We start from the raw sequence: 56,778 nt of genomic DNA, 5'->3' as shown, positions 1-56,778 counted from the left end.
AGCCCGAGGCGGGAATGAAGGTGGCCACCGCCAGCGCGTAGCTGAACACCACCGACTGCATCTGCAGCGGGCTTTCGCCCAGGCTGGCCGCCATCGCCGGCAATGCCGTGTTGACGATGGTCGAGTCCAGCATCTGCATGAAGATCGCCAAGGACACCAGCCACAGCAGGGGGCGCTGGCGGTTGTAGGTCGATGGCGATGTGGACATGGGGTGCGGCCGGTGCAGCGTGGGGGATGCCATGATCGCGCACTGTGGGTCACGGCGCGATCAACATCGCGCCGCAACCGTATGCCGAATGCTCAGCGCTGGCTGTGCGCGTGCACCGCGTCGACCAGCACCTGCACGTGGGCCGGGTCCATGTCCGGCGACATGCCGTGGCCGAGGTTGAACACGTGGCCCTCGCGCGAACCGCCATTGCCGGCGGCGTAGGTGTCGAGCACCCGCGCTGCGGCTGCGGCGATCGCATCCGGCGAGGCGTACAGCGTGGTCGGGTCGAGGTTGCCCTGCAGCGCGACGCGGCCACCGGTGCGGCGCATCGCCTCGTCCAGATCCAGCGTCCAGTCCAGGCCCAGTGCATCGGCGCCGGTCTGCGACAGCGCTTCCAGGTGCAGGCCGGTACCCTTGCCGAACAGGATCAGCGGCGTGCGCTCGCTGCCTTCGCCGCGCTCCAGGCCCTCGGCGATGCGCTGCAGGTAGCGCAGCGAGAACTCGCGGTACATGGCCGGCGACAGCACGCCGCCCCAGGTGTCGAACACCTGCAGCGCCTGCGCACCGGCCGCGCGCTGCGCGCCCAGGTACGCAATCACCGCGTCAGTGGTGACCTCCAGCAGGCGGTGCAGGGCCTGCGGATGGTTCAGCGCCATTGCCTTGATGCGCGCGAAATCCTTGCTGCCGCCGCCTTCCACCATGTAGCAGGCCAGTGTCCAGGGGCTGCCGGAGAAGCCGATCAACGGTACCTGGCCGTCCAGCTCCCGACGGATCAGGCGCACTGCGTCCATCACATAGCCCAGGTCCTGCTCCATGTCTGGTACCGCCAGCCGGGCGATGGCCGCTTCGTCACGCACCGGATGACGGAACTTCGGGCCTTCGCCTTCAACAAAGTAGAGCTCCAGGCCCATCGCATCGGGAATGGTGAGGATGTCCGAGAACAGGATGGCTGCGTCCAGCGGGAATCGGCGCAGCGGCTGCAGCGTGACTTCGCAGGCGATTTCCGGGTTCTTGGCCATGGCCAGGAAGCTGCCGGCCTTGGCCCGGGTTGCGCGGTACTCCGGCAGGTAGCGGCCGGCCTGGCGCATCAGCCAGACGGGGGTGCAGTCCACCGGTTCGCGGCGCAGGGCGCGCAGCAGGCGATCGTTGCGGAGAGGGCTGGTCACGATGGGCATTCCTTGGACGAAAGTTGGCAGCGGCGTCAGTCGCCGTGCGAGAGGATCTGGAAGCCGCGATGCAGTTCGGCATCGCGGGCCTGCTCGAAGGCATGACGGGCTTCGTCGGCCTGCAGGAACAGCTCGCGCCGCAGCTGCGAGCGGTTGCCGAGGCGGCCGCTCTCGCGCAGCAGCTCCCAGCCGCCGAACAGGTCCGGCTGCAGGCTCAGGCGCAGGAAGCGCGGTGCCTGCGCACCGGCGTCGGGATGTTGCAGGTAGACGTGCATGGGCCGATTGTAGCGGGGCCAGGGTGACCCCGGCCGCAACGTGGTCGTGCCGGCGGCTGGCGGGCTTCCTCGTTGCTGACGTTGCCGGCCAGCGGCCGGCACTACCGGGCCGACAGCACCTTCAGCACCGCGGCTTCATCCACGTCCGGCACCACTTCGGCGCGGCCCATGCCGCGCCACAGCACCAGGCGCAGGCGGCCGGCCACATTCTTCTTGTCCAGCCGCATGCGGCCGAGCAGGGCCTGCGGGTCCAGCCCGGCCGGGATCGACACCGGCAGGCCGAGCCGTTCCAGCAGCGCCTGCAGGCGTGCGCGATCGGCATCGTCGGCCAGGCCCAGGTGAGTGGACAGCTTCGCGGCCAGCACCATGCCCACCGCCACCGCCTCGCCGTGGTTCAGCGCATCGCGGCCCGGGGCCGAGTAGCCCTGCTCGGTTTCGATGGCATGGCCGAAGGTATGGCCGAGGTTGAGCAGGGCGCGCTCGCCCTTCTCGAACGGATCACGCTCGACGATGGCAGCCTTGTGCCGGCAGCTGCGCGCGATGGCTTCGGCCAGTACCGCATCGTCGCCGGCCAGCAGCGCATCGGCATGCTGCTGCAGCCATTCGAAGAACACGGCATCACCCAGCGCGCCGTACTTCACCACTTCGGCCAGGCCGGCACGCAGCTCGCGCGGCGGCAGGGTGGCCAGCACGCGGGTATCGGCGATCACCGCGCGCGGCGGATGGAACGCGCCGACCAGGTTCTTGCCGGCCGGGATGTCGACCGCAGTCTTGCCGCCCACCGACGAATCGACCATCGCCAACAGGGTGGTCGGCAGCTGCACGCAGTCCACGCCGCGCATCCAGCAGGCCGCAGCGAAGCCGGCCAGATCACCGACCACGCCGCCGCCGAGGGCGAACACGCAGGCGTCGCGGGTGGCGCCGATCGCGGCCAGCGCTTCGATGGCACGGCCGAATTCGGCCAGCGTCTTGGAGGCTTCGCCCGCGGCCAGCACATGCTCGCCGACGATCAGGTCGGGGCGTGCGGTCAGAAGGGTCTGCTTCACGGCATCCAGATAGCGCGGGGCCACTTCGCTGTCGCTGAGCAAAAGCACGTGGCGGCCACGCACATGCGAGGCCAGCGCGGCGCCGTCGGCCTGCGCACCGGCGCCGATGGTGATGGAGTAAGGGCGGTCGCCGCCGACGGCGACCTGCAGCAGGGCGGGGGAAGTCATGGGGTCAGGTCCTGGCGCTGCCATTGCGTGGCCAGCTTGACCACCAGGTGGGCGGTCGCGTCGGCAGCGGTGTACGGGTCGGTATCAAGGGTTATGTCGGCCAGTTCGCGGTACAGCGGGTCGCGGTGCGCGGCCAGATCGTGCAGCACCTGCTCACGGTCCGGGCGCTGCAGCAGCGGCCTGCCTTTGTCGCGGGCCAGGCGTTCCAGCTGCGCGGTCACGCTGACCCGCAGGTAGACCACGAAGCCGCGCTGGGCGATCAACGCGCGGTTGCCAGGATCCAGCACCGCGCCGCCACCGGTGGAGACCAGCTGGCCGCGACCCTCCAGCACGCGGGCAAGCGCCTCGCGTTCATGGCTGCGGAAGCCGGCTTCGCCGGAGTGCTCGAAAATGGTCGGGATGCTGGCGCCGGCGGCATCGACGATGGCCTGGTCGACATCGACGAAGTCCAGCGTGAAGCGCTCGGCCAGGCGGCGGCCGATGCAGGTTTTGCCGGCGCCCATCGGGCCGATCAGGATCAGGTTCGGAGCAGGATTCATGCCCTGTGATGCTAACACCTCCGTGCCCTGGCCTTTACGTCCTTCACGTCAGGGTAGGCGTTCCTGCGGGGTTTCCCGCGCCAACCGGAGTACAGGCCATGACGGTCGCGAAGGTCATCGAAATCACCGCCTCCTCGCCGAAGAGCGTGGAGGACGCCGTGCGCAGCGGTCTGAAGAAGGTCTCCGAGACGGTCAAGGGCATCCAGGGCGCCTGGGTGAACGAAACCAAGGTGGTGACCAATGGCAGCGGCGAAATCACCGAATGGCGGGTCAACCTGCGGGTGACCTTCCTGGTGGAATAGGCGCGCTCAGCGCACGTCCTGCACCTGTCGCTGGCCGTCCAGCACCACCACGTGGTCGGCCAGGGCAGGCAGGGCATGCAGCGCCTGGCGGCTGACCCGCTCGTAGTACTGCACGAAGCGCTCCAGCTGTGGCCGGCTCATGCCGTGCCGGCCCGGCTGCGCGGCCTGCAGGTTCTGCTCCTGCTGCCAGCGCCAGCGCGGTACCACCGAGAAATCCGGCGGCTGCAGGAACCACAGGCGGTCGCAGCGCTGCCACAGCGCCGGGTAGTCGCGGGCCAGCGCCTGGTTGCACCAGCGCCGCCAGCGACCATCGGCGTCGGCTTCGCGCTCCAGTGCGTTCAACGGGCTGTCCAGCGCGTCGTCATCCTGCGCGGGGGTGCCCAGGAACCAGCCTTCGAAGACCAGCAGGTCCAGCGGTCGTTGCAGCTGCGGCCAGTGCGCTTCGGGCAGGCGTTCATCGGCCAGCTTGTCGAAGCGAGGCATCGCGAAGGGCTGGCGTGTGGCCACGGCGTCCAGCACCGCGTGGGCCAACGGCAGGTCATGGGTGCCCGGCGGGCCTCGGGTGATCAGCAGCGGGTGCACCTGGCGGGCCAGCCGCTGCCGCTGTGCGCGGGTCAGGTAGACATCATCGATGGACAGCGTGGCGGCGTTCAGGCCGCGCGACTGGGCGCGCGCCACCACCTGCGCGGCCAGCGTCGATTTGCCGCTCCCCTGCAGGCCGCTGATCGCCAATACTGGAACCGCTGCACCGCTGCCCAGTGCATCGTCCAGCACCTGTTCGGCCAATGTTTCGGGGAATCCTTTCACCTGGGGCATATACGCAGCAGCGGCCATGCAGCCACAATAGCCCAATCCGTGTGAGAAGAACGCAATCATGAGCGACCTGTACGCCGAAGCCCTGTCCACGTTTGCCGGCCTGTTCGAAGAGGCCAAACAGAGCCGCGAGGTCGAGCCGAACGCGATGACCGTGGCCACCGCCGATACGCACGGGCGTCCCTCTGCACGTACCGTGCTGATGAAGGCGTTCGATGAGCGTGGTTTCGTGTTCTACACCCACCTGGACAGCCATAAGGGCCAGGAGATGCAGGCCAATCCGCAGGCCGCGCTGTTGTTCCTGTGGCGCAGCCTGCGCGAGGCCGGTATCCAGGTGCGCATTGAAGGCCGTGTCGAGCAGGTCGCCGATGCCGAAGCCGATGCCTATTTCGCCAGCCGCCCGCGCATGAGCCAGATTGGCGCGTGGGCCTCGCAGCAGTCGAAGACGCTGGCAACGCGCGAGGAATTCGATGCGCGCGTGGCCGAGGTCGAAGCCCGCTTCGAGGGCAAGGATGTGCCGCGCCCGGAGGGCTGGAGCGGCCTGCGCGTGGTGCCCGACCGCATCGAGTTCTGGTACGGCGCGCAGTTCCGCCTGCACGAACGCTGGTGCTATGAAGCCGGTGCCGAAGGGCGCTGGAGCAAGCGCCTGCTGTACCCGTGATCGACAGCGCGCCCACGATCCGCCAGGCCACGCCGGCCGATGCGGCCGCGTGGGCGCAGTTGCGTCTCGGCCTGTGGACTGATGCCGATGATCCGCTGGAGGAACTGACGCAGTCGCTGGCAGATGCCGAGGGTGCTGTGTTTTTGGCCTGTGCGGCGGATGGCGAGGCGGTTGGTTTCGCTGAAGTGCGCCTGCGCCATGACTACGTGAACGGCACCGAGTCTTCGCCGGTGGGGTTCCTGGAGGGCTGGTACGTGCAGCCGCAGTGGCAAGGTCGCGGCGTCGGCCGCGCCCTGCTGACGGCGGTGCAGGCGTGGACGCGCGATGCGGGCTGCCGCGAACTGGCCTCGGACAGTCGCGTGGAAGACGTGCAGGCTCACGCCGCGCATCGGGCCTGCGGCTTCGAAGAGACCGAACGGGTCGTCTATTTCCGCATGCCGCTGGAGCCATCGGCGTGAATCGCGTGGCGCTGTACCGCGTGGTGGTGTTCGTGCCGTCGGCAGCACTGGGCGCGGTGAAGCAGGGCATCCTGGCGGTGGATGCCCTGGTGGCCGGCGACTACGAGCACGGCATGTGGTGGTCGGCGCCGGGGTTCGAACAGTTCCGCCCGCGCGTGGGTGCGTCGCCCGTGCAGGGTGAGGCGGGGCGCACCGAAGTGGTCGACAGCGTACGCCTGGAATTCTGCCTGCCGCGCGATCCGCAGCGGCTGCAGCGCATCTTCGAACAGGGCATCGTGCCGCATCATCCGTGGCAGGTGCCGGTGGTGCAGGTGGAGGAGATCGAGCTTCTGCTGGCCGACGCATGAGGCAGTCGAGCAGGGCTCGACTCCACAAGAGCAGGCTGTCGCAAATGGACCGGCTTGCTTCATCTGCGAGCAGGCCCATAACCGGCACACTCCGATGGATGATCTCGACTTCCGGAGTTGCCATGCCCTCCTGGCGTTGCCTGTTTGCGGTGCCGCCGCCGCGTCACGGCGTGGAAGCGTTCCTGCTGTTGATCGCCCGCATCGTCGCCGGGGTGATGTTCTGCGTGTCCGGCTGGAACAAGGTGTTCACCGATGCGGGCCGCGAACGCATGGTGCATACGCTGGTTGATGCGGGGATCCCGTTCCCGGTGTTCAGTGCGCCGGTACTCGGCGGCATTGAATGGATTGCAGGCGGCCTGCTGGTGCTGGGCCTGCTCAGCCGGCCTTCGGCCCTGCTGCTGGCGGGGATCTGTGCGGTGGCGGCGCTGACCGATGGCATCGCGCGCATTCCTGCGGGACTGAGCGTACCGGATTGGTTGAGCTGGTTCTTCTACCTGAGCGAGGTGCCGCTGGGTGTGCTGCTGTTGTGGATTGCCGCAGTTGGGAGTGGACGATTCGCGATAGAAGTGCGCTGGGCGTGTTGAACATTGAGTGATGCGGAGGCAATTGAATGCGGATGAATGATCTGATCCAGCGCGTAGTTCGCGCGTACCCGGATCGTCGGAATCCTGATTGCGCTTCGGCGGCCGAGGTCATGCGTCGCTTGGGCGTTGCTCCTCACTGCGATATGTGGATGTTCTACATGGCGATCAATGGCGCGCTGCCTGCCGTGAGCGGTAGGCTTGAGTTGTTGCGTATCGTTGGCCCTGGAATTCCGAAGATTCCAGACCAGGCTGAGTACGTTTGGGATCGGTACGAGCTCCCAGTTAATTTTCTTCCGCTGTCATCTGACGAGGGTGAGGGAATGTATTTGTACGATATGTCTACTGAAGAGGTACATGACTACCGCCTGGCTCGCCACGATCAGTTTGTGACGGGACAAGAGCAGCCTCGGTGGGAGAGCTTCCATGGCTTCATGATGTGGTATCTCGGTGAGGCAAGCGGTACGTAGCGTTGATTGATGCTCGGCTTTTCCATGGAGTTGAGCATGGCTCGACTCTACAGATTCTCCGCGCGCAGCCAGCGCCACAGCGTAGTGCGTGAGACGCCCAGCGCCTGCGCCATCCCCTCGCGGTCATTGCGGTGTTCCTGCAACAGCGTTTCCAACTGCGCACGCGGCGGCCGCTTGCCGTTGCTTTCCACCGGTAGCGCAGCGGCGCCCTCATTCACCAGCTCGGGTGCCAGCTGCAGCAGTCGCGCGGCATCAATCAGCCCTTCACCGGGTTGCCAATGGATGCGCAGCCGATCCACCAGATTGCGCAATTCGCGCACGTTTCCTGGCCACTCGGCGGTGGTCAGCACCGCCAGTGCCTCCGCATCCAGTGGCGCGTCGATACCACGCAGCTGGCGGAAGAAATGCTGCGCCAGCAGCGGGATGTCACCGCGCCGGGCACGCAGTGCGGGCAGGGCGATGCGCAGCGCGGCCAGGCGGTAATACAGGTCGCGGCGGAAGCTGCCGGCCGCCACGCGCTGCTCGAGCGACTGCAGGGTCGCGGCCACCACGCGAAGGTCGACCGGGGTCGGCTCGGTGGCACCGACACGCAGTACCTCGCGTTCTTCCAGCACCCGCAGCAGGCGGGTCTGCAGTGGCAGCGGCAGTTCGCCGATTTCATCCAGGAACAGGGTGCCGCCGTCAGCGGCCTCAACCAGGCCGACGCGGCCGCCACGGCGTGCGCCGGTGAAGGCGCCATCGCTGTAGCCGAACAGCTCCGCTTCCAGCAGCGATTCGCTGATCGCGCCACAGTTCAGTGCCACGAAGCGGCCACGGCGTCCGCTGGCGGCGTGCAGCTGGCGCGCCACCAGTTCCTTGCCGGTGCCGGTTTCGCCGGTGACCAGTACGGTGCTGTCATGCGGGGCGTACAGCGCGATCTGTGCGCGCACCTGTGCCATGGCCTCGCTGTCGCCGAGCAGGGCGTGGGCATCGCTGCGCGGTGCGGCACGGCGGCGCGGCGCGGGCCGGCTGCCGCCGGAGCGGGCCAGGGTCTGGGTCAGTTCCAACGCGTGCTCGAACGCCTGCCGTACCGAATCTGCCGAGTACAGCAGCACGCCGGGCAGGCCGGCCTGTTCGGCGTGGTCGATGGCCATGCCAGTGCCGACGATCACCTCGATGCCGTTGGCGCGCAGGTCGGCGATGCAGTCGCGGGCGTCCTCGCGGGTGACGAAGCGGCGATGCTCGATGTCCAGGCCGAAGCTCTGCTGGAAGTTGCTGAACACCGGCACGTCGCTGGCGTGGGTGACCAGGCCGATACGGCCGGCGATCCGCCGTGCGCGCGCCAAGGCTTCCATCAGGTCGAAGCCGTTGGCCTGGATCGGCACCAGCGGCAGCTCCAGCCGGCTGCGCAGCCAGGCTGCGTTGGAGCCGCCGGCGATGACCACGTCGCAGTGCTCGCGGCGCAGGCGCTGGCCGATCACGTCCACCGCTTCCTCGAAGCCGAGGTTGATCTGCTCGATACGCGCGCGGCGATCGAACTCGGGAATGACGTCGCCGAGAAGACCGGTCAGCCGCGAGACGCTGACGGTCCAGATCACCGGCCGACTGGGGTCGGCATCGGCGTGGCGCAGGGGCGAGCGGGGCAGGTACATGGCGGCGCGCGTTGGACGGGATGTTTCATGATACATCTGTTTCAATGTTTCATATGTTTCGCTGTTGCATGGGCGTCATTCCCGTGAAATCAACGGCTTGCAGCTTGGCATGGTGCTTGCGCTCTCTTTCCCGTACTTCAACCTGGATTGCCGCATGACCGCTTCCACTCCTTTCTCCGCCGGTGCCCGCTTCCGTGAGGCGCTGGCTGCCGAATTGCCGCTGCAGGTGATCGGCGCGATCAACGCCAACCACGCCCTGCTGGCCAAGCGCGCCGGCTTCCGCGCCATCTACCTGTCCGGCGGCGGTGTTGCCGCGGGCTCGCTGGGCCTGCCGGACCTGGGCATCAACACCCTGGAAGACGTGCTGGTGGACGTGCGCCGCATCACTGATGTCTGCGACCTGCCGTTGATGGTCGACATCGACACCGGCTTCGGCCCGAGCGCGTTCAACATCGCGCGCACCGTGAAGTCGCTGATCAAGGCCGGCGCGGCCGCCTGCCACATCGAAGACCAGGTCGGCGCCAAGCGCTGCGGTCACCGCCCGGGCAAGGAAATCGTCTCGCAGGGTGAAATGGTCGACCGCGTGAAGGCGGCTGCCGATGCCAAGACCGATCCGGACTTCTTCCTGATCGCGCGTACCGATGCCATCCAGGTGGACGGCGTGGACAAGGCTATCGAGCGCGCCATCGCCTGTGTCGAGGCCGGTGCGGACGGCATCTTCGCCGAGGCGGCCTACGACCTGGACACCTATCGCCGCTTCGTCGACGCGGTGAAGGTGCCGGTGCTGGCCAACATCACCGAATTCGGCGCCACCCCGCTGTTCAGCCGCGATGAACTGGCTTCTGCCGGCGTTGCGATCCAGCTGTTCCCGCTGTCGGCCTTCCGCGCTGCCAACAAGGCCGCCGAGAACGTCTACCAGGCGGTGCGCCGCGATGGCCACCAGCGCAACGTGGTGGAGACCATGCAGACCCGCGAAGAACTCTACGACCGCATCGGCTACCACGCCTTCGAGCAGCAGCTCGATGCACTGTTCGCCGCCAAGAAATAAGCAGTACCCTGCACCATCGAGTTTTCGGAGGGAAACATGAACGATACGACCGCAACCCCGACCTTCAAGCCGAAGAAGTCCGTCGCCCTGTCCGGCACCGCCGCCGGCAACACCGCGCTGTGCAGCGTGGGCCGCAGCGGCAACGACCTGCACTACCGCGGCTACGACATCCTGGACCTGGCCAACACCAGCGAGTTCGAGGAAATCGCCTACCTGCTGGTGCACGGCAAGCTGCCGACCCGCGCCGAGCTGGTTTCGTACAAGGCCAAACTGAAGTCGCTGCGTGGCATTCCTGCTGCGGTGAAGGCGGCGCTGGAAGAGCTTCCGCCGTCGGCACACCCGATGGACGTGATGCGTACCGGCGTGTCCGTGCTCGGCTGCGTGGCGCCGGAGAAGGACGACCACAACCATCCGGGCGCGCGTGACATCGCCGACAAGCTGATGGCCTGCCTCGGTTCGATGCTGCTGTACTGGTACCACTGGAGCCACAACGGCCGTGCCATCGACGTGGAAACCGACGATGACTCGATCGGTGGTCACTTCCTGCACCTGCTGCACGGCGAGAAGCCGCAGGAATCGTGGGTGAAGGCGATGCACACCTCGCTGATCCTGTACGCGGAGCATGAGTTCAACGCCTCGACGTTCACCTGCCGCGTCATCGCCGGCACCGGCAGCGACATGTACAGCGCGATCTGCGGTGGCATCGGCGCGCTGCGCGGTCCGAAGCACGGCGGCGCCAACGAAGTGGCGTTCGAAGTGCAGAAGCGCTACGACAGTCCCGATGAGGCCGAGGAAGACATCAAGGCCCGCGTCGAGCGCAAGGAAGTGGTGATCGGTTTCGGCCACCCGGTCTACACCGTCTCTGATCCGCGCAACAAGGTGATCAAGGACGTGGCCCGCGAGCTGTCCGAAGAGCAGTCGAGCATGAAGATGTACAACATCGCCGAGCGCCTGGAATCGGTGATGTGGGACATCAAGAAGATGTTCCCGAACCTGGACTGGTTCAGCGCCGTCAGCTACCACATGATGGGCGTGCCGACCGCGATGTTCACTCCCCTGTTCGTGATCGCCCGCACCGCCGGCTGGAGCGCGCACATCGTCGAGCAGCGTATCGACGGCAAGATCATCCGCCCGAGCGCCAACTACATCGGTCCGGAAGACCGCGACTTCGTCGCCATCGACAAGCGCGTCTGATCCACCTGCCGTACCCATCCGGCCGGCCGCGTGCCGGCCGGGTGCTTTCGCCGCCGCACCGCCGGCACCCGGCCCGCCCCAAGTACTCCGCCAGCCCATGAATACCGATTACCGCAAGAACCTCCCCGGCAGCGCGCTGGATTATTTCGACGCGCGTGCCGCTGTCGATGCGATCCAGCCCGGCGCCTACGCCACCCTGCCGTACACCTCGCGCGTGCTGGCCGAGAACCTGGTGCGTCGCTGCGACCCGGCCACGCTCGGCGATTCGCTGAAGCAGCTCATCGAGCGCCGTCGCGACCTCGATTTCCCGTGGTTCCCGGCGCGCGTGGTCTGCCACGACATCCTCGGCCAGACCGCGCTGGTGGACCTGGCCGGCCTGCGTGATGCGATCGCCGACAAGGGTGGCGACCCGGCCAAGGTCAACCCGGTTGTGCCGGTGCAGCTGATCGTCGATCACTCGCTGGCGGTGGAGTGCGGTGGTTTCGATCCGCAGGCGTTCGAGAAGAACCGCGCGATCGAAGATCGTCGCAATGAAGACCGTTTCCACTTCATCGACTGGACCAAGCAGGCATTCCAGAACGTGGATGTGATTCCGCCGGGCAACGGCATCATGCACCAGATCAACCTGGAGAAGATGTCTCCGGTGATCTACGTGCAGGACGGCGTGGCCTTCCCGGATACCTGCGTGGGCACCGACAGCCACACCCCGCACGTGGATGCGCTGGGTGTGATCGCCATTGGTGTGGGTGGTCTGGAAGCGGAGAACGTGATGCTGGGCCGCGCGTCGTGGATGCGCCTGCCCGACACCGTCGGTGTCGAACTGAGTGGCCGCCCGCAGCCGGGCATCACCGCCACCGACGTGGTGCTGGCGCTGACCGAGTTCCTGCGCAAGGAACGCGTGGTCGGCGCGTGGCTTGAATTCTTCGGCGAGGGTGCCGCGGCACTGACCATCGGTGACCGCGCCACCATCTCCAACATGTGCCCGGAATACGGCGCGACCGCCGCGATGTTCTACATCGACGGGCAGACCATCGATTACCTGCGCCTGACCGGCCGCGAGGAATCGCAGGTGGCGCTGGTGGAGAACTACGCACGCACCACCGGTCTGTGGGCCGACGATCTGGCGACCGCGCAGTACGAGCGCGTGCTGCACTTCGACCTGTCCAGCGTGGTGCGCAACATGGCTGGCCCGTCCAACCCGCACAAGCGCGTGGCCACTGCCGAGCTGGCCGAGCGCGGCATCGCCGACGAGGCCAAGCTGGAAGCGGGCAAGGCCGAGCAGGCGCAGGGCCTGATGCCCGATGGCGCGGTGATCATCGCGGCCATCACCAGCTGCACCAACACCTCCAACCCGCGCAACGTGATCGCCGCAGCGCTGCTGGCGCGCAACGCCAACGCACGTGGCCTGCAGCGCAAGCCGTGGGTGAAGTCGTCGCTGGCGCCGGGTTCCAAGGCCGTCCAGCTGTACCTGGAAGAATCCGGCCTGCTACCCGACCTGGAACAGCTCGGCTTCGGCATCGTCGCCTTCGCGTGCACTACCTGCAATGGCATGAGTGGTGCGCTGGATCCGAAGATCCAGCAGGAAATCATCGACAGTGACCTGTATTCCACGGCCGTGCTGTCGGGTAACCGCAACTTCGATGGCCGCATCCATCCGTACGCCAAGCAGGCCTTCCTGGCCTCGCCGCCGCTGGTGATCGCCTATGCCATCGCCGGCACCGTCCGCTTCGATATCGAGAAGGACGTGCTGGGCGTGGACGCCGACGGCAACGAAGTGCGCCTGAAGGACATCTGGCCCAGCGATGCCGAGATCGACGCGGTGGTGAAGGCCTCGGTGAAGCCCGAGCAGTTCCGCAAGGTCTACAACCCGATGTTCAACGTGCGCGTGGAGCACGGCGCCGCGGTCAGCCCGCTGTACGACTGGCGCCCGCAGAGCACCTACATCCGCCGTCCTCCGTACTGGGAGGGCGCACTGGCCGGCGAGCGCACGCTGGCAGGCATGCGCGCGCTGGCGGTGCTGCCGGACAACATCACCACCGACCACCTGTCGCCGTCCAACGCGATCCTGGCGTCCAGTGCCGCCGGCGAATACCTGGCGAAGATGGGCCTGCCGGAAGAGGACTTCAATTCCTACGCCACGCATCGCGGCGACCACCTGACCGCGCAGCGCGCCACCTTCGCCAATCCGAAGCTGTTCAACGAAATGGTGCGCAATGACGACGGCAGCGTGAAGCAGGGTTCGCTGGCGCGCGTGGAGCCGGAAGGCAAGGTGATGCGCATGTGGGAGGCGATCGAGACCTACATGCAGCGCAAGCAGCCGCTGATCATCATCGCCGGCGCCGACTACGGCCAGGGCAGCTCCCGTGACTGGGCCGCAAAGGGCGTGCGCCTGGCCGGCGTGGAGGCGATCGTGGCCGAGGGCTTCGAGCGCATCCACCGCACCAACCTGATCGGCATGGGCGTGCTGCCGCTGGAGTTCAAGCCGGGCACCACCCGCCTGACCCTGGGGATCGACGGTACCGAGACCTTTGACGTGGTCGGCGAGCGTACCCCGCGTGCCGAGCTGACCCTGGTCATCCACCGCCGCGACGGCCAGGACGTGATCGTACCGGTCACCTGCCGCCTGGACAGCGACGAGGAAGTGGCGATCTACGAGGCCGGCGGCGTGCTGCAGCGCTTCGCCCAGGACTTCCTGGAAGGCGCCAAGGTGGCGTGATAGCCGGCTGAATGCCCGCCCCCGGAGGCCGGGGGCGGGCTTGTCCGACCCCAGGGCAGGGCGCACACTGGCTTGGCAAAAACCGCCAAAGGAGGGTTTCATGGCCACCATGAACATTTCGCTGACCGATCCGCTCAAGCAGTTCGTGGACGAAGAAGTGCGCGAAGGCGGCTACTCCAGTACGTCGGACTATGTGCGTGACCTGATCCGCCAGCGCCAGCGCAGCAAGGCTGAAGAGCTGCTCAAGCAGCTGATTGCCGAGGGGCTGGCGTCGGGACCTTCGGCGCCTCTGGCGCCGGATCACTTTGACAAGCTCCGTGAGCGTGCACGGAACCGCAAGTGAAACCTTCGCACTGGTCCCCTGCAGCGGTTCGAGATCTTGACCAGGCAGCAGCTTGGTATGCAGATCAGGGCGGAGAAGTGCTGGAAATCGGCTTCATCGATGCGGTGGAATCCGTCGTCAAGCTGATCGAGGCCCACCCGGGTGCTGGTTCCGCACTGCATGCGGATCTGTTGCCCTCGCTGCCAGCGCCATTGCGTTTTCATCCGGTTCGTCGCTTCGACGGCTACCTGGTCTACTACGTGGAGCTACCTGCGCACGTTTCCATCGTGCGCATCTGGAATGCTTCGCGGGGCATGGAAGCACTGTTCGAAGACGAGAAGCTCAACCCCGATATTGGTTCGTCGCATCCAGGATACTGATCCATGACCTTCCTCCCGCAACTCCGTATTCCCGCTACCTACATGCGCGGTGGCACCAGCAAGGGTGTGTTCTTCCGCCTGCAGGACCTGCCCGAGGCCGCGCGGGTGCCGGGCGCAGCACGCGATGCGCTGCTGATGCGCGTGATCGGCTCGCCCGATCCGTATGGCAAGCAGACTGACGGCATGGGCGGCGCCACCTCCAGCACTAGCAAGTGCGTGATCATCTCCACTGCTTCTGTGCCGGACCACGATGTGGACTACCTGTACGGCCAGGTCTCGATCGATACCGCCTTCGTCGACTGGAGCGGCAATTGCGGCAACCTCAGCACCGCGGTGGGTCCGTTTGCGATCGCCCATGGGCTGATCGATCCGGCCCGGGTGCCGCGCGATGGCCTGTGCACCGTACGCATCTGGCAGGCCAACATCGGCAAGACCATCATCGCCCATGTGCCGATGCGCGATGGCGAAGTGCAGGAGACCGGCGATTTCGAGCTGGATGGCGTGACCTTCCCGGCGGCCGAGATCCAGCTGGAATTCATCGATCCGTCCGATGACGGTGATGCGGGCGCGATGTTCCCGACCGGCAATCTGGTCGATACATTGGACGTGCCCGGCGTGGGCAGCTTCGAGGTGACCATGATCACCGCCGGCATCCCGACCATCTTCCTCAACGCCGCCGACCTCGGCTACACCGGTATCGAGCTGCAACCGGCGATCAACGAGGACAAGGGAGCGCTGGAGCGCTTCGAGAAGATCCGCGCCTACGGCGCCTTGCGCATGGGTCTGATCAAGAACCTGGAGGACGCGGCGACGCGCCAGCACACGCCGAAGGTGGCGTTCGTTGCACCGGCTCAGGACTATGTGTCGTCCAGTGGCAAGGCCATCCCGGCCTCGGCGATCGACCTGCATGCGCGCGCGTTGTCGATGGGCAAGCTGCACCACGCGATGATGGGTACCGCCGCCGTAGCGATCGGTACCGCCGCGGCGATTCCGGGCACGCTGGTCAATCGCGCCGCCGGCGGCGGCGAACGCGAAGCGGTGACGTTCGGCCATCCGTCCGGAACGTTGCGCGTGGGTGCGCAGGCGGCACTCGTTGATGGCCAGTGGACGGTGACCAAGGCCATCATGAGCCGCAGCGCCCGCGTATTGATGGAAGGCAAGGTGCGGGTACCGGTCGAGTAACCAGCCGAACGGCGCCGGCATCACATGCTCTGGTGGATGCCAACCTTGGTTGGCATTGCATTGGCACCGCCCGGGTACGGTCCAGCGCCAACCTAGGTGGGCGATTACCGGGAGGCGCGGCCTGGCCTGCTTCTGAAGAGGAGATCGACGATGTCCGACAGCCACACCCCATCCAACGAGCGTGCAGCGTGGGATGCGCTGCTGGTGGACATCGTCGATTACGTGCGCGACGCACGCATCGACTCACCGCTGGCGTTCCAGACCGCGCACCACTGCCTGCTCGATACGCTTGGGTGCGGACTGGAGGCACTTTCTTTCCCGGCCTGCAGCAAGCTGCTCGGTCCACTGGTGCCGGGCATCAGCGTGGTCAACGGCGCGCGCGTGCCGGGCACGCACTACGTGCTGGACCCGGTGCAGGCCGCCTTCAATCTCGGCGCAATGGTGCGCTGGCTGGATTTCAACGACACCTGGCTGGCTGCCGAGTGGGGCCATCCTTCCGACAATCTCGGCGGCATCTTGGCTGTTTGCGACTGGCTGGGGCGCAACGCGCAGGCCCTGCGCCGCCCGCCGCCGACCGTGCACGACGTGCTGCTGGCGATGATCAAGGCGCACGAGATCCAGGGCGTGCTGGCGCTGCAGAACTCCTTCAACCGGGTCGGGCTGGACCACGTGGTGCTGGTCAAGGTGGCCACCACGGCCGTGGTCGCCCAACTGCTCGGGCTGGACCGCGAGCGCATGCTCAATGCGCTGTCACTGGCCTGGGTCGATGGCCAAGCGCTGCGCACCTACCGGCACGCACCCAACACCGGCTCGCGCAAGAGCTGGGCGGCCGGCGATGCGACCAGCCGTGGCGTGCGCCTGGCCTTGATGGCGGCCAGTGGTGAGATGGGCTATCCCAGCGTGCTCAGCGCGCCAACCTGGGGCTTCGAGGCCGTGTCCATGCGCGGTCAGGCACTGACGCTGGGGCGACCGCTGGGCAGCTATGTGATGGAGAACGTGCTGTTCAAGATCAGCTACCCGGCCGAGTTCCACGGCCAGACCGCAGTGGAGGCCGCGGTCATGCTGCACCAGCAGTTGCGTGCGATGGGGCGGCGGGTCGAGGACATCGCGCACATCGCGATCCGGACCCAGGAAGCCTGCATCCGCATCATCGACAAGCAGGGCCCACTGCATAACCCGGCCGACCGCGACCACTGCGTGCAGTACATGGTCGCCATCGCGCTGCTGCACGGGCGGTTGACGGCCGAGGATTACGAGGACGACGTTGCCGCCGATCCGCGCATCGATGCGCTGCGCGCGAAGATGACCTGCCATGAAGACCCGCAGCTCAGCGCCGATTATCTGGACCCGGACAAGCGCAGCATCGCCAACGGCCTGAGCGTGCGCTTCACCGATGGCACCGAGCTGCCCGAGGTGCTGGTGGAGCACCCGCTCGGCCATGCCCGCCGTCGCGAGGAAGGCATTCCGCTGCTGATGGACAAGTTCCGCCGGCACCTGGCCCACCGCTTCCCGACCAGCCAGCAGCAGCGCATCCTGGCCGCATCGCTGGACCCGGTGGCCCTGGCGGCAATGCCGGTGACCGACTACGTGGACCTGTACCTGCCGGGCTAGGGCGATCGGTAGTGCCGGCCGCTGGCCGGCAATTCCATCCAACCTGCCATGCCGGTTGCCGGCCAGCGGCCGGCACTACCCGCGCCTGGGGCAATTGCCGAAATCGCGTCAACACCTTGACGCGGCCTGCCTATAATGGCCGCCTCGATCAAGGAGTGACGACATGAGCGGTCCGGCACGGCGGAAGCGGTGGGGATGGGCGGCGGCGGTACTGGCAGGAGGCCTGTTGCTGGGGCTGGCCGGCTGCCGCAATGACAGCGGGCAGCTGCCCAAGGCCAGTGGTGAGGCGATCACCACCAAGGCCGAGCAGGTGAAGGAATTCACCCTGCTGCGTGCCTACCCGGACCAGAAGAATGACGGCCTGTCGCTGGCGCTGGAGTTCTCGCGCCCGCTGGTCGGTACCCAGGATTTCGACAAGCTGGTGCGCTTCGAGGAGAAGGTCGGCACCGACGACAGCAGTTGGACGCTGTCCGATGACGGCCTGACCCTGCGCTACCCGTTCGTCGAGGCCGGCAAGGAGTTCAGCCTGGTGGTCTCGCCGGACCTGCTGGCCGCCGATGGCAGCCGCCTGGGCAAGGAACTGAAGCAGAAGGTGTTCAGCGGCGAGCTGAAGCCGGTGGTCGGTTTCGCCTCGCAGGGCAGCGTGCTGCCGGCCAAGGACAGCCGCGGCCTGCCGGTGGTCTCGGTGAACGTGCCGGAGGTCGATGTCGAGTTCCTGCGCGTGCGCGAGAAGGACCTGCCGACCTTCTTCAGCCAGTACCAGCGCGGCGGCCGCCGCGGCAGCTGGGAGCTGAGCAGCGACTACGAGCGCAGCCCGATCAACAAGCTGGCAGAGCCGGTCTACGTCAACCGCTTCATCCTGGGGGGCAAGAAGAACGAGCGGGTGCTGACCTACCTGCCGACCCAGGACATCAAGGAACTGCAGGAGCCGGGCCTGTACTTCGCCCTGCTCAAGCGCACCGGCGACTACGAAGGCGAATTCGATACCGCGTTCTTCTCGGTCAGCGACATCGGCCTGCATACCCGTGCCTACAAGGACAAGCTGTTCGTCCACACCGCCGGCCTGAAGGACGGCGCGCCGCTGAAGGGCATCGACCTGCGCGTGCTGGATGCCAAGGGCGAGGTGGTGCTCAAGGGCAGCACCGACGGCAATGGCAATGCGCTGCTGAACTACACCCTGGATGCGACCCATGTGCTGGTCGCCAGCACTGGCAAGGACACCAGCTTCCTGCCGTTCAACCAGCCGGCGCTGGATCTGAGCGAATTCGCCGTGGCCGGCCGTGACAATGCGTGGTTCGACGTCTACGCCTGGTCCGGCCGCGACCTGTACCGCCCGGGCGAGACCGTGCGCCTGTCCGCGCTGCTGCGCGACAACGACGGCAAGCCGGTCAAGGCCCAGCCGGTGTTCCTGCGCCTGAAGCAGCCCGACGGCAAGACCTTCCGCGAGACCCGCCTGCAGCCGGGTGACCAGGGCTACATCAACTTCGAGCAGGTGATCCCCGCCGAGGCGCCGACTGGGCGCTGGCAGGTCGAGTTCCGCGCCGACCCGGCCAGCAAGGAAGCGATCCAGGGCATGACCCTGCGCATCGAGGAGTTCCTGCCCGAGCGCATGAAGCTGGACCTGGACAGCGCGCAGAAGACGCTGAAGCCGGGTGAGGACCTGCGCCTGCAGGCCAATGGTGCCTATCTGTACGGGGCACCGGCCGATGGCAACCGCTTCACCGCACGCATGGCGGTGGCCGCCGAACAGACGCCGGTGGAGGGCCTGCCGGGCTATTTCTTCGGTGACCCGACCCTGCAGCTGCCGCGCGAGGCCAAGGACGTGATCGACACCACGCTGCCTGGCAACGGCCAGCTGCGTGAGGACGTCGCGTTGCCGGAAGAGGCAGCCAAGGCCAAGGCGCCGATTGCCGTGGTGCTGTCCGGCAGCCTGTATGAAACCGGTGGCCGCACGGTCACCCGTACCCTGAAGCGGGTGATGTGGCCGGCCAACGCCCTGGTCGGTGTACGCCCGCTGTTCAACCCGGAGGACGGTGCCGATTCCAACGGCAACGCGCGCTTCGAATTGATGCGCGTGGATGCTGCTGGTACGCCGCAGCCGGCCAAGGGCCTGAAGATCACTCTGGTGCGCGAGCTGCGCGACTACCACTGGACCTTCAACGACAACCGCTGGGACTACGATTTCACCCGCCGTTTCGAGAACAAGGAAACCCGCACCGTCGATGCCGGCAGCAGTGCGGTCGCCTTCGATTTCCCGGTGGAGTGGGGCGAGTACCGGGTGGACGTGTTCGACCCGTCCACCGGCCTGACCAGCCGTTACCCCTTCCGCGCCGGCTGGAGCTGGGGTGATGACAACCGCGGCCTGGACGCGCGCCCTGACAAGATCAAGCTGGGCCTGGACAAGACCGGCTACAAGGCAGGCGACACGCTTGAGGTGACGGTGACCCCGCCGCACGCCGGCAAGGGCATCCTGATGGTCGAGACCGATCGCATGCTGTACGTGCAGGACATCGACGCCAAGCCGGGTTCGACCTTCAAGATTCCGGTCACTGCTGACTGGGAGCGCCACGACGTCTACATCACCGCGCTGGTGTTCCGCGGCGGCAGTGCGCCGAGCAAGATCACCCCGGCCCGTGCGGTGGGCGTGGTGCACGTACCGATGGACCGCAAGGGCCGCACCGTGGCCGTCGGCCTGGCAGCGCCCAAGCAGATGCGACCGGAACAGGACCTGCCGGTGACGGTCAGCGCACCGCAGCTGGCCGGCAAAATGGCGCACGTCACGGTCTCGGCGGTGGACGTGGGCATCCTCAACATCACCCGCTTCCCGGTGCCCGACGCCGGTGCGCACTTCTTCGCCCAGCGTCGTCTCGGCATCGATGCCTACGACATCTACAGCCGGGTGATCGAGAGCTTTGACGGCGGTGCCGGCAAGCTGAAGTTCGGTGGCGACATGGCGCTGCAGGCGTTGCCGCAGGCCAAGCGCCCGACCGCGCGCGTGCAGACCGTGGACCTGTTCTCTGGCCCGGTGCAGCTCGATGCCAAGGGTATCGCCCGCATCCGCCTGAAGGTGCCGGACTTCAACGGTACCCTGCGGGTGTCGGCACTGGTCTACAGCGATGACCAGTACGGCAAGCGCGACGTGGAAACCGTGGTGCGCGCGCCGATCCTGGCTGAAGCCAGCATGCCGCGCGTGCTCGCCCCGGGCGACCGCAGCACCGTGACCCTGGATGTGCAGAACTTCACCGGCAAGCCGGGCCAGTTCAACGTGAAGGTGGAAAGCGAGGGCCCGCTGAACCTGGGCGAAGGCAGCCGCAGCGTGCAGTTGAATGCCGACGCCAAGACCACGTTGAGCTTCCCGCTTTCGGCACGCGAGGGCCACAGCGTGGCCAAGGTGCGGGTGCGGGTGGACGGCAACGGCTTCAAGGCCGATCGCCGTTACGACCTGCCGGTGCGTGCGGCGTGGCCGCAGGTGCTGCGTTCGCAGGTGCGCACGCTTGATCCGTTGGCCGCGGTCAGCCTCGATAACAGCCTGACCGATGGCCTGATGGCCGAGTCGGTGAATGCCCGCCTGCTGGTCAGCCCGCTGCCGCCGATCCCGTTCGCCAGTGCGCTGCAGGGTGCATTGAACTACCCGTATGGCTGTGCCGAGCAGACCACCAGCAAGGGCTACGCCGCGCTGATCCTGGACCAGGCCACTTCGTCGATGCTCGGTGCCGACGGGCTGGATGCCAAGACCCGCCGCGAGCGCATGGAAGGTGCGTTTGGCCGCCTGGCGTCGATGCAGGTGGCCAATGGCAACTTCTCGATGTGGGGTGACGACGGCTACGTGAACCCATGGCTGACCCCGTACATCACCGAGTTCCTGCTCGATGCCAAGGACGCCGGTTTTGCGGTGCCCGACAACGTGCTGCAGAAGGCGCTCAACCGCCTCAGCGAGGATCTGCTGTCCGGTGGCAACCAGTTCTATGGGCAGGACGACCGCGAGAAGCTGAAGTTCGCCAACCAGGCGTACTCGGGCTACGTGCTGGCCCGGGTCAACCGTGCGCCGCTGGGTACCCTGCGCACGCTGTACGACAACGAGCGCAGCAAGGCGGTCGGCGGCCTGTCGCTGGTCCACCTGGGTGTGGCGCTGTCGTTGCAGGGTGATGCCAAGCGCGGCCAGGCCGCGCTGGCGGCGGCCTTCGCCAAGTCCAGCAGCGAACGCCCGTCGTACTTCGGCGACTACGGCAGTGCGATCCGTGATGACGCGCTGATGATCGCGCTGACCCACGAAAACAAGCTGGCCAAGCCGGCCTGGGATGCGCGTGCGGTTGACCTCGGCCGTGGCCTGGATGCGCGCCGCAATGCCGGCTGGATGTGGCTGAGCACGCAGGAACAGGTAGCGATTGCCCGCCTTGGCAAGGCGCTTGCTGCCAACCAGAAGGCGCTGGTGGCCGGTGAACTGGTGATCGGTGGCAACACCGAAGCCATCGGCGAACGCAAGCTGTTCGGCCGCAACTTCAGTGCAAATGAACTCGCCAGCGGCGTGCGCTTCACCCCACAGGGCCAGCCGCCGATGTTCGCCAGCATCGACGTGGCCGGTATCCCGCGCAGCGCGCCGGCACCGGATAACAGCGTGCTGGGCGTCGAGCGCAGCTACTACGGCACCGATGGCAAGCCGTGGTCGCCGCGGCCGCTGAAGGAAGGCGAAGCCCTGATCGTGCGCGTCACCGTCACCGCTGACACCACGATGCCCGATGCACTGCTGACCGACCTGCTGCCGGCCGGCCTGGAGATCGAGAACTTGAACCTGGGCGATGCCAAGCAGTGGGCCGACGTGGTGGTCGATGGCATCACCATCAGCGACCGGGGTGAAGCGGCCGATACCAAGCACGAGGAATTCCGCGACGACCGCTACGTGGCCGCGCTGAAGCTCTCGCGTGGCAGCAAGGCCAACGTGTTCTACCTGGTGCGCGCGGTGACCCCGGGTACCTACTCGGTGCCGCCGCCGCTGGTGGAGGACATGTACCGGCCGCAGCTGCGCGGCGTCGGCCGCAGCAACCCGACCACGATCACGGTGGTACAGCCGTGACCGCGCGGACGGGCCGCGACGGTGCGGCCCGTCCAGCTGGCAAGCTCCAATGCGGCACGCTGCAATGAAGAACACGATGACGACCCGGCTGGCAGCCCTGCGCCGCCGGCTGCAGCCACTGTGGCCGTGGCTGCGCTGGGGTATGGCCGCCACGCTGGCACTGCTGCTGGTGCTGGATTTCGTCTTCCCGCCGCCTCTGCCGAAGCAACGCGATACCAGCACCCTGGTGGTGGCTGCCGATGGCACGCCGCTGCGTGCGTTCGCCGACGCCGAGGGCGTGTGGCGTTATCCGGCATCGACCGACAGCGTCTCGCCGCTGTACCTGCAGGCGCTGCTGACCTACGAAGACCGCTGGTTCTGGCGCCATCCGGGCATCAACCCGCTGGCGATCCTGCGTGCCAGTGGCCAGCTGCTGCGGGGTGGTCGCATCGTGTCCGGTGGCTCGACCTTGACCATGCAGGTCGCACGCATCCTCGATCCGCATACGCGCACGCCCTGGGGCAAGCTCAAGCAGATGCTGCGTGCGGTGCAGCTGGAAGTGCACCTGAGCAAGCAGCAGATCCTGGCCCTGTACCTGGAGCGCGCACCCTACGGCGGCACCATCGAGGGCGTGGAAGCGGCCAGCTGGGCCTACCTGGGCAAGCCGGCGGCGCAGCTGTCGCATGCCGAGGCCGCGTTGCTGGCGGTGCTGCCGCAGGCGCCGAGCCGGCTGCGCCCGGACCGCCATCCGGAAGCGGCGCAGAAGGCACGCGACAAGGTGCTGTCACGCATGGCCGAGCTGGGCGCGTGGACAGCGGAAGAAGTGGAAGATGCGCGCATCGAGAACGTGGTCGCACGCTCGCTGCGGCCGCCGCTGCATGCCGCGTTGCTGGCACAGCGCCTGCACTCGGCGCATCCGGGCCAGGCACGCATCCAGAGCAGTATCGACATCGGCCTGCAGCGCACCCTGGAAGAACGCGTGGCCAGCTACTTTTCCACGCTGCCCGAGCGCACTTCGGCGGCCCTGCTTGTGGTCGACAACCAGACCCTGCAGGCGCGTGCCTATGTCGGCACGCTGGCGTTCGGTGACCGCCAGCGGCTCGGCCACGTGGACATGGTGCAGGCCTGGCGCTCGCCGGGTTCCACGCTCAAGCCGTTCCTGTATGCAATGGCGCTGGACGATGGCCTGATCCATTCGGAAAGCCTGCTGGTCGATGCGCCGCAGAGTTTCGGCAGCTACCGCCCCGGCAACTTCGACATGGCCTTCAATGGACCGATCGGCGCCTCCAGCGCGCTGCGGCTGTCACTCAACGTGCCCTCGGTGGACCTGTTGCAGCGGGTCGGTCCGGCGCGCTTTGCTGCGCGCCTGTCGCACTCCGGCATCCAGCTGCGCTTCCCGCCGGGCAGCACGCCCAACCTGTCGCTGATCCTGGGCGGCACCGGTGCGCGGCTGGAAGATCTGGTCGGTGCGTTCGCCGCGCTCAACCGCAACGGCATCGCCGGGCGCGTGCGCTACACCGATGACGAACCGATGATCGAGCGGCGCCTGGCCTCGCCGGGCGCCAGCTGGATCGTGCGCGAGATGCTGGAATCGAATCCGCGGCCGGGGTATAGCGTCGGGACGTTCGATGTCGGTGGCCGCCCGCGCGTGGCGTGGAAGACCGGCACCAGTTACGGGTACCGCGATGCGTGGGCGATCGGCAGCACCCGCCACTACACCGTGGGCGTGTGGGTGGGCCGGCCGGACGGCACACCCCTACCGGGCCAGTACGGCGCGGTGACCGCGCTGCCGCTGATGTTCGAGGTGGTGGACAGCCTGCCGCGCCAGCGCGGTGACTCGGCCGCTGCACCGATGCCGGCCAGCGTCAGCCAGGAAGACATCTGCTGGCCGACCGGTGAGCGTGCCGAAGGCCTGCCTGCTGCGCTCTGCCAGCGGCTGATGCCAGCCTATCTGCTGGAAGGCGCGGCACCACCGACCTTCCCCGAACGCGAGGCACGGCGCTGGCAACCGGGTCGGCAGCGCTACCTTGCCGATGCGCGTACCGGTCTGCGCGTGTCAGCCGATTGCCGCTTGCCGCACGAAGAAGTCGCGCGCGAGATCGCGCGCTGGCCAGCGTTGCTGTCGCCGTGGCTGTCCAAGGCCACGCGCGAAGCCTCGCAGCTGCCGGCGCTGTCGCCGGACTGCCGTGATGATGGCCGCGAGGCCAGCGTTGCGCTGCACATCGATGGGCTCAACGATGGCGCCACGCTGGCGCGCGCGCCGAATTCGGAACATGGCGTACGCCTGCAGCTGCGCGCGCTGGGCAGCGAGCAGGCGGTGGACTGGTTGCTCGATGGACGCTGGATCGCGCAGACGCGCGGTGCGCAGCTGATGCAGCGCGAGTTCGCCGAGCCGGGCGCGCACACCTTGACCGCGCTGGCGGCAGATGGCGCGTGGACACAGGTAAGGTTCAACGTCCTGCGGTAGGTGCCAACCCTGGTTGGCACGCGATGAATGCGCCCACCAGGGTGGGCATCTGCCAAGGCGTATGCGGGGCCGCTATTCCCCGATCCACCCATCCAGCAGGTCGGCGAACTCGTCGGCGTGCTCTTCCTCCTGCGCCAGGATCTCTTCAAGGATGCGCTTGGTGGTGGTATCGCGGTCGCCGATGAAGTTGATCATCTCGCGATAGCTGTCGATGGCGATGCGCTCGGCCACCAGGTTCTCGCGCACCATGTCGCGCAGGTCGCTGCCTTCCTTGTATTCGGCGTGCGAACGCGCGGTCAGCGTATCCGGGTTGAGATCCGGCTCGCCGCCCAGCTGGACGATGCGCTCGGCCAGCTTGCCGGCGTGCGCCTGTTCCTGCTGTGCATGTTCCAGGAACTCGGCCTTGACCGCGTCGGCCAGCATGCCCTTGGCCATGAAGTAGTGCCGGTAGTAGCGCAGAACGCAGACGTACTCGGTGGCCAGTGCGTCGTTGAGCAGCTTGATCACCACCTCGCGGTCAGCGCTGTAGCTGTCTGTGATCGCGCCGTCTTCGAGGTTGCGCCGGGCGCGCTCGCGCAGGGTTGCGCGATCGCTGATGCCAGGAACGTTCGCGGCGGGCTTGCTGGCTTTGGCTGGCTTGCTGGACATGGCTGGCCGTTTCCTTCTGCGGTGGGGAATCAGGTGGGGAGATGCTCCAGCACGTACTCGGCCGAAGACACTTCGAACTGGCCGGGCTGTTCAACCCAGGCCTCTCGAACTACGCCGTCGTCGACGTACAGGGCAAAACGACGCGAGCGGATTCCCATGCCCGACGCGCTCGCATCAAGCTCCAGACCCAGGGCGCGGGTCAGCTCGGCATTGCCGTCGGACAGCATCAGAAGGCCGTCGGGCACGCTCTGGTCGGCGGCCCAGGCCTTCATCACGAACGGGTCGTTGACGGCCATGCAGTAGACGTCGATGCCGCGCTGGCGGAAGGCCTCGAACTTTTCGACGTAGCCGGGAAGGTGACGTGCCGAGCACGTCGGGGTGAACGCGCCGGGCACGGCGAACAGCACCACCTTGCGCGCATCGAACAACGAATGCGTATCAAGCGTTTCAATGCCCTCGCGGATGCGCTTGAGGGTCACTTCCGGAATGCGGTCGCCGACATGGATGGTCATGGGAACTCCTTGCTGGGGCAGGCTAGTGGGCCGGATGGGACAGGGGCGTCAAGACATTGGAAACCCGGTGTGCAGGCCCCATCTTCCGGCTTTGTGGCAGGGGCTTCCAGCCACAGCGTGGCGCACGGGGATGGCAGCCGCATTGCGCAGGATCAGTCGGCCTCACCGGGGCCGCACGAGGGGCGGCGTAGCCTCGCAGGCGCGTAGAATGAACCCGGGGCGGCGCCACCGGCGCGGCCGAAGCGAATCGAGGTAGCTGGATGGAATTCAAGGATTACTACGCCACCCTGGGGGTGGAACCGAGCGCGGGCGAGGCGGAGATCAAGACCGCCTACCGCCGGCTGGCACGCAAGTACCACCCGGACGTCAGCAAGGAGGCTGGGGCCGAAGACAAGTTCAAGGCGGTCAACGAGGCCTACGAGGCGCTGCGTGATCCGGAAAAGCGCGCGGCCTACGACCAGCTGCGCGCGCAGGGCTATCGCCCGGGCGAGGAGTTCAACGTGCCGCCGAACTACGGCGGCGCCGGTGGTTTCAATTTCGAGGAAGTGTTCGGTGGCGGCGGCCCCAACGGCGGCTTCAGCGACTTCTTCGAAAGCCTGTTCGCGCGCCAGCGCGGTGGAGCGGGCGCGGGGGCCGGTCCGGGCTTCAGCAGCCAGGGCCATGCGCCCAACCGCGATACCCGCGCCAAGCTGTCGGTGCCACTGGAAGCGGCCTACAGCGGCGACAGCCTGCGCATCACCGTCAACGGCAAGCAGCTGGACGTGCGCGTGCCCAAGGGCATCCGCCCGGGCCAGGTGATCCGCCTGGCAGGGCAGGGCAACCATGGCGGCAACCTGCTGCTGGAAGTGGAATACGCCGCCCACCCGCAGTTCGAGGTCGATGGCCGCAACATCCTCTATACGCTGCCGCTCACGCCGTGGCAGGCCGCGCTGGGCACCAGCATCAGCGTGCCGACCCTGGGCGGCGCGGTGGAACTGAAGATTCCGGCCGATTCCGATGCCGGCCGCAAGCTGCGCCTGCGCGGGCGTGGCCTGCCGGGCAACCCGGATGGCGACCAGATCGTCGAGATCGAGATCGTGGCCCCGGCTGCGACCGATGAGGCGCAGAAGAAGGCGTACCGCAATCTGGCCAAGGCGTTCGGCGAGACCATTTGAAGGTAGTGCCGGCCGCTGGCCGGCAACTTCATTGCCCTGGACGGTGATGCGTGGTTGCCGGCCAGCGGCCGGCACTACCGCGCGCGTCTCAGCCCTGGCCCGCGAACACGCGCTCCAGCACCTCGGACAGCTCGTCCTCCGAGAACGGCTTGGTGATGTAAGCCTTGGCGCCCTGGCGCATGCCCCACATGCGGTCGGTGTCCTGGTCCTTGGTGGTCACCAGGATCACCGGGATATGCCGGGTCGCCTCGTCGCGGGCGAGGGTACGGGTGGCCTGGAAGCCGTTGAGGTTGGGCATCACCACGTCCATCAGGACCAGGTCGGGCAGCTCGGCCTTGGCGGTTTCGACCCCGGCGGCGCCATCGGTGGCGGTCAGGATCTGGTGCCCGAGCTTCTCGACGATGCGCTGTATCCCCAACAGCTGCGACGGTGAGTCGTCGACGATCAGAATGCGTGCCATGTTGTTCCCCATGTAATGCCCGCAGTGTAGTGCGGGCCCATTACCGGCGGGAGGGCCGCGTCTGCCGTCCGTCGCCTGCCTGCGACGTTCAGTCGATCCGCACCACGGTACGACCCAGCGAACCGCCCGCCAGCATCCGTTCGAATACGGCAGGAAGGCCATCGAGGCCGACTTCGGCGGTGCAGATGCGGTCCAGGTGATGCGGCTTCCAGTCACTCCCCAGCCGCGACCACACTTCCTCACGCAGTCCGCGTGGCGCATTGGCCGAGGACACGCCCAGCAGCGAGACACCGCGCAGGATGAACGGCATCACCGTCATGTCCAGCGTCGGACTGGCAGCCAGGCCGGCACTGACCACGCTGCCGTAGGGCACGGTCTGCGCCAGCAGGCTGGCCAGCATGGCGCCTCCGGCATTATCGAGGCCACCCCCGAAGCGGGCCGACTGCAGCGCGCCGGTGTCGGCCAGCGCGTCGCGCGGCAGTACCTCGGTGGCGCCGATGCTGCGCAGGAATCCTGCCTGGTCCGGCTTGCCGCTGACCGCGTGCACGCTGTAGCCGGCACGGCTGAAGATGGACAGCGCCAGCGCACCGACACCGCCGCTGGCACCGGTGACCGCCAGCGGGCCGAGTTCCGGGGTCTGGCGGTTGTCCTGCATGCGCAGCAGGGCCAGCGCCGCAGTGAAGCCGGCGGTGCCCAGCACCATCGCCTCGCGTGGGGTCAGCCCGGCCGGCTGGGCGATCACCGCGCGCGATTCCAGCCGCACGTACTGGCTGTAGCCGCCGTCGCGGGTCTCGCTGAGGCCGCAGCCGGTGGCCAGCACCGCGTCGCCTTCACGCCAGTCCGGGTCGGTGCTGGCGACCACGGTGCCGGCCACATCGATGCCGCCCACTAGCGGGAAGCGGCGCAGGATCTTCCCTTTTCCAGTACCGGCCAGCGCGTCCTTGTAGTTGACCGAGGACCAGTGGGCGCGGATCAGCACCTGGCCGGGGTTGAGGTCGTCGACCCCGAGCCGGACCAGGCCGCTGCGGTAGCCGGCGTCGTCGTTTTCGATGCGGAAGGCGGTGAACGGGGTGGTGGGGGCCATCGGCGTTGCCTGACTTCGAGGAAAACGCCACCTTACCCCGTTGCCCCCCTTTCGATCCTGCCGATCCGCCCCATCTTGTATGATCGGTGATGGTTTCACGGCTGGCGGTGCGGGAAGGGCCCGCGCCGCAGCCCAAATCTTGATGGAGCGTGCATGGCCTGGAATACACCCGGCGGCAACAAGGGCGGACAAGGCCCCGAGGACAATCGACGCGGGCCGTTCGGGTCACGCGGCGGTGGCAATGGTGGTGGCTGGGGCGGTTTGCCCGGGCCGCTGAAGGACCTGTTCGACGGCGGCATCGTGCGTTGGGTGGTGGCAGCCGTGGTGCTGCTGGTGCTGTTCTCCAGCTTCCAGCTGATCGGCGAACAGCAGCGTGGCGTGGTGCTGCGCTTCGGCCAGTTCTCGCGCATCCTGCAGCCCGGCCCGAACTTCAAGCTGCCGTGGCCGATCGAATCGGTCACCAAGGTCAACGCCACCGAGATCAAGACGTTCTCGATCCAGGTGCCGGTGCTGACCCGCGACGAGAACATCGTCAACGTCTCGCTGAACGTCCAGTACCGCATCGACGACCCGCAGCAGTACCTGTTCGGCACCGTCGATGCCAACCAGGTGCTGGAGCAGTCGGCGCAGAGTGCCGTACGCGAGGAAGTCGGCCGCGCCGATCTCAACGCCGTGCTGAACAACCGTGGCCCGCTGGCCGTGGCCGCCGAGGAGCGCCTGCAGGCGCTGCTGAAGGCGTTCAAGACCGGCCTGACCGTGACTGGCCTGACCCTGCAGGATGCCCGTCCGCCGGAAGAAGTGAAGCCGGCTTTCGACGAGGTCAACGGTGCCCAGCAGGTCAAGGAACGCCTGATCAACGAAGCCCAGGCCTACGCCGCCAAGGTCGTGCCGGAAGCCCGGGGCCAGGCCTCGCGCGCCCGTACCACCGCCGAAGGCTACAAGCAGGCCGTGGTGTCCAAGGCCGAGGGTGACGCGCAGCGCTTCAGCCTGTTGCAGGCCCAGTACAAGGACGCCCCGGAAGTGACCCGCAAGCGCCTGTGGCTGGAGACCGTGCAGCAGGTACTGAGCGAGAACCGCAAGGTGATCGGTGGCGATGGCCGCCAGCTGATCTACGTGCCGATGACCGGCGATACCCGTCCGAGCACGTCGGCTCCGGCCGCAGTGGCCAACCCGGACGTGGTGATGCCGTCGCTGCCGGGTGCAGCGACGGAAGCTTCCCGTGATCCGGGCCGGCCGGTGGGCCGCCCGACCGGGCGACCGAGCGGCCGTGAGGAGGGCAGCCGATGAAGAGTCCTATCTGGATCGCCGTGATCGTGGCGGTGGTGCTGGGCCTGCTCGGCTCGGTGTACGTGGTCCGTGAGGACCAGACCGCCATGGTGCTGAACCTGGGCAAGGTGGTGCGTTCGGACATCAAGCCGGGCCTGCACTTCAAGGTGCCGGTGGTGGAAACGGTGAAGGTCTTCGACCGCCGCTTCCAGGTGCTCGACACCGCGCCGGCGCGCTACTTCACCGCCGAGCAGAAGGACGTCAGCGTCGACTTCTTCGCCATCGGCTACATTTCCAACGTGGGTGACTACTTCCGTGCCACCGGCGGCGATCCGCGCATCGCCAACGCCCGCCTGGCACCGATCATCACCGACTCGCTGCGCAACCAGATCAACTCGCGCACCCTGCAGCAGCTGGTCTCCGGCGACCGCAGCGAGCTGATCGCCGAGCAGCTGAAGGGGATCAACGAGGCGGTGGCCGGCCTGGGCATGCAGATGATCGACCTGCGCATCAAGCAGGTGGACCTGCCGACCGACAGCCAGGTGATCAACGATGTGTACGAGCGCATGCGTGCCCAGCGCAAGCAGGAAGCCGCAAAGCTGCGCGCGGAGGGCGAGGAGCAGTCGCTGACCATCCGCGCCCAGGCCGACCGTGACAGCACCGTGCTGATCGCCGAGGCCGAGCGTGATGCCCAGCGCCTGCGCGGTGAAGGCGATGCCGAGGCGGCGCGCATCTACGGCAAGGCCGGCTCGGCCGATCCGTCGTTCTATGCGTTCTACCGCAGCCTGGAGGCCTACCGTGGCTCCATGACCGACGGCAACGGCGTGATCGTGCTGGACAAGAACGACCCGTTCCTGCAGTACCTGAAGAACGACCGCTGAGGTCGCAGGGCAGTACCCCACGGGGCCCGGCATATGCCGGGCCCCGTGCTTTTTCCGGAGTCCCCCATGAAAGATCTGTTTGCCGCTGTCTGCCTGGTCGCGGTGCTGGAAGGCCTGTTCCTGTTCGTCGCACCGTTCGCCTGGAAGCGCATGGCCGAACGTCTGCTGGACCTGCCCAGCCCGGCCCTGCGCAGCTTCGGTGGGCTGGTGCTGCTGGCCGGCCTGAGCCTGCTGTGGTGGGTGCGGCATTGAAAGGGTAGTGCCGGCCGCTGGCCGGCAACCCGGGATTGCCGGCCAGCGGCCGGCACTACCGCCTGCGTTCACATGCATGGCCCGGCTCTGGTGGATGCCAACCTTGGTTGGCGTTGCCGGCCAGCGGCCGGCACGACCGGGCGGGGCGGCTGACCGGCCGGTAAAGCCGCCCGTCGGAAAGGTGGCACCCGACCCCGGAAACCCGGATAATGCACAAAAGCCGGACGGGCCTCCCCGTTCGGCTTTTTCCGTGTCTGGGCCTTCCATCGCCGGCCGCTCCCCGTTTGGAGCCGCCTTGCAGGTGCTGGCCAGCCCCGCCACGGTTTACCCGTCCGCGGCCCCGATGGCCGCAACAAATCGAGGAGCCCGTCATGGGTCAGTCTGTCGTAGTGTTGGGTGCCCAGTGGGGCGATGAAGGCAAGGGCAAGATCGTCGATCTGCTCACTGAGGAGATCGGCGCCGTCGTGCGCTTCCAGGGCGGCCACAACGCCGGCCACACCCTGGTCATCAACGGCAAGAAGACCGTCCTGCACCTGATCCCGTCGGGCATCCTGCGTGACGACGCGCTGTGCCTGATCGGCAACGGCGTGGTGATCTCGCCGGCCGCGCTGCAGAAGGAAATCGCCGAGCTGGAAGCCTCCGGGGTGGAAGTGCGTTCGCGCCTGAAGATCTCCCCGGCCGCGCCGCTGATCATGCCGTACCACATCGCCCTGGACCAGGCGCGCGAGCGCGCTGCCGGTGGCAAGGCGATCGGCACCACCGGTCGTGGCATCGGCCCGGCCTACGAAGACAAGGTGGCGCGTCGCGGCATCCGCATCGCCGACCTGCATTACCCGAAGCAGCTGGAAGAACTGCTGCGCACCGCGCTGGATTACCACAACTTCGTGCTGACCAAGTATCTGAACACCGATGCGGTCGACTTCCAGAAGACCTTCGACGAAGCGCTGGCCTTCGGCGAATACGTGCAGCCGATGAAGTCCGACGTGGCCGGCATCCTGCACGACCTGCGCAAGCAGGGTAAGCGCGTGCTGTTCGAAGGCGCGCAGGGCGCGCTGCTGGACATCGACCACGGCACCTACCCGTACGTCACCAGCTCCAACACCACCGTCGGTGGCGCGCTGGCCGGTTCTGGCGTCGGCGCCGATTCGATCGACTACGTGCTGGGCATCGCCAAGGCCTACGCCACCCGCGTCGGCGGTGGCCCGTTCCCGACCGAGCTGGACGACGAAGTCGGCCAGGGCATCCGTGACCGCGGCGCCGAGTACGGTGCGTCGACCGGCCGTCCGCGTCGTTGCGGCTGGATGGACATCGTCGCGCTGAAGCGTGCCGTGGCCATCAACGGCATCAGCGGCCTGTGCATCACCAAGCTGGACGTGCTGGACGGCATGGAAAAGCTGAAGGTCTGCATCGCCTACGAATACAACGGCAAGCGCACCGAGTACGCGCCGCTGGACGCGCAGGGCTGGGAAGAGTGCACGCCGGTGTACCTGGAGTTCCCGGGCTGGAGCGAGAACACCCACGGCATCACCAACTGGGACGACCTGCCGCCGGCTGCGCGCGCCTACCTGCGTTCGCTGGAAGAGCTGGCCGGCTGCCCGATCAGCATCGTCTCCACCGGCCCGGACCGCGACCACACCATGGTTCTGCAGGATCCGTTTGCCTGAGGTAACGCCGGGCGCTGCCCGGCGTAGGTGACAGGAAAAGCCCCGCGCAAGCGGGGCTTTTTCGTTACTGTGTCAGCGGGGTCGGCGAGGAAGCAAAGCGATGACCAGGATGTCAGCGTGAAGGGCGAAACGGTCGTGCGGATCACCCTGTGGGTGTTGTGGAGCCTGTGGGGCATCGCCTGCCTGGTACTGGTGCTGGGCGCGGCCGCCAATACCCTGGCTTCGCGCACGCAGACGGTGCCGTTGGTGCTGAGCCCTGGCGCAACCGCCCAGATCACCGTCTACCGCCTCATCGATGATCAACTGCGGCTGCGCCTGCGCTATGCCGCGGACGGTACGGACGCTGACCCCGAGGTGCTGCTGCGCATCGAAACTCCGACCGATCATGGAGACTTCCGCGCAGGGGAGCGTTCGGGAGTGGCCGGGCAGGGTATCAATCGTGGGCTGGCTTCGGTTGAGTCCAGCGGCCTCATGGCGTCCTACTTCGGCTATGGCCGTGGCGACGCATTGCCACGCGGCCGCTCATGGGTGCGGGTAACCGTGCTGGAGGTGGACCCGGCGCTGGCCGATCGCGCGGCCACCGTCGAGCTGCAGCCGCCACTGGACCTGTTGAAGCTGACTGACCTGGATTATGTCTGGTTGTGGCCGTTCTTCTTCTGGAAAGTGGCGGCACTGCTCCTGCTGATTCCAGGAGCTGCCTTGGCGGTGTTCACGTTCACTTTGCGGCGCTGGCAGCACCGGGCTTCGAAGCAGGCGGATTCAGCAGTGGGTACGGATTGATCGATTCGCCCTTCCACCACTGTTTCTCCGGTCCCAGCACGTGCACCTCGAAATGCAGGTGCGGGGCCTCAGCGCTGGCGTTGCCGGTACTGCCCACATAACCGATCACCTCCCCGCGCCTGATCACCTGCTTTTCGGTCAGGCCATCGGCATAGCGCTGCAGGTGCGCGTAGTAGTAGCACCAGCGTCCGCTGGGCTCGAACTGGTAGATCGTCAGGCCACCGCGCTCGCTGTCGAACAGTTTTTCCACCGTGCCATCGGCCACTGCCAGCACCGGCGTACCGGCATCGGCCATGATGTCGATGGCATCGTGCACGCGGCCTTCGCTGCGCGCATCGGTGAACGTGTCGCGCAGCTGGGAGGCCAGGACGCCCTGTACCGGCAGCAGCAGACCCGACGGCGCATCCGCAGTCCGCGCGGCTGACGGTACGGTGGCGGCGGGGGCAGGGGCCGTGTCGAGCGGCGCTACCGATCCCTTAGCCGGCGCCACAGCGGCTGCCGGTTGTGCTTCCGGCAGCGAGGCGGCTACCGGCTCGCCTGCATCGCGGCGCAGCCACCAGCCGGCCCCCAGTCCCAGCAGCACGCCCAGCACGATCAGCTGCGAAAGACGCATCGGCTCACTCCTGCATCACCACAGGGACGGAGGTATCCACCGCATCGGCCACGCGCAGCGCATCCCAGTTGGTCATGCGCACGCAACCATGTGACTCGGTCTTGCCGACATGGCCGGGCTCGGGCGTGCCATGCAGGCCGTAGTGTGGCTTGGACAGGTCGATCCAGACCCGGCCGACCGGATTGTTCGGGCCCGGCGGCAGTGTCGCCTTCTTTTCGCCCTTGCGCGCATCCCAGAACAGCTTGGGGTTGTAGTGGAACGGCGGGTCGCGATACACGCCTAGGATCTTCCATTCGCCGATCGGCAGCGGATCATGCTGGCTGCCGGAGGAAACCGGCACCTGAGCGATCACCTTGCCTTGCGCATCCAGCAGCTGCAGGCTGGAATCGGACTTGTCGACGACCACCTTGGCCGCCTTCGGTAGCGGCGATGGTGCGATATTGGGCACCTGGATGCGGTTGCCCGCCTTGCTCAGATCCACGCCCGGATTGAGCAGCTTCAACAGCTCAGGGGATGCGTGGAAGCGTTCGCCCAGCGACTCTTCGACGTTGTTGAAGCCCAGCGATTTCAGTTTGGCCTGTGCGGCGGGGCCCTTCGGCACCGCCTGGAACGGCCCGGCGACATCCTCGCTGGTCAGCGTGTAGCTGGCCAGGGGGGTGACCGTATCAGCCTGCAGGGCCTGCCAGGTCGCGTCGTCCAGTTCACCGGTGACGGTCAGGCCGTGCGCTGCCTGGAAACCCGACACCGCGCGCCGCTGGTTGCTGCCCACTTCACCGTCGATCTGGCCGGGCGAGAAATTCGCGCGATCCAGCAGCACCTGGGCATGCAGGGCGGAACGTGCTGCGGTGTCCGGTCCGGCCTTCTCGGCGATGGGGGCGGGCAGTCCAGGCGGCGGTGCCTGCGCGAACGCCGGCGATGCCAGCAGCGAGAGAGCGAGCAGGGTGGATCGGTACACGGGTAATGGCATTGGGAACTCCAGCAGATGACGCCACCACCTTGCCTGCAGGCCGCGCCGAGCCGCCGTGAAAGAGATCTGACGTCTGCATGAGCAGTCGGGTCGTTGCGCCACCGTCCCCGCGCGGGTGCCGCCGGCCAAGGGCTCACCAAGGTGAATGGTGCCCCACGCCGTTGGCGGTTGGCGATCAAGATTGCCTGGCGGGCCGCCGATAACGCCACATCCCCCCGTTTTGGATGTACCGATGAACTACTTGAGGAATGTCAGGGTTGCCTGGCGTCTTGGGCTGGGCTTTGGCCTGTTGCTGCTGTTGGTTGCGGCCGTGGTGGCCACCGGCGCCACCGCCAGTGTCGTGCAGAAGCGCGCGATGCAGCAGGTGGTCGATGTCAGCGTGGCCAAGGTGCGCCTGTTGTCGCAGATGCTCGATGCCAACAACCAGATGATGGTCGTTCGCCGCGAGATGCTGATCCGCCAGGGCGATGACCGTGGCCATGATGAGCAGCGCATCGCCGATCTGGTCAAGCGCTATGAGGCCAGTTGGACGGCCTACCAGGCGCTGCCCAGCGACGCCGAGGGCAAGGCCATTGCCGAAACCATCGCCGCCAAGCGTGCCATCGCGCGTCCGCTCAACAAGCAGACCAGCGAACTCATGGAGCAGGGCGACTACCCGGGCGCCGTGGCGCTGACCCTGGGCCCGGTGCAGGAAGCCGCCAACGGCTGGAACAAGGCGCTGTCCGATGGCGTGGACTTCGAAGAGAAGGAAAGCCGTGAGGCGGCCGCCGAGGCGATCCGCCTGGGCGAGCGCAGCCTGCTGCAGCTGCTGGTGCTGGGCGGCGTCGCGCTGCTGGTGGGCATCGGTGCCTCGGTGATGATCGGGCGCAGCCTGACCGGCCCGTTGGCCCGCGCGGTGAACGTGGCCGAACGCCTGTCCAGGGGCCAGCTGGACCAGGAGTTCCGCCTTGGCGGCCGCGATGAACTGACCCAGCTGGGTGAAGCCATGGCCAGCGTGCGGCAGAGCGTGCAGGCGGCGATCGGCGCACAGCTGCAGATGGCCGAACAGCACGAGGCGGGTGCGATCCGCTACCGCATGGACGCCAGCGCCTTCCCCGGCGATTTCGGCCGCATGGTGCAGGCCACCAACAGCCTGGTCGAATCGCACGTGCAGGTGGAGCTGCTGATGGCTGAAGTGATGCAGCGTTACGCCATCGGTGACCTCAGCCGCGACCTGCCGGACTACCCGGGCGAGAAGGGTACGCTGACCCGCACTCTGGCCGCAGTGAAGCAGAGCCTGATGGCGATCAACGCGCAGATCGATGCACTGGCCCGGGCCGCGCGCGCCGGTGATTTCAGCATGCGTGGCGACGCCGCTGCGTTCCAGTTCCAGTTCAAGGCGATGGTCGAGCACCTCAACGGCATGATGGCCAGTTCGCAGGCCAGCATCGCTGATGTCTCCGATGTGCTGCGTGCGATCTCGCACGGCGACCTGACTGCACGCATGGACGGCGAGTACGACGGTGTATTCGCCCGCATGCGTGACGACGCCAACACCACCACCGCGCAGCTGACCGGCATCGTGCGTGGCATCCAGGTGGCCGCCGACAGCATCAACAACGCGGCGCAGGAACTGGCTGCCGGCAACAACGACCTGTCGCGCCGCACCGAGCAGCAGGCCGCCAACCTGGAAGAAGCCGCCGCATCGATGGAGGAACTGACCTCGACTGTGCGCCAGAATGCCGAGCTCGCTCGTCAGGCCGACAGTGAAGCGCATGCCGCCGGTGCCGCCGTACGCGAAACCGAGCAGGCGATGGCGCAGATGGCGTCGGTGATGGGTGAGATCGATCAGTCCTCGGCACGCATCTCGGAAATCTCCACCGTGATCGACGGCATCGCGTTCCAGACCAACATCCTGGCGCTGAATGCTGCGGTTGAAGCCGCGCGTGCAGGTGAGCAGGGCCGTGGTTTTGCCGTGGTCGCCAGCGAGGTACGCACGCTCGCACAGCGTGCCGGTGTCGCCGCCAAGGAGATCAAGGAACTGATCGAAGACGCCGCTGCCAAGGTGAAGAGCGGCCTGGCGGTGACCGTTGAATCGGAAGCCGCGATCGCCCGCGTGGCCCAGGCCAGCTCGCGCACCACGCAGCTGATGAGCGACATCGCAGCGGCCAGCAAGGAACAGGCCGCCGGTATCGAGCAGGTCAACCAGGTGGTGGTGCAGATGGACCAGGTGACCCAGCAGAACGCTGCGCTGGTGGAAGAAGCCACTGCCGCCAGCCGCGCGCTGGAAGAACAGGCGCATGCGCTGACCACGTCGGTGGCGGTGTTCAAGGTGGAGCAGGGCGCGCGCATGCCCATCGTGCCTGCGCAGGCGGCGTAAGCAACCTGCGACTGGATGTTGGATGACGCCCTGCATGCGATGCCCCGCATGCAGGGCACCGCATGCACGCAACCGGTCGGTGCCGCTGGCTAGCGGCCGCGCGCGGCGCGTTCGATCAGCCAGCCGGCTGCGTACAGCAACAGCAGTGTTGGCGGAACCAGTACTGCATACGCGGTCGACCAGGGTTTGCCGTACAGCAGGCTGCCTGCGCCGATGGCATCGAGTGCAGCAGACTGCAGGGTGATGGGGAGCGACATCAGGATATAGGCCCCCTTCGGGTCCGCATCCGACTGCGCGCCGTGAACCAGCCATGCGGTCAACAGCAGGTAGACCACGCAAAGCGCAAGACCGGTCCAGCTCAGTAATCGCCGCATCTTCATCCGCATGCCTCCGTTCAACGGACGTCGAAGTGAGCCTGCAGAGGCAGGCTCACATTCCGCAGCAGATCCCTGACCACCACCTGCGCAGTCCACGTGCCTTTCGGATCACTGGCCTCGGCCACGAACTTCAGGTGCAGGTTGGTCATGTACAACAGGGTTGGCGGGCCGGGCAGGGCAGCGGTGAAACAGGGAACATCGCGTTCGTCGATGCTGGTAGTGCCGTCCGGGCGCAGCATGCGCAGATCGCAGTGCACCTTGGGTACGCGGTTCTCATCCAGTTGCGGGTTGGACAGGAATGTCAGCAGGAACAATTCACCGCCCGGGTGGACTTCGTCGGCCTGGGTAAAACCGGGAGTGGACTCTGGCGGGGTCTCCCACTTGGCCTGCCAGTCGGCATCGGAGGTGACCAGCAGCGATGCCGCAAAGCCACTGCTGGATTTCATGGCATCGGTCTCCGGCATTGCCTTGCCGTCCCCGCTTATCCAGCCATCGCTGGCGGAGCTGTTCAGTGGCAGCATCATGGCCATCATGGCCAGCGCGTAGGTCCATCGCATCAGAGGCTCTCCTTGGCAACCGCGTCCCGCGGCAGAGCGGGCAGTATCGCTCAACCTTGACCGGCAAAGCAGCAGGAGAGCCGGAGCAGAGGTGCCGCTGCCTGCCGATGTGGGCGATGCTTGCCAGCAAAGGAGGTGACATGGGAATCGGGAGCGAGGAAAAGCCGGGCTGTGATTCGGCATCACCCACGCCGCAGCACGTGCTAATGCTGCCCGGGCTGGATGGCTCCGGCAGGCTGTCGATCCCGTTTCTGTCAGCACTCCAGGCTCATGGGCTGACGACGCAGGCGATTACGCTGCCTGCGCAGGGAGGGCAGGATCACGCCACGCTGGCCCAACGGCTGTGGTCGCAGCTGCCCGGCCATCCCTTCATCCTGCTTGCCGAGTCCTTCTCGGGCCCGTTGGCGGTTGAACTGACCACGCGACAGCCCGCCGGGCTGCGCGGACTGGTGCTTGCCGCGACCTTTGCGCGTCGGCCGGTGCCATTGCCGGCAGCCAGCGCAGCCCTGCTGACGCCGACCTGGCCTCTGCCTCCCGTGGCGTTGCTGGCGGGCCTGCTGCTGGGGCGGTGGCGCACCCGCGAGCACCTGTCGATGCTGCGCGATGCGCTGGCCCGGATTCCGGCGGCCACACTGCGGCGACGCGCCGCAGCGACCCTGCGCGTCGACGTACGCGCATTGCTGCCGGCAATCGACGTGCCGACGCTGTGCCTGCACGCGTGCCATGACCGCCTGCTGTGGCCGCCCAGCGTGGCAGAACTGCAGGCCCTTTTGCCGGATGCCCGGCATGTTTCGCTGGAAGGGCCGCATCTGCTGCTGCAGGCACGCGCTGACGCAGCCGCAGCCGAAGTTGCCGCGTGGATGAGGACGCTGTCGCCCTGATCGAAGGACTCAGCCGCGCGCGCGGGTACGCGCGGCCTTCTTCGCCGCCACCTTGCGCACAGTCTTCTTCGCCGCACGTGTCTTCGCCGCCTTCTTCGCTGCAGCACTGCGCGAGGCGGCTGTACCGGCCTTCTTGGCCGCTGTCTTCTTTGCGGTTTTCTTTGTGGCTGTCTTGCGAGCCGGTGCCTTCTTTGCCGCCTTCCTGGCTGTCGTCTTCTTCGCAGGTGCCTTCTTCGCCGCCGTCGCCTTGGTCGTGGCCTTCTTTGTGCCCGACTTCCTGGCAGGCGCCTTCTTGGCAGCCTTCTTGCTGGTCGCCTTCTTCGTACCCTTGCGCGCGCTGCCGCTACGCTTGCCACCACCATCCTGCTTGTTCACGGTCGCCCAGGCAATGCGCTCGGCCGTGCCTTCGCTGGCACCGCGCTCGCGCTCGCTTTCCTCGATGTGCTCGGCCTGGCGCTTCTGTTTATCGGAGTATGCGGATTTGTCACCACGGGGCATGACAGTTCTCCTGTTGTTGTAGTCAGGCCAGCAGGCGCAGCTTGGGTTCGCGCGCCCACTGGCGGGTGGCGGCCGCCGCCAGGAATGCCTTGGCGTCTTCCGCTTCGACGATGCCGGCGTCGTTGCCGACCCTTGCCGCCTTCAGCAGCGCCTGGCCGCCCGCGTCGCTGGCGATGGCCTTCAGGTGCGCCCACGCCTGGCTGACGAATTCGATGGCTGCACTTTCTTTCGACAAGGCCTTCGCCGCTTCCGGGCTGAGCACCAGGGCTACTGCATCGAACACGGCCGACGGGGTGCCCGCCAGTTGCCCATCCGCCGCCTGCAGCGCGCCATCGCTGAGCGTGGCGCCACCCACTCTGGGGGCGACCAGCTTCACATCCGCACCTGCTTTCCTGGCTGCCTTGCTCAGGCTGGCAATGATCCGGGCATCAGAACCCTCATCGAACAGGATGCCGATGCAGCGCCCTTGCAGGGTGGGTTTGTTGCGACCGATCACCCGTACTTCGGGGGCGGGGGGCATGTCCCGCACTGGAGTAGCGGTCGGCGCCGGGTCGGGCAGTGCAGGCAACGCCAGACCATCGGCCACGCGCTGCGCCAGTGAGTCATCGATGTTGCGCAGGTGACTGACGGTGCGTACCCGCACCTTCAGCGTTTCCACCTTGGACAACTCGAACACCAGCGCCGATGCCAGGTGCGCCTGCTCCGGCTTTTCGAGGCTGCGGAAGAACATGCGGGCCTGGCTGTAGTGGTCGGCGAAACTCTCCGCGCGGGTGCGACCCTTGCGGCCATCGTCGGCGCTGGCATGGCTGCGGAATCCGGCAGGCGTCTCGCGCGGGGTGTCCTCCTGCAGCGAACTGGGATCGTAGGCCACCCGGCCCTTGGGAACCTGCATCTGCATGTGGCCGTCGCGCTGATGATTGGCAAACGGGCACTTGGGCGCATTCACCGGGATCTGGTGGAAGTTCGGGCCGCCCAGGCGCAGCAGCTGGGTGTCCAGGTAGGAGAACAGGCGCCCCTGCAGCAGCGGGTCGTTGCTGAAGTCGATGCCCGGTGGCACGTTGGCCGGGCAGAAAGCCACCTGCTCGGTCTCGGCGAAGAAGTTGTCCGGCCAGCGGTCCAGCACCATGCGCCCGATGACCTGCAACGGCACCAGCGATTCGGGAATGATCTTGGTCGGGTCCAGATGATCGAACGGGAATGCGTCGGCGTCTTCTTCGGTGAACAACTGCACCGCCAGTTCCCATTCCGGGAAGTCGCCGCGCTGGATGGCCTCGAACAGGTCGCGGCGATGGAAGTCATTGTCGGCCGATTGCAGCTTCAGCGCTTCGTCCCAGACCGTGGACTGGATACCCAGCTTGGGCCGCCAGTGGAACTTGACGAACGTTGACTCGCCGGCCTCGTTCAGCAGGCGGAAGCTGTGCACACCGAAGCCTTCGATCATCCGCAGCGAACGCGGTATGGCGCGGTCGCTCATCGCCCACATGATCATGTGCATCGATTCGGGCATCAGCGAAATGAAGTCCCAGAACGTGTCATGGGCCGACGCGGCCTGCGGGAAGGCACGGTCCGGTTCCATCTTCACCGCGTGCACCAGGTCCGGGAATTTCATGGCGTCCTGGATGAAGAACACCGGGATGTTGTTGCCGACCAGATCCCAGTTGCCTTCCCTGGTATAGAACTTCACCGCGAAGCCGCGCACGTCGCGCGGGGTGTCCACTGAACCTGCGCCACCGGCCACGGTCGAGAAGCGGGTGAACACGGGTGTTTTCACGCCAACCTCGGTCAGGATGCGCGCGCGGGTATGCGCCTTCAGTGATCGGGTCAACTCGAAGTAGCCATGCGCAGCGCTGCCGCGGGCGTGCACGATGCGCTCGGGAATGCGCTCATGGTCGAAGTGGGTGATCTTCTCGCGCAGGATGAAGTCCTCCAGCAGCGTAGGCCCCCGAGGTCCCTGCCGCAGGGAGTTCTGGTTGTCTGCCACCGGGATGCCCTGATCGGTGGTCATCGCCGGATGACTGCCCCCGGCCTGCTGGTGCAGTTCATCGCCGCTGCCGCGGTGGTGGTTCTCGGCGTGGGTGGTTGCGCGCTTGCCGGTCGGCTTGCTGGCGGCCATTGACGTTGGCTCCGGATGCTCAAAGAGAACCACGACACTGGAACCGGGCCCGTTAAACCGAGGTCCGGCAAAGGTGAACGTACAGGCAAAAGCAGGCTCGGGTATGCTTGCTCCATGCGAGTCGAGCCCGCCGACATCGAAGCCCTGTTCGACGCCATCCCGGATGTTCTGTTCTTCATCAAGGACCTTCAGGGGCGTTACACCCACGTCAACCAGACCATGCTGCGGCGGCTGGGCCTGCGCGCCCGCAAGGACGTGATCGGGCGTACCGCGGCGGAGATCTACCCGACCGGGCTGAGCGCCGACTACGTGGACCAGGACGCCCGCGTGCTGGCCGGTGAGGTGATCGAGAACCTGATGGAGCTGCACCTGTTCGCCAACCGCGAACCGGGCTGGTGCCTGACCTGCAAGCGTCCGCTGGTGGTCGATGGGGCCATCGAGGGCCTGATCGGCATTTCCCGCGACCTTGGCCAGAAGGACAGTCTGGGTACCCAGTACGAGCAGCTGCGGCTGGCGCTGGCCCACCTCAACGCGCACTACGCCGAGAACGTGCGCATGCAGACCCTGCTGGACATCACCGGCTTTTCGCTGTCCAAGCTGGAGCGCAGCTTCCGCAAGGTGTTCCAGATGACCCCGCAGCAGGTGCTGACCCGGCTGCGGATCCAGATGGCCATGCACCTGCTGCACGGTGACGAGAGCATCGCCAGCATCGGCCAGGCCTGCGGTTTCAGCGACCAGAGCGCCTTTACCCGCAAGTTCAAGGCTGAAACCGGTTTCTCGCCGCGTGCCTACCGCGCCCGTATTGGTGGCAGTGTCGGAGAGCCGGCACTGGCCTGAGCCGCCTGCTGCGCTGTGCCTATCCCCGCGGGCATGGGACAGGGTAAGGTGTCGCCCCTGTAGCCCGCCGCCAGCCCTGCCGATGCCCAACTCGATTCCGACCGCTTCGCCGTCCCGCCTCGGACATTCGCTCAAGCCCCGCCAGCTGATCATGATGGGCCTGGGCAGCGCCATCGGTGCCGGCCTGTTCCTCGGCTCGGGCGTGGGTGTGCAGGCGGCCGGTCCGGCGGTCCTGGTGTCGTATCTGGTCGCCGGCGCGCTGGTGATCATCGTGATGAACGCTCTGGGCGAAATGGCGGCGGCCAAACCGACCAGCGGCGCGTTCTCGGTCTATGCCGCCGATGCCATGGGCGCCACCGCCGGTGCCACCGTCGGCTGGTTGTGGTGGGTGCAGCTGGTGATCGTGATCGCCGCCGAGGCGGTGGGAGCGGCCGGGCTGCTGGCCACCGTCTGGCCAGCAGTACCTGTACCGATGGCGGCGCTGGCCTTCATGCTGTTCTTCACCGCGATCAACCTGCTCGGGGTGAAGAACTTCGGCGAGTTCGAATTCTGGTTCGCCATCCTCAAGGTGGCGGCGATCCTGGCCTTCATCGCCATCGGCGTGGCGCTGCTGATGGGCTGGCTGCCGCAGGTGACCTCGCCGGGCCTGAGCAACTTCACCGAGCATGGTGGCTTCGCACCGAAGGGCCTGGCCGGTATTGGCGCTGCGCTGCTGGTTGTCGTTTTTGCCTTCGGTGGCACCGAGATCGTCGCCGTTGCGGCGGCGGAGACCGAAGATCCGGAGCGCAGCATCGCCCGTGCCATCCGCACCGTGGCGTGGCGCATCCTGGTGTTCTACATCGGCTCGCTGAGCGTGATCATCGCCGTCGTGCCGTGGACCAGCGAAGCGTTGAAGTCGCCGTTCGCCGCCGTGCTGGACATTGCCCGTATTCCGGGCGCCGGCACCGCCATCACCCTGATCGCGGTGATCGCGCTGCTGTCGGCACTCAATGCCAACCTCTACGGCGCCTCGCGCATGATGTATTCACTGGCGCAGCGCCGCGAAGCCCCGGCCGTGCTGGGCTGGACCGATCCGCGCCAGGTGCCGGTGATTGCCGTGCTGGCCAGCGTGCTGTTCGGTTTCGCCGCCACGGTGATGGAACTGCTGTTCCCGGACCGGGTGCTGCCGGTGCTGCTGAACATCGTCGGTTCCACCTGCCTGCTGGTGTGGACGCTGTCGCTGGTCTCGCAACTGGTGTTGCGCCGCCGCGCAGATCGCCTGGGTACCCGGCTGCCGTTCCGCATGGCGGGCTTCCCGTGGCTGACCTGCTGCGCGCTGGCGATCCTGGCGCTGATCTTCGGCCTGCTGCTGAGCGAGTCGCACACCCGCCTGCAGTTCCTGTCGATGGTGGCGCTGACCGCCACGATCGCCGCCGGCAGCGCCATCGCACGGCGCATGCGCGAGGCGTGACTGAAGCTGCCGGCCAGCGGCCGGCACTACCACGGGGGCTGCACATCTGCCGTGCCATCCTGATCGTGTGGGCCGTCATCGGCCCGTCGACCGGGAGTACCGCATGCTGCGCAGTCGCCCCTTCCTGATGTTTACCGGCCAGGCCGAGGCCGCCCTGGCCCTGTACGCCGAGGCCTTCGCCGATTTCCGCCTGCTGGCAATGCAGCGCCATCCGGACGGCGCCGGTGCCGGCGTGCCCGGGCAGGTCCGACAGGCCATCTTCCTGCTCGGTGGCACCCACTACCTGTGCTTTGACAGCCTGGACGTGCACGATTTCACCTTCAGCCCGTCGATCTCGCTGTTCGTCGAGTGCTCCGGCGCCGAGCAGTTCGAGCGCGCCGCGCGCGTGCTGGGCGAGGGCGGCCACTGGCTGATGCCGGTGGGCGACTATGACTTCAGCAACCGCTACGGCTGGGTGCAGGATCGCTTCGGCGTGTCGTGGCAGTTGAGCCTGGGGCAGATGCCGGACCCGTGATCGGGATTACCGTGGGTGTGGACCCTGGTCCACCCGCCCTCATGAAAACGGCCCGCTTGCGCGGGCCGTTCTCTTTACCGATGCCGCGAGGAATCAAGCCTCGACTTCATCATCCTTGTAGGCATCGACCGGGATGCAGGCGCACATCACGTTCTTGTCGCCGTACACGTTGTCGACGCGCGCCACCGGCGGCCAGTACTTGCTCTGCTTCAGGCTGGCCAGCGGGAAGGCAGCCAGTTCGCGCGGGTAGGCGTGGGTCCACTCGCTGGCGGTCACCGCGGTGGCGGTGTGCGGCGCGTTCTTCAGCGGGTTGTCCTCGCGGTCCAGGCGGCCGTCTTCGATCGCGGTGATCTCCTCGCGGATCTGGATCATCGCGTCGATGAAGCGGTCCAGCTCGTGCAGCGATTCGCTCTCGGTCGGTTCGACCATCAGCGTGCCGGCCACCGGGAAGCTCAGGGTCGGGGCGTGGAAGCCGAAGTCGATCAGGCGCTTGGCGACGTCCTCGGCGCCGATGCCGCTGGTCTTCTCCAGCGGGCGTACGTCGAGGATGCACTCGTGTGCTACCAGGCCGTTGCGGCCGGTGTACAGGGTCTTGAAGTGCGGGGCCAGGCGCTTGGCGATGTAGTTGGCGTTGAGCTGCGCGACCTGGGTGGCCTTGCGCAGGCCTTCGCGGCCCATCATCGCGATGTACATCCAGCTGATCGGCAGGATCGAGGCGCTGCCGAAGCTGGCGGCGCTGACCATGCCGACCGGGCCGTTGTCACCCAGCTTGCCCGGCAGGAACGGGGCCAGGTGTTCCTTGACCGCGCACGGGCCGACGCCCGGGCCGCCGCCGCCGTGCGGGATGCAGAAGGTCTTGTGCAGGTTCAGGTGCGAAACGTCCGAACCCCACTTGCCGGGCTTGGCCACGCCGACCAGGGCGTTCATGTTGGCGCCGTCGGTGTACACCTGGCCGCCGTGCTGGTGGATGATCTCGCAGATCTCGACCACCTCTTCCTCGAACACGCCGTGCGTGGACGGGTAGGTCATCATGATCGCGGCCAGGCGGTCGCTGTACTTCTCGGCGTTGAGGCGGATGTCTTCAACATCGACATTGCCGTTGGCATCGGTCTTGGTGACCACCACCTTCATGCCGCACATCTGCGCCGAGGCCGGGTTGGTGCCGTGCGCCGAATCCGGGATCAGGCAGATGTCGCGGTGGCCTTCGCCGCGCGAGCGGTGGTAGGCGCGGATCGCCAGCAGGCCGGCGTACTCGCCCTGTGCGCCGGAGTTCGGCTGCAGGCTGACCGCGTCGTAGCCGGTGCATTCGACCAGCATCGCTTCCAGCGTGTCGATCAGTTCCTTGTAGCCCAGCGCCTGGTCGGCCGGCACCAGCGGGTGGATCTGCGAGAACTCCGGCCAGGTCACCGGGATCATCTCGGCGGTGGCGTTGAGCTTCATGGTGCACGAACCCAGCGGGATCATCGTGCGGTCCATCGCCAGGTCCTTGTCGGCCAGCGAACGCAGGTAGCGCAGTAGCTCGTGCTCGCTGTGGTGGGTGTTGAACACCGGGTGGGTCAGGAACGCGGACTGGCGCAGCAGGCCGGCCGGCAGCGCGTCGGCGGTGCTGGCATCCAGCGCGTCGACGTCCAGCGAGGCACCGAACACCGCAGCCACGGCGACGATGTCGGCGCGGGTGGTGGTCTCGTCCAGACTGATGCCGACCGAGTCGCTGTCGATCGCGCGCAGGTTGTAACCGGCGGCGCGTGCCTTGGCATGGATTTCATCGGCATGCACGCCGGTGACGTGCAGGGTGTCGAAGAAGTCGCCACCGACCTGCACGCCGGCATTGCGCAGCGCTGCGGCCAGGATCGAGGCCAGGCGGTGCGTGCGGCGGGCAATGCGGGTCAGGCCTTCCGGGCCGTGGTAAACGGCGTACATCGAGGCCATCACCGCCAGCAGCACCTGCGCGGTACAGATGTTGGAGGTGGCCTTCTCGCGGCGGATGTGCTGTTCGCGGGTCTGCAGGGTCAAGCGGTAGGCCGGGTTGCCCTGGGCATCGATCGAAACGCCGATCAGGCGGCCCGGCATCGAGCGCTTGTAGGCGTCACGGCAGGCCATGAAGGCGGCGTGCGGGCCACCGAAGCCGAACGGCACGCCGAAACGCTGGCTGTTGCCGACCACGATGTCCGCGCCCCATTCGCCCGGGGCAGCCAGCAGGGTCAGGGCCAGCAGGTCGGTGGCCACGGCCACCAGGCCGCCGCGCGCGTGCACGGCATCGACCAGCGCCTTGTAGTCGCCGACCTGGCCGAAGGTATCCGGGTACTGCAGCAGCAGGCCGAAGGCTTCTGCTTCCAGCGCTTCGGCCGGGGTGCCGACGCGCAGCACGATGCCCATGGGCTCGGCGCGGGTACGCAGCAGTTCCAGGGTCTGCGGGTGCACGGCGTCGTGCACGAAGAAGGTGTCCGACTTCGACTTGGCCGAACGCTTGGCCAGGGTCATCGCTTCGGCGGCGGCGGTGGCTTCGTCCAGCAGCGAGGCGTTGGCGATTTCCATGCCGGTCAGGTCGGCGCACAGGGTCTGGAAGTTGATCAGCGCTTCCATGCGGCCCTGCGAGATTTCCGCCTGGTACGGGGTGTAGGCGGTGTACCACGCCGGGTTTTCCAGGATGTTGCGCAGGATCACGTTCGGCGTGTGGGTACCGTAGTAACCCTGGCCGATGAAGCTGCGCAGCACGGTGTTCTTGTCGGCGATCGCACGGATCTTCGCCAGTGCCTGCACTTCGGTCATCGACTCCGGCAGTGCCAGCGGTGCCGGCGACTTGATCTTGGCCGGCACGATGGCATCGGTCATCGCATCCAGCGACGCGTGGCCGACGACGTCGAGCATCTGCGCGATCTCGGCGTCGTTGGGGCCGATGTGGCGCTCGACGAACGCGTTGTGGTGCTCGAGCTCACGCAGGGAAGGGGTGTTCTGGGACATGGCGAAGGATCCGTCAGGAAAGGGCACACGCACGGGCACAAGCCGCCGGTCGGCGGTCTGCGGGGCGCCCCTCTGTCCTTTTGCCTGAGAGTTTAAAAGCGCGGCGGACCGCAGCTTCGTGCCCCTTCGGCGCCGGATCGAACCGGTCTCTCCAGAGTTGTGTTACGGGTGGTATCGGGCCTGAGCGATTACGGGCGTTGCGCCTTCGGCAGCGGTGTTCCGCTTCTCCCACCGTGTTGCCCGCCGATTATAGCCCGTTGCGGGCGCGGCGGCCGCCTTCGGTCCTGGAGGCCGCGCCTGAATGGCCGATGGCCTGTCCGTGCGTTTTGTGCACTGCTGCATGGCATCAGGCGCAATCCCCACCTATGATGGACGGATACCCGAATTCATCTGGCGCCGTCCCTGCTGCAGGGGACCGGTGCCCGCCGTGCGTGCCGCGCATGGCCCTGCCGGACGCCTTTCCCATGACCGCCGCTGTTGCTCCCTCCACCCGCCGCATGGCCCTGCTGCTCGCCGGCCTGGCCATGTTCGGTCCGTTCTCGATCGACACCATCTTCCCGGCGTTCCCGCAGCTGGCCCAGCGCCTGGCGGTGGACGAAGTGGCGGTGCAGCAGACCATCAGTGTGTACCTGCTGTTCTACGGTCTGATGAGCCTGGCGCACGGCCCGCTGTCCGATGCCTGGGGCCGCAAGCGGGTGATCCTCGGTGGCCTGGTGGTGTTCGTCGGCGCTTCGGTCGGCTGCGCGCTGTCCACCGACCTGACCACGCTGCTGGCGTTCCGCGCGCTGCAGGGCCTGTCAGCGGGCGTCGGCATGATCGTCGGCCGCGCGGTGATCCGCGACCTGTACCACGGACACGACGCGCAGCGCCTGATGAGCCAGGTATCGATGCTGTTCGGCATCGCTCCGGCCATCGCACCGATCATTGGCGGCTGGATCCTGCTCAGTGGCGCCGGCTGGCCACTGATTTTCTGGTTCCTGGTGATGTTTGCGCTGCTCCTGCTGGCGGCCACCGCACGCTACCTGCCGGAAACCCATCCGGTGGAGGCACGGGTGCCGTTGTCGCCGCGCGTGCTGCTGCGTGATTACGTGCGCATCGGTTTCAACCCGCGGTTCCTGCGCCTGGCGCTGGCCGGCAGCATCGGTTTCGGCGGCATTTTCCTGTACATCTCCTCGGCGCCGGTGTTCGTGATGCAGCACCTGCATCTGGGCGAGGGTGGTTTTGCCTGGCTGTTCATCCCCACCATCGGCGGCATGACCACCGGCTCGTTCCTGTCCGGGCGCATGGCCGGGCACACCACGCCCACCCGCCAGGTGTCCATTGGTTTCGGCCTGTGTGCGCTGTCGGTGCTGCTGAATGTCGGCTACGTGGCGCTGTCGCCGCAGTTCGTGCTACCGTGGGCGGTGCTGCCGATCTTCCTGGGTGGCATGGGCATGGCGCTGATCTTCCCGATCCTGGCGCTGGCGGTGCTGGACATGTACCCGCACCAGCGCGGCCTGGCCTCGTCGCTGCAGGCCTTCGTGCAACTGATGATCAGCACGGTGGTGGCCGGCGTGGTGTCGCCGCTGCTCAGCGCCAGCCCGCTGCACCTGGCGCTGGGGCAGGCCGCGTTCTTCGCCGCCGGCTTCGTGTTCTGGTACTGGGAACACCAGCGTGAACGCGCGGCACAGGCGGCCTGCACGGGCCATTGAGCAGCGCGCAGGGGTAGGGCCGGCCGCTTTGCCCGCAACGCTTGCGAAGAGGAACGACCGGACTAGGCTGGGCACTCCAGCCAGCCGGTGCGTGGATGCACGACAGCCAGCCAATCCGATGTCGTTGCATGAGGTTCCCCATGGCTGCGCAGCAGACCTACCGCCTGTTCGAGGTGGCGCTGAAGGAGCGCCGCGTTCTTTCCCCTTCCCTGGACCGCATGGTGTTCACCGGTGCCGACGTGGCGCGGATGAAGACCGAAGGCCCTGACCAGCGCATCAAGGTGTTCTTCCCCTTGCCCGGCCAGAAGGTGCCGCAGGTCCCCAGCGGTGAAGACTGGTACCCACGCTACCGGGCCCTGCCGGACGACAAGCGCCCGCCGATGCGTACCTACACCATCCGCCAGTTGCGCGCCGAGCAGGGCGAGGTCGACGTCGATTTCGTCATCCATGGCGAAACCGGCCCCGCCTCGCGCTGGGCCATGCACGCCCGCCCAGGCGACCGTGTGGTGCTGCTGGCCCCGGACGCCGACTGTGCCGAGAGCAGCGAGGGCTGGGAGTGGAAGCCACCGGCCGGTGTCGGCCAGGTGCTGCTGGTGGCCGATGAAACCGCGTTGCCTGCGGTGGCCGGCATCCTCGAGGAACTGGCGGCCATGGTCGACCCACCGCGCACGCTGGCGCTGCTGGAGGTGGCGCAGGCCGGTGATGCGGTGCACCTGAAGGCGCCCTCCAGCGCCGAGCTGGTCTGGCTGCCGCGCGGGCAAGCCGCCTACGGACAGCGGTTGCTGCAGGCGGTCCAGGCGCGGTTGGCAGCGACCTCGGGCGTGACTGCCGGCGATGCGCTGGAGGAGATCGACGTCGATACGCAGATCCTCTGGGAGCAGGCCGATACCCGAGTGGCCGGGCCGCTGTACGCCTGGGTGGCGGGCGAGGCGGGGGCCGTGATGGCGATCCGTCGCCATCTGGTGCGCGACTGCGGGCTGGACCGCCGCGCGATCACCTTCATGGGCTACTGGCGACACGGCAAAGTGCTGGACTGAGGGGTGTGAAGCGGTGCTGCGGGCGGGGTGCGCTATCCTTGCGCCCCCCTTCGCAGCGGTACCGCACCATGTCCACCAGCTCCAAGACCCGCCGCGACCAGCGCCGTCGCCAGGAAAAGCAGGCCGCCAACAAGGCCGCCGCGCAGGCCTCGCCGGTGGAGCCGCATGCGGAACTGCGCGATGCACAGCGCACCCTGCTGGCCGGTGTCGTGCGCCGCGACGGCGAATGGGTGCTGGGCATGGACGGCCGCATCGCGGGCCACAGCGAGAGCGCTGCGCAGGTGCTGGCGCTGATCATGCAGGCCGGTGAACTGCACGAGCGCAACGGCACGCCGGTGCGCCTGATGTACTCCGACGCGCTGCGCGATGCCGCACAGGCCGAAGCCAGGGAGAAGGGCCAGACCTTCGAGGAATTCAAGGCCGAGCTGGCCGCAGCGATGGCCGCGAAGAAGAACAGCTGACCGCTGTTGCGGTAGAGCCGGCCGCTGGCTGGCTGCCAGACGGATTTCCACCGTGCAGTTGCCGGCCAGCGGCCGGCACTACCAAAAAGGGACGGATCCTTTCGGATCCGCCCCTTTTTTCATTTCGCCGCCGGGGCCGCGTTGGCCTGCCAGCCGCAGATCTGGCCTTTGACTGCTGTTTCGGTAGAGCCGGCCGCTGGCCGGCTGCCAGACGGATTTCCACCGTGCAGTTGCCGGCCAGCGGCCGGCACTACCGGAAAGGGGCGGATCCTTTCGGATCCGCCCCTTTTTTCATTTTGCCGCCGGGGCCGCGTTGGCCTGCCAGCCGCACATCTGGCTTTTGACTGCTGTTTCGGTAGAGCCGGCCGCTGGCCGGCTGCCCGTTGGGTCTTCATCGCGTAGTTGCCGGCCAGCGGCCGGCACTACCGGAAAGGGGCGGATCCTTTCGGACCCGCCCCTTTTTTCATTTCGCCGTCGGGGCCGCGTTGGCCTGCCAGCCGCAAATCTGGCCTTTGACTGCTGTTTCGGTAGAGCCGGCCGCTGGCCGGCTGCCAGATGGATTTCCACCGTGCAGTTGCCGGCCAGCGGCCGGCACTACCGGAAAGGGGCGGATCCTTTCGGACCCGCCCCTTTTTCATTTTGCCGCCGGGGCCGCGTTGGCCTGCCAGCCGCACATCTGGCCTTTGACTGCTGTTGCGGTAGAGCCGGCCGCTGGCCGGCTGCCCGTTGGGTCTTCATCGCGTAGTTGCCGGCCAGCGGCCGGCACTACCAGAAAGGGACGGATCCTCGCGGACCCGCCCCTTTTCTCATTTCGCCGCCGGAGCCGCGTTGGCCTGCCAGCCGCACATCTGGCCTTCGTTCTGCTGCTTCAGCCACTCGTTGACCGGGGTGAAGTACTCGATCATCGGGCCGGCATCGAGCTTGTCGGTACCGGTCAGCTCCTTCAGCGTGGCCTGCCACGGCTGGCTGGCACCCTTGCTCAGCATCGCCCAGTACTTCTGGCCGGCTTCCTTGTTGCCGTAGAAGGTGCACTCATGCAGCGGGCCCTTGTAGCCGGACGCGTCGCACAGGCCCTTGTAGAACTGGAACTGCAGGATGCGCGCCAGGAAGTAGCGGGTGTACGGAGTGTTGCCCGGCACGTGGTACTTCGCGCCCGGATCGAAGAACTCTTCGCCACGGGTGCTGGCCGGCGCCACGCCCTGGTACTTGGCCTTCAGGTCCCACCACGCCTTGTTGTAGTTGTCGGCAGTGATCGAGCCATCGAACACGCCCCAGCGCCAGCGGTCGATCATCAGCCCGAACGGCAGGAACGACACGCCTGACAGCGCCATGCGCATCTGGTTGTTGATGACCGCCTCGCGGCTTTCGGTCGGCGCATCGACCAGGCCGATCGAGCTGAGGTACTTGGGCGTCATCGCCAGCACGATGGTGTCGCCGATCGCTTCATGGAAGCCATCGTTGGCACCGCCCTGGAACAGCGGCGGCAGCGGGTTGTAGGCCAGGTCGTAATAGATGTGGCCCAGCTCGTGGTAGATGGTGGTGAAGTTCTCTTCGTTCGGCTTGATGCACATCTTGGTGCGCACGTCGCCTTCCATGTTCATGTCCCAGGCACTGGCGTGGCAGACCACGTCGCGGTCGTCAGGCTTGATGAACTGGGTCTTTTCCCAGTAGGACTGCGGCAGCGACGGCATGCCCAGCGACACGTAGAAGTCCTGCGCGCGCTCGGTCATCTGCTTGGCGGTACGCAGTTCGGCCTCGCGCTGCGCCTTGTATTGCGCGGCCACGTTGGCATCCTTGCCGGCCTTGGCCAGCGCCGCGCTCAGGTTGGTCTGGTACTGCTTTTCCAGCGCCGCGGTGATGTCCAGGCTGCCGGCGCCCGGGTACGGTTCCAGCTGGTCCCACAGGTTCGACCAGTCCTGCTGCCACATGTTGCCCAGCAGGTGCGCGGCGATCAGGCCATTGCCTACTTCGGCCTTGTCCTTGCCATAGGTCTTGTCCAGCTTGCCGCGCGCGTAGCAGTGCAGCTGCTCGTACATCGGCTTGACCTGTTCCCACAGGCGGTCGGTTTCCGGGCCGATCTGCTCCGGCGGCATGTCGTAGCCGCTGCGCCACATCTGGCCGGCATCGGTGAAGCCCATGCCCTTGGCGCCTTCGTTCACCAGGCCGACGAACTTCTGGTAGTCGCCGCGCATGCTCTTGGTGGTGCTGTGCCAGCCCTGCCAGGCGTCAAGCTGCTTGTCGTAGTCGCGGCTGCGCGCCAGTACCTGTTCCAGCTCGCCCAGCTGGCGGCAGGAGTTCGGATCGTTGGCGTCGGTGCAGTACTTGCCAGCGCCGTAGCTGCCTTCCATGCGGGTGGCGATCTGGGTCAGCTCGGCCAGCTTGGCCGGATCGCGCGGCGCCGGCATCGAGGACATCAGTTTCAGCAGGTGGATCGCACGCTTGCTGTCCTCGCTCATCGGCTTGCCGTCGAACTTGGCGGCCTGCTCGATCCAGCTGTTGAGCTGGGTCAGTGAGCGCTCGTTGGCCTTGGCCGCGATGCGTTCGGAATCACTGTTGATGTAGGTGGAAGACAGCCACTGCGCCGAGGTCATCTCCGGGTAGGCGGCCTTGAATTCGGCATTGATGCGGGCCACGAACTGGTCGGCGGTTTCGCCGGCCGGGGCGCTGCTGCTGGCGGTATCGGTGCCTGGGGCAGCTTCCTTCTTGCAGGCGGCCAGGGCCAGCGTGGCGGCGGCGATTGCCGAGGCCAGCAGGAGATGACGGTGTTTCACGGGCGGTCCTTGGGTGGTGAACGACGGCCGAAGGCTAGTGGGCAGTGGCTGCGACCGCAAGTGGCGGAAGTCGGCCGGGCGGCGCCCGGCACCCGCAGAGGCTTTCAAGCAAGGGCAAAGGCCGAAGCAACAGCAACAGCGGACTGTCCGTGGTTTGGCGGGGCGGTGTCGGAGTGCGGGGACGCCGCAGGTACGTCCTTGTAGGCTTGGCAGCCGCATCCATGCGGCTGACACCCCGCACTCCGACACCGCCCCACCTCCGACAGATTCCGTGTGCTGTTGGTAGGTGTCGACCTTGGTCGACACATCTGTCAGATATCGAATGAGTCATCCACGCATGGCGTGGATCTACTGTGTCGACCAAGGTCGACACCCACCAGGGCAATGCGTCGTTCCAACAGATCGCGGAAATCTGTCGAAGGCGGGGTGGGTCCGGTTGCGGGGGCGTGAGCCGCATGGATGCGGCGACCGAGCTTACATGGACGTACTTGCAGCGTCCCCCGCAACCGGACCCACCCCGCCAATCCACGGAATGCCAGCTTTTGCTTTTGCTGTTGCTGTTGCTGTTGCTGTCGAGGCTGCCGGCCAGCGGCCGGCACTACCGCGGGTGCAGGGCTGCAAGCCCTGCCGAACAACCCTCAACCTTCGCAGTTGGCGAACAGGTCGCGATCGCGCTCATACAGCGAGGTCTTGACCTGCATCAGGCCCAGCACCGACGGGAACAGGTTGTCGTGGTCGGTATACGCCGCCGAACGCTTGCGCACGCACTGCAGGTCCAACCCACGGCTGCTGGCGAAGCCCGGCGAGAACCACATCGTCATCGGTACGCGGGTCTGCTCGGCCGGAGCGATCGCATACGGCACGCCATGCAGGAACAGGCCCTTCTCGCCCAGCGATTCACCATGGTCGGACAGGTAGATCATCGCCGTGTCGTAATCCTGCATGCCCTGCAGGGTGCCGATGGTCTTGCTCAGGAAATGATCGGTGTACAACACCGCGTTGTCATAGCTGTTGGTGATCTCTTCGCGAGAGCAACGGCCGATGTCACGGGTGTCGCAGGTTGGCTTGAAGCGCGCGAAGGCTGCCGGGTAACGCTCGAAGTAGGCCGGGCCGTGGTTGCCCAGCTGGTGCAGCACCACCACGCGGTCGCCGGGCTTGGCACGCACCTGGGTGGCCAGGTCCTGCAGCAGGATCTCGTCCATGCAGCGGCCATCGGCGCACAGCCCCGGCGTGGTCGCATCGGACAGCGACTGGAACTCCAGCCCTTCGCAGACGCTCTTGCAGCCGGACTGGTTGTCACGCCACAACGGCGCGATGCCGGCGCGGTTCAGCACGTGCAGCAGCGACTGGTGTGCACGGATCTTCTTTTCATCGTAGTCGTGGCGTCCCCACGGCGAGAACAGGCACGGCAGCGATACTTCGGTGCTGGTGCCGCAGGAGTGCATGTCGGGGAAGTTGATCACCGGTGCCTGGGCCAACTCCGGGGTGGTGTTGCGGCCACCGTTGAGCCCCCAGTTCTGCGCGCGCACGGTTTCGCCCATGACGATCACCAGCAGGCGCGGCTTGCTGGCCGGGGCGCGTGGCGTGGCCTTGGCGTCGGTGCCGATCGGCAGCTTCGGCGCGCGCTGCACCGGGTTGTCGCCACGCAGCGCGCGCGGCATACCGAGCAGCACGTTGGCCGGGGTGGCGAGATAGCGTACTTCGCGCTGGTTGCGCATCAGCGCCGAGACATCCTGGAACGAGATCAGCGCACCGCCAACTGCGGTCGCCGCCGCCACGACCAGGAAGCCGAGTCGCCACAGCAGGCTGCGGCCCCAACTGCGTCGGCGCAGCTGCACGCGCCACAGCACCACCATCGGCAGCACGGCCAGCAGCAGCGGCCACAGCAGCGATACGGTCATCAGCTCGCGGCTCTCCTTGGGGTCGGTCGCCAGCACGTTGCGCAGCATGTCCGCATCCAGATAGATGTGGTACCGGCTCATGTAGTGCGCAGCGAACGCCGTTACCAGCAGCAACAGGCTGATTACCACTTTGGCATTCCAGCGCCAGACCAGGATGCCCAGCAGCACGCCGTGCGCACCCAGCAGCAACAGCAGCAGTGAAAGCGCGTAACGCAGGCTGCCTGGATGGCTCGCCATCGCGCTGTGCCAGAACAGGCCGTTGCCGGCCACCGCGAAGAACAGGCTGGTCAGCGCGATCAGTGCTTCCGTGGAGAGCTGCGGCCGCCAGTTGCGAAGACCCGCAAGGGCGGGGAGGCGGGCGGGGCGTTGGACCGATGCACTCATGCGTTTGCCTTCTGGCGGTGGGGACGGTCCAGCTGACGGTGGATCAGAACATACAGGCCCAACGAAAGCAGCCAACATATCAACGCGGTGGCAATGTCATGCGAAAGGAAATGGGCGCCCCGCAACTGCTGGCTGATCCCGAACACCAGGCCGGTGCCGAGGCCGATCCAGAGCCCGGTCCAGCGCCAGGACGGCCGCCACAGCAACGCGAAGAAGTACAGGCAGAGCCACGCATAGCCTGCGCTGGCGTGGCCTGCCGGGAAGCAGGCCTGTGCCGGCATGTCTTCCGGGCGCAGGGTGAACAGACCGATGAAAGGCTGGTGGCCACCGTAGCGCAGCAGGTCCCACGGGCATTCCATCGGCACCAGCGACTTCAGCAGGGAGATCACGCCGGTGCCCAGTGCCATGGCAATCACGACATAAAGCAGCGCCCACTGCAGGGTGCGATCGCGACCCCTACGCCAGTGGTGGAAGCACAGCAGGGTCACGACCAGCGCTGCCGCCGTGCTCAACCATTTGCCGGCCTTGTGCACGACGCTGCGGGTGATCCAGGTGTCCTGCAGCGCCCAGTGGCTGCCTTCAAGACGGAACAGGTGATCGGCCACCCATTGATCGCCGCCGAAGTCCATCAGCAGCGTAAACAATGGCAGACCGATTGCGACAGGCAGCCAGAGGTGAGTTACCGCAAATCGAGACGCCAGTGGTGTCGCAAGCGGCGCTACCGAATCAAGGGGACGGACGGGCATGCTGGGAAGGGGCGGTTCGGGAATCCGCGCTCATGCTCGTCACCTGGATGTCGGAGAAGGGTCGGACGCCCGTTCGCGCCGGGTTAATGAGTCCTCGGCGCATGTCAACGTTCAGTCTTCTTCGGCAGTCGATCCTGTCCGCTCGGCGTGGCACTCCGGGTTCCATGCGGTACCGGGAAGCAGTTGCCAACGATTCCTGTTGGCAACACCGATGTCGATCACTTTGGCCGGATCCACGCAGGGGCTCATCGCATCGTCCAGCACCAGCAGCCAGCGCTTGTCCGGCGCCTCAGCGAGCCAAGGGCCGGCGTCATGCCATTGCTC

51 protein-coding genes and 1 riboswitch (2 of these 52 running past the window's edge) are annotated in these 56,778 nt (G+C 66.9%); of the genes, 29 read left to right on the top strand and 22 right to left on the bottom strand.

What is annotated here, in order from left to right:
- The 5 genes from mdtD to CKW06_RS17990 form a co-directional block, all read right to left on the bottom strand.
- Positions 1-208: the beginning of a multidrug transporter subunit MdtD gene (gene mdtD, locus CKW06_RS18010; RefSeq protein WP_010482759.1), read on the bottom strand. It extends 1,202 nt beyond the left edge of the window; the window shows 208 of its 1,410 coding nt (coding positions 1-208); it begins with the start codon at positions 206-208; its stop codon lies off the left edge, out of view.
- A gap of 92 nt (positions 209-300) precedes the next feature.
- Positions 301-1,383: a uroporphyrinogen decarboxylase gene (hemE, locus tag CKW06_RS18005; protein ID WP_012481016.1), complete on the bottom strand. Its 1,083-nt coding sequence runs from the start codon at positions 1,381-1,383 to the stop codon at positions 301-303.
- A gap of 26 nt (positions 1,384-1,409) precedes the next feature.
- The gene (locus CKW06_RS18000) at positions 1,410-1,649 is read right to left on the bottom strand and encodes a WGR domain-containing protein (RefSeq protein ID WP_024956922.1); all 240 of its coding nucleotides are present in this window, start codon (positions 1,647-1,649) and stop codon (positions 1,410-1,412) included.
- 101 nt (positions 1,650-1,750) lie between these two features.
- Positions 1,751-2,863 carry a 3-dehydroquinate synthase gene (gene aroB / locus CKW06_RS17995; RefSeq protein WP_024956923.1) on the bottom strand — a complete coding sequence of 371 codons (1,113 nt, stop codon included), beginning with the start codon at positions 2,861-2,863 and terminating at the stop codon, positions 1,751-1,753.
- Positions 2,860-3,402 (bottom strand): shikimate kinase, encoded by a 543-nt coding sequence (locus CKW06_RS17990; RefSeq protein WP_005414151.1) that lies wholly within the window; start codon positions 3,400-3,402, stop codon positions 2,860-2,862. Before CKW06_RS17990 ends, aroB begins: the two co-directional genes overlap by 4 nt.
- Before the next feature lie 98 nt (positions 3,403-3,500).
- Between CKW06_RS17990 and CKW06_RS17985 the strand changes: the two genes are divergently transcribed.
- Positions 3,501-3,704 carry a dodecin family protein gene (locus tag CKW06_RS17985; RefSeq protein WP_005410663.1) on the top strand — a complete coding sequence of 68 codons (204 nt, stop codon included), beginning with the start codon at positions 3,501-3,503 and terminating at the stop codon, positions 3,702-3,704.
- A 6-nt stretch (positions 3,705-3,710) separates the two neighbouring features.
- On the opposite strand, the gene CKW06_RS17980 is transcribed toward CKW06_RS17985, so the two are convergent.
- Positions 3,711-4,538, bottom strand: coding sequence for a kinase (locus tag CKW06_RS17980; protein WP_024956924.1), 828 nt, complete (start codon positions 4,536-4,538; stop codon positions 3,711-3,713).
- Between the two features lie 40 nt (positions 4,539-4,578).
- Between CKW06_RS17980 and pdxH the strand changes: the two genes are divergently transcribed.
- From pdxH to CKW06_RS17955, 5 genes are all read left to right on the top strand, one after another.
- Complete coding sequence (gene pdxH / locus CKW06_RS17975) at positions 4,579-5,178, top strand: pyridoxamine 5'-phosphate oxidase (RefSeq protein WP_024956925.1); 600 nt, start codon at positions 4,579-4,581, stop codon at positions 5,176-5,178.
- The gene (gene aac(6')-Iz / locus CKW06_RS17970) at positions 5,175-5,636 is read left to right on the top strand and encodes an aminoglycoside N-acetyltransferase AAC(6')-Iz (RefSeq protein WP_024956926.1); all 462 of its coding nucleotides are present in this window, start codon (positions 5,175-5,177) and stop codon (positions 5,634-5,636) included. Before pdxH ends, aac(6')-Iz begins: the two co-directional genes overlap by 4 nt.
- Positions 5,633-5,983 (top strand): YqfO family protein, encoded by a 351-nt coding sequence (locus tag CKW06_RS17965; protein WP_024956927.1) that lies wholly within the window; start codon positions 5,633-5,635, stop codon positions 5,981-5,983. Before aac(6')-Iz ends, CKW06_RS17965 begins: the two co-directional genes overlap by 4 nt.
- Before the next feature lie 122 nt (positions 5,984-6,105).
- Positions 6,106-6,567: a DoxX family protein gene (locus CKW06_RS17960; protein WP_024956928.1), complete on the top strand. Its 462-nt coding sequence runs from the start codon at positions 6,106-6,108 to the stop codon at positions 6,565-6,567.
- 32 nt (positions 6,568-6,599) lie between these two features.
- A complete protein-coding gene (locus CKW06_RS17955; RefSeq protein ID WP_231910808.1) occupies positions 6,600-7,034 on the top strand; it encodes an SMI1/KNR4 family protein in 435 nt (144 codons plus the stop codon).
- A 47-nt stretch (positions 7,035-7,081) separates the two neighbouring features.
- Here CKW06_RS17955 and prpR read toward each other — a convergent pair whose 3' ends face one another.
- Positions 7,082-8,665, bottom strand: a complete 1,584-nt coding sequence (gene prpR, locus CKW06_RS17950) for a propionate catabolism operon regulatory protein PrpR (RefSeq protein ID WP_024956930.1) — start codon at positions 8,663-8,665, stop codon at positions 7,082-7,084.
- Positions 8,666-8,819: 154 nt separating this feature from the next.
- On the opposite strand from prpR, the gene prpB reads away from it, so the two are divergent.
- From prpB to pbpC, 9 genes are all read left to right on the top strand, one after another.
- The gene (gene prpB, locus CKW06_RS17945; protein WP_032963526.1) at positions 8,820-9,713 is read left to right on the top strand and encodes a methylisocitrate lyase; all 894 of its coding nucleotides are present in this window, start codon (positions 8,820-8,822) and stop codon (positions 9,711-9,713) included.
- A gap of 36 nt (positions 9,714-9,749) precedes the next feature.
- Entirely contained in the window at positions 9,750-10,907 is a 1,158-nt protein-coding gene (gene prpC / locus CKW06_RS17940; protein WP_005410655.1) for a bifunctional 2-methylcitrate synthase/citrate synthase, read from the top strand.
- A gap of 97 nt (positions 10,908-11,004) precedes the next feature.
- On the top strand, positions 11,005-13,623 hold the full coding sequence (gene acnD, locus CKW06_RS17935) for a Fe/S-dependent 2-methylisocitrate dehydratase AcnD (protein ID WP_024956931.1): 2,619 nt from the start codon (positions 11,005-11,007) through the stop codon (positions 13,621-13,623).
- Between the two features lie 100 nt (positions 13,624-13,723).
- A complete protein-coding gene (locus tag CKW06_RS17930; RefSeq protein WP_005410653.1) occupies positions 13,724-13,966 on the top strand; it encodes a type II toxin-antitoxin system ParD family antitoxin in 243 nt (80 codons plus the stop codon).
- On the top strand, positions 13,963-14,325 hold the full coding sequence (locus CKW06_RS17925; protein ID WP_024956932.1) for a type II toxin-antitoxin system RelE/ParE family toxin: 363 nt from the start codon (positions 13,963-13,965) through the stop codon (positions 14,323-14,325). Before CKW06_RS17930 ends, CKW06_RS17925 begins: the two co-directional genes overlap by 4 nt.
- Positions 14,326-14,328: 3 nt before the next feature.
- The gene (gene prpF, locus CKW06_RS17920; RefSeq protein ID WP_024956933.1) at positions 14,329-15,507 is read left to right on the top strand and encodes a 2-methylaconitate cis-trans isomerase PrpF; all 1,179 of its coding nucleotides are present in this window, start codon (positions 14,329-14,331) and stop codon (positions 15,505-15,507) included.
- A 150-nt stretch (positions 15,508-15,657) separates the two neighbouring features.
- Positions 15,658-17,118, top strand: coding sequence for a bifunctional 2-methylcitrate dehydratase/aconitate hydratase (locus tag CKW06_RS17915; protein WP_024956934.1), 1,461 nt, complete (start codon positions 15,658-15,660; stop codon positions 17,116-17,118).
- Positions 17,119-17,281: 163 nt separating this feature from the next.
- A complete protein-coding gene (locus CKW06_RS17910) occupies positions 17,282-22,189 on the top strand; it encodes an alpha-2-macroglobulin family protein (protein WP_024956935.1) in 4,908 nt (1,635 codons plus the stop codon).
- A 64-nt stretch (positions 22,190-22,253) separates the two neighbouring features.
- Complete coding sequence (pbpC, locus tag CKW06_RS17905; protein WP_024956936.1) at positions 22,254-24,635, top strand: penicillin-binding protein 1C; 2,382 nt, start codon at positions 22,254-22,256, stop codon at positions 24,633-24,635.
- A gap of 72 nt (positions 24,636-24,707) precedes the next feature.
- Here the strand turns inward: pbpC and CKW06_RS17900 are convergent, their stop codons facing one another.
- Positions 24,708-25,283: a ferritin-like domain-containing protein gene (locus tag CKW06_RS17900; RefSeq protein ID WP_005410647.1), complete on the bottom strand. Its 576-nt coding sequence runs from the start codon at positions 25,281-25,283 to the stop codon at positions 24,708-24,710.
- 29 nt (positions 25,284-25,312) lie between these two features.
- Complete coding sequence (locus CKW06_RS17895) at positions 25,313-25,795, bottom strand: peroxiredoxin (protein WP_005410646.1); 483 nt, start codon at positions 25,793-25,795, stop codon at positions 25,313-25,315.
- Between the two features lie 260 nt (positions 25,796-26,055).
- Between CKW06_RS17895 and CKW06_RS17890 the strand changes: the two genes are divergently transcribed.
- A complete protein-coding gene (locus CKW06_RS17890; RefSeq protein WP_005410645.1) occupies positions 26,056-26,949 on the top strand; it encodes a DnaJ C-terminal domain-containing protein in 894 nt (297 codons plus the stop codon).
- A gap of 88 nt (positions 26,950-27,037) precedes the next feature.
- On the opposite strand, the gene pilH is transcribed toward CKW06_RS17890, so the two are convergent.
- Both pilH and CKW06_RS17880 read right to left on the bottom strand, forming a co-directional pair.
- Complete coding sequence (gene pilH, locus CKW06_RS17885) at positions 27,038-27,409, bottom strand: twitching motility response regulator PilH (protein ID WP_005410644.1); 372 nt, start codon at positions 27,407-27,409, stop codon at positions 27,038-27,040.
- Positions 27,410-27,497: 88 nt separating this feature from the next.
- Complete coding sequence (locus CKW06_RS17880; RefSeq protein ID WP_024956937.1) at positions 27,498-28,493, bottom strand: YhdH/YhfP family quinone oxidoreductase; 996 nt, start codon at positions 28,491-28,493, stop codon at positions 27,498-27,500.
- 153 nt (positions 28,494-28,646) lie between these two features.
- Between CKW06_RS17880 and hflK the strand changes: the two genes are divergently transcribed.
- The 5 genes from hflK to CKW06_RS17855 all read left to right on the top strand — a co-directional run bounded on the left by hflK (position 28,647) and on the right by CKW06_RS17855 (position 33,336).
- Complete coding sequence (gene hflK, locus CKW06_RS17875) at positions 28,647-29,780, top strand: FtsH protease activity modulator HflK (RefSeq protein WP_005414168.1); 1,134 nt, start codon at positions 28,647-28,649, stop codon at positions 29,778-29,780.
- Positions 29,777-30,640, top strand: coding sequence for a protease modulator HflC (gene hflC, locus CKW06_RS17870; RefSeq protein ID WP_005414169.1), 864 nt, complete (start codon positions 29,777-29,779; stop codon positions 30,638-30,640). The genes hflK and hflC overlap by 4 nt, the downstream gene beginning before the upstream one ends.
- 66 nt (positions 30,641-30,706) lie before the next feature.
- On the top strand, positions 30,707-30,892 hold the full coding sequence (locus CKW06_RS17865) for a DUF2065 domain-containing protein (protein ID WP_005414170.1): 186 nt from the start codon (positions 30,707-30,709) through the stop codon (positions 30,890-30,892).
- Between the two features lie 371 nt (positions 30,893-31,263).
- Positions 31,264-32,556: an adenylosuccinate synthase gene (locus CKW06_RS17860; protein WP_005410639.1), complete on the top strand. Its 1,293-nt coding sequence runs from the start codon at positions 31,264-31,266 to the stop codon at positions 32,554-32,556.
- 117 nt (positions 32,557-32,673) lie between these two features.
- A complete protein-coding gene (locus CKW06_RS17855) occupies positions 32,674-33,336 on the top strand; it encodes a hypothetical protein (RefSeq protein WP_005410638.1) in 663 nt (220 codons plus the stop codon).
- On the opposite strand, the gene CKW06_RS17850 is transcribed toward CKW06_RS17855, so the two are convergent.
- On the bottom strand, positions 33,272-33,949 hold the full coding sequence (locus CKW06_RS17850) for a M23 family metallopeptidase (RefSeq protein WP_005410637.1): 678 nt from the start codon (positions 33,947-33,949) through the stop codon (positions 33,272-33,274). The genes CKW06_RS17855 and CKW06_RS17850 overlap by 65 nt on opposite strands.
- A gap of 4 nt (positions 33,950-33,953) precedes the next feature.
- Positions 33,954-34,916 (bottom strand): L,D-transpeptidase family protein, encoded by a 963-nt coding sequence (locus tag CKW06_RS17845; protein WP_005410636.1) that lies wholly within the window; start codon positions 34,914-34,916, stop codon positions 33,954-33,956.
- 232 nt (positions 34,917-35,148) lie between these two features.
- Between CKW06_RS17845 and CKW06_RS17840 the strand changes: the two genes are divergently transcribed.
- Positions 35,149-37,275 (top strand): methyl-accepting chemotaxis protein, encoded by a 2,127-nt coding sequence (locus CKW06_RS17840; protein ID WP_024956938.1) that lies wholly within the window; start codon positions 35,149-35,151, stop codon positions 37,273-37,275.
- 89 nt (positions 37,276-37,364) lie between these two features.
- On the opposite strand, the gene CKW06_RS17835 is transcribed toward CKW06_RS17840, so the two are convergent.
- Both CKW06_RS17835 and CKW06_RS17830 read right to left on the bottom strand, forming a co-directional pair.
- On the bottom strand, positions 37,365-37,655 hold the full coding sequence (locus tag CKW06_RS17835) for a hypothetical protein (RefSeq protein ID WP_005410634.1): 291 nt from the start codon (positions 37,653-37,655) through the stop codon (positions 37,365-37,367).
- Positions 37,656-37,669: 14 nt separating this feature from the next.
- Positions 37,670-38,209, bottom strand: a complete 540-nt coding sequence (locus tag CKW06_RS17830) for a hypothetical protein (RefSeq protein ID WP_024956940.1) — start codon at positions 38,207-38,209, stop codon at positions 37,670-37,672.
- A 140-nt stretch (positions 38,210-38,349) separates the two neighbouring features.
- Between CKW06_RS17830 and CKW06_RS17825 the strand changes: the two genes are divergently transcribed.
- Positions 38,350-39,090 carry an alpha/beta fold hydrolase gene (locus CKW06_RS17825; RefSeq protein WP_024956941.1) on the top strand — a complete coding sequence of 247 codons (741 nt, stop codon included), beginning with the start codon at positions 38,350-38,352 and terminating at the stop codon, positions 39,088-39,090.
- A gap of 9 nt (positions 39,091-39,099) precedes the next feature.
- Here CKW06_RS17825 and CKW06_RS17820 read toward each other — a convergent pair whose 3' ends face one another.
- Positions 39,100-39,588 (bottom strand): hypothetical protein, encoded by a 489-nt coding sequence (locus tag CKW06_RS17820; protein WP_024956942.1) that lies wholly within the window; start codon positions 39,586-39,588, stop codon positions 39,100-39,102.
- Positions 39,589-39,610: 22 nt separating this feature from the next.
- Entirely contained in the window at positions 39,611-41,701 is a 2,091-nt protein-coding gene (locus CKW06_RS17815; RefSeq protein WP_024956943.1) for a catalase, read from the bottom strand.
- Between the two features lie 114 nt (positions 41,702-41,815).
- On the opposite strand from CKW06_RS17815, the gene CKW06_RS17810 reads away from it, so the two are divergent.
- From CKW06_RS17810 to CKW06_RS17800, 3 genes are all read left to right on the top strand, one after another.
- Positions 41,816-42,538, top strand: coding sequence for a helix-turn-helix transcriptional regulator (locus CKW06_RS17810; RefSeq protein ID WP_005410629.1), 723 nt, complete (start codon positions 41,816-41,818; stop codon positions 42,536-42,538).
- Positions 42,539-42,620: 82 nt separating this feature from the next.
- Positions 42,621-43,988, top strand: coding sequence for an amino acid permease (locus tag CKW06_RS17805; RefSeq protein ID WP_005410628.1), 1,368 nt, complete (start codon positions 42,621-42,623; stop codon positions 43,986-43,988).
- Between the two features lie 103 nt (positions 43,989-44,091).
- Positions 44,092-44,502 (top strand): VOC family protein, encoded by a 411-nt coding sequence (locus CKW06_RS17800; RefSeq protein WP_005410627.1) that lies wholly within the window; start codon positions 44,092-44,094, stop codon positions 44,500-44,502.
- A gap of 93 nt (positions 44,503-44,595) precedes the next feature.
- Here the strand turns inward: CKW06_RS17800 and gcvP are convergent, their stop codons facing one another.
- Positions 44,596-47,463: an aminomethyl-transferring glycine dehydrogenase gene (gcvP, locus tag CKW06_RS17795; RefSeq protein ID WP_024956945.1), complete on the bottom strand. Its 2,868-nt coding sequence runs from the start codon at positions 47,461-47,463 to the stop codon at positions 44,596-44,598.
- Between the two features lie 62 nt (positions 47,464-47,525).
- Positions 47,526-47,628, bottom strand: a riboswitch (glycine riboswitch).
- A 299-nt stretch (positions 47,629-47,927) separates the two neighbouring features.
- Here gcvP and CKW06_RS17790 point away from each other — a divergent pair.
- The 3 genes from CKW06_RS17790 to CKW06_RS17780 all read left to right on the top strand — a co-directional run bounded on the left by CKW06_RS17790 (position 47,928) and on the right by CKW06_RS17780 (position 50,652).
- Positions 47,928-49,154 (top strand): multidrug effflux MFS transporter, encoded by a 1,227-nt coding sequence (locus tag CKW06_RS17790; RefSeq protein ID WP_024956946.1) that lies wholly within the window; start codon positions 47,928-47,930, stop codon positions 49,152-49,154.
- Positions 49,155-49,294: 140 nt separating this feature from the next.
- On the top strand, positions 49,295-50,191 hold the full coding sequence (locus CKW06_RS17785; protein ID WP_024956947.1) for a siderophore-interacting protein: 897 nt from the start codon (positions 49,295-49,297) through the stop codon (positions 50,189-50,191).
- Positions 50,192-50,259: 68 nt separating this feature from the next.
- On the top strand, positions 50,260-50,652 hold the full coding sequence (locus tag CKW06_RS17780) for a hypothetical protein (RefSeq protein ID WP_005410623.1): 393 nt from the start codon (positions 50,260-50,262) through the stop codon (positions 50,650-50,652).
- An 806-nt stretch (positions 50,653-51,458) separates the two neighbouring features.
- Here the strand turns inward: CKW06_RS17780 and CKW06_RS17775 are convergent.
- The 4 genes from CKW06_RS17775 to CKW06_RS17760 form a co-directional block, all read right to left on the bottom strand.
- The gene (locus tag CKW06_RS17775; RefSeq protein WP_005410621.1) at positions 51,459-53,423 is read right to left on the bottom strand and encodes a M2 family metallopeptidase; all 1,965 of its coding nucleotides are present in this window, start codon (positions 53,421-53,423) and stop codon (positions 51,459-51,461) included.
- Between the two features lie 638 nt (positions 53,424-54,061).
- Positions 54,062-55,708, bottom strand: coding sequence for a phosphoethanolamine transferase (locus CKW06_RS17770; protein ID WP_024957204.1), 1,647 nt, complete (start codon positions 55,706-55,708; stop codon positions 54,062-54,064).
- A complete protein-coding gene (locus CKW06_RS17765) occupies positions 55,705-56,454 on the bottom strand; it encodes a phosphatase PAP2 family protein (protein WP_024957205.1) in 750 nt (249 codons plus the stop codon). Before CKW06_RS17765 ends, CKW06_RS17770 begins: the two co-directional genes overlap by 4 nt.
- 111 nt (positions 56,455-56,565) lie before the next feature.
- Positions 56,566-56,778, bottom strand: the 3' end of a protein-coding gene (locus tag CKW06_RS17760) for an ArnT family glycosyltransferase (protein ID WP_005410618.1). It continues 1,491 nt past the right edge of the window; 213 of the gene's 1,704 nt are visible here — the last part of the coding sequence; its start codon lies beyond the right edge, outside the window; its stop codon occupies positions 56,566-56,568.

Origin of the sequence: Stenotrophomonas maltophilia, from assembly GCF_900186865.1 — a bacterium.
In the GTDB taxonomy this organism is placed as follows: domain Bacteria; phylum Pseudomonadota; class Gammaproteobacteria; order Xanthomonadales; family Xanthomonadaceae; genus Stenotrophomonas; species Stenotrophomonas maltophilia.
This window is presented reverse-complemented; position numbering and strand designations above follow the sequence as displayed.

Coding starts and splice junctions, on each gene's coding strand:
- CKW06_RS17785 (WP_024956947.1), top strand. CDS start 49,295: ATGGCTGCGCAGCAGACCTACCGCCTGTTCGAGGTGGCGCTGAAGGAG.
- hflK (WP_005414168.1), top strand. CDS start 28,647: ATGGCCTGGAATACACCCGGCGGCAACAAGGGCGGACAAGGCCCCGAG.
- pilH (WP_005410644.1), bottom strand. CDS start 27,409: ATGGCACGCATTCTGATCGTCGACGACTCACCGTCGCAGCTGTTGGGG.
- CKW06_RS17915 (WP_024956934.1), top strand. CDS start 15,658: ATGTCCGACAGCCACACCCCATCCAACGAGCGTGCAGCGTGGGATGCG.
- CKW06_RS17805 (WP_005410628.1), top strand. CDS start 42,621: ATGCCCAACTCGATTCCGACCGCTTCGCCGTCCCGCCTCGGACATTCG.
- CKW06_RS17865 (WP_005414170.1), top strand. CDS start 30,707: ATGAAAGATCTGTTTGCCGCTGTCTGCCTGGTCGCGGTGCTGGAAGGC.
- CKW06_RS17890 (WP_005410645.1), top strand. CDS start 26,056: ATGGAATTCAAGGATTACTACGCCACCCTGGGGGTGGAACCGAGCGCG.
- pdxH (WP_024956925.1), top strand. CDS start 4,579: ATGAGCGACCTGTACGCCGAAGCCCTGTCCACGTTTGCCGGCCTGTTC.
- CKW06_RS17820 (WP_024956942.1), bottom strand. CDS start 39,588: ATGCCCCGTGGTGACAAATCCGCATACTCCGATAAACAGAAGCGCCAG.
- CKW06_RS17910 (WP_024956935.1), top strand. CDS start 17,282: ATGAGCGGTCCGGCACGGCGGAAGCGGTGGGGATGGGCGGCGGCGGTA.
- CKW06_RS17835 (WP_005410634.1), bottom strand. CDS start 37,655: ATGAAGATGCGGCGATTACTGAGCTGGACCGGTCTTGCGCTTTGCGTG.
- CKW06_RS17860 (WP_005410639.1), top strand. CDS start 31,264: ATGGGTCAGTCTGTCGTAGTGTTGGGTGCCCAGTGGGGCGATGAAGGC.
- CKW06_RS17825 (WP_024956941.1), top strand. CDS start 38,350: ATGGGAATCGGGAGCGAGGAAAAGCCGGGCTGTGATTCGGCATCACCC.
- prpF (WP_024956933.1), top strand. CDS start 14,329: ATGACCTTCCTCCCGCAACTCCGTATTCCCGCTACCTACATGCGCGGT.
- CKW06_RS17880 (WP_024956937.1), bottom strand. CDS start 28,493: ATGGCCCCCACCACCCCGTTCACCGCCTTCCGCATCGAAAACGACGAC.
- CKW06_RS17900 (WP_005410647.1), bottom strand. CDS start 25,283: ATGTCCAGCAAGCCAGCCAAAGCCAGCAAGCCCGCCGCGAACGTTCCT.
- CKW06_RS17960 (WP_024956928.1), top strand. CDS start 6,106: ATGCCCTCCTGGCGTTGCCTGTTTGCGGTGCCGCCGCCGCGTCACGGC.
- prpB (WP_032963526.1), top strand. CDS start 8,820: ATGACCGCTTCCACTCCTTTCTCCGCCGGTGCCCGCTTCCGTGAGGCG.
- hemE (WP_012481016.1), bottom strand. CDS start 1,383: ATGCCCATCGTGACCAGCCCTCTCCGCAACGATCGCCTGCTGCGCGCC.
- CKW06_RS17790 (WP_024956946.1), top strand. CDS start 47,928: ATGACCGCCGCTGTTGCTCCCTCCACCCGCCGCATGGCCCTGCTGCTC.
- CKW06_RS17980 (WP_024956924.1), bottom strand. CDS start 4,538: ATGGCCGCTGCTGCGTATATGCCCCAGGTGAAAGGATTCCCCGAAACA.
- CKW06_RS17770 (WP_024957204.1), bottom strand. CDS start 55,708: ATGAGTGCATCGGTCCAACGCCCCGCCCGCCTCCCCGCCCTTGCGGGT.
- CKW06_RS17815 (WP_024956943.1), bottom strand. CDS start 41,701: ATGGCCGCCAGCAAGCCGACCGGCAAGCGCGCAACCACCCACGCCGAG.
- CKW06_RS17800 (WP_005410627.1), top strand. CDS start 44,092: ATGCTGCGCAGTCGCCCCTTCCTGATGTTTACCGGCCAGGCCGAGGCC.
- aroB (WP_024956923.1), bottom strand. CDS start 2,863: ATGACTTCCCCCGCCCTGCTGCAGGTCGCCGTCGGCGGCGACCGCCCT.
- acnD (WP_024956931.1), top strand. CDS start 11,005: ATGAATACCGATTACCGCAAGAACCTCCCCGGCAGCGCGCTGGATTAT.
- prpC (WP_005410655.1), top strand. CDS start 9,750: ATGAACGATACGACCGCAACCCCGACCTTCAAGCCGAAGAAGTCCGTC.
- CKW06_RS18000 (WP_024956922.1), bottom strand. CDS start 1,649: ATGCACGTCTACCTGCAACATCCCGACGCCGGTGCGCAGGCACCGCGC.
- CKW06_RS17840 (WP_024956938.1), top strand. CDS start 35,149: ATGAACTACTTGAGGAATGTCAGGGTTGCCTGGCGTCTTGGGCTGGGC.
- CKW06_RS17930 (WP_005410653.1), top strand. CDS start 13,724: ATGGCCACCATGAACATTTCGCTGACCGATCCGCTCAAGCAGTTCGTG.
- CKW06_RS17765 (WP_024957205.1), bottom strand. CDS start 56,454: ATGCCCGTCCGTCCCCTTGATTCGGTAGCGCCGCTTGCGACACCACTG.
- gcvP (WP_024956945.1), bottom strand. CDS start 47,463: ATGTCCCAGAACACCCCTTCCCTGCGTGAGCTCGAGCACCACAACGCG.
- CKW06_RS17830 (WP_024956940.1), bottom strand. CDS start 38,209: ATGCGATGGACCTACGCGCTGGCCATGATGGCCATGATGCTGCCACTG.
- CKW06_RS17810 (WP_005410629.1), top strand. CDS start 41,816: ATGCGAGTCGAGCCCGCCGACATCGAAGCCCTGTTCGACGCCATCCCG.
- CKW06_RS17990 (WP_005414151.1), bottom strand. CDS start 3,402: ATGAATCCTGCTCCGAACCTGATCCTGATCGGCCCGATGGGCGCCGGC.
- CKW06_RS17955 (WP_231910808.1), top strand. CDS start 6,600: ATGAATGATCTGATCCAGCGCGTAGTTCGCGCGTACCCGGATCGTCGG.
- pbpC (WP_024956936.1), top strand. CDS start 22,254: ATGAAGAACACGATGACGACCCGGCTGGCAGCCCTGCGCCGCCGGCTG.
- CKW06_RS17985 (WP_005410663.1), top strand. CDS start 3,501: ATGACGGTCGCGAAGGTCATCGAAATCACCGCCTCCTCGCCGAAGAGC.
- prpR (WP_024956930.1), bottom strand. CDS start 8,665: ATGTACCTGCCCCGCTCGCCCCTGCGCCACGCCGATGCCGACCCCAGT.
- CKW06_RS17895 (WP_005410646.1), bottom strand. CDS start 25,795: ATGACCATCCATGTCGGCGACCGCATTCCGGAAGTGACCCTCAAGCGC.
- CKW06_RS17780 (WP_005410623.1), top strand. CDS start 50,260: ATGTCCACCAGCTCCAAGACCCGCCGCGACCAGCGCCGTCGCCAGGAA.
- CKW06_RS17845 (WP_005410636.1), bottom strand. CDS start 34,916: ATGCCATTACCCGTGTACCGATCCACCCTGCTCGCTCTCTCGCTGCTG.
- hflC (WP_005414169.1), top strand. CDS start 29,777: ATGAAGAGTCCTATCTGGATCGCCGTGATCGTGGCGGTGGTGCTGGGC.
- CKW06_RS17850 (WP_005410637.1), bottom strand. CDS start 33,949: ATGCGTCTTTCGCAGCTGATCGTGCTGGGCGTGCTGCTGGGACTGGGG.